Here is a 56,764-nt window from a genome sequence, read left to right on the forward strand (position 1 = left end):
GCCTGAGCGTGGTCTTCAAGCCGCATCCAAGGACCGAAGTCAGCGGCCTGCCGAGCATCGAGAAGAACCCGCGGGTTGCCGTGGCCCCGCCCGCGCTGCCGACAGTCAGCCTCATCCGATGGGCCGACCTGGTGGTCTTCTGGGGTTCGTCGGTGGTCTATGACGTGATCGGCATGCGCAAGCCGCTGCTGCACCTGGCCTATCCCTTCCGACTGCATTTCGATTTCGAACCCTTCCTGCAGTCCTGCCGGGCCGACAGCTTCGAGGATTTCTTCGCGCGCCTCGATCACTTCGTCGAGACGCGGGAAGCAACCTACAGCGAAGAGGACGCCCGGGACTGCATGGCGGCGCTTGTCGAGGGCGAGTCCGGGCCGGTGCTCGAACGCTACCTCGACCTTATGGACAGCCTACTTGCCGGGCCGCCGGCTGAGAGGGCCTTCCCGGAGAGACCCCTCTCCGCCCAGGAGCAGCAATCAAACGATCTGACCTTCGGAGTTCGCTAGTGAGAAACCGTCAGAGCAATCGGCGCCTGGTGCCGAAGCCGCTGCGCCGGGCCGCGACCGTGTTCGTCCACTTCTTCAAGGCGGAACCCCTGCGCGGCTGCATCGTGCTGACCTCGATGATCGTGGCCGGCCTTCTGGAAGGGGTGGGCATCGCGGCGCTTCTGCCATTGCTGGACACCATCATCAACGGCACCGCGGAAAGCGGATCGTTCATCGGCAGTGCCGTCACGGACAGCCTCAGATCGCTGGGCATCGAACCGACGATCGGAGTGCTCTTGCTGGTCGTGGTGCTGCTGATCACCGCAAAGTCCCTGGTGCTGGTGTTTGTCGCCAAGCAGATCGGCTACACCGCCGCGACCGTCACCATGAACCTCAGGCTGCAGCTGCTCGCCGCGCTCATGCGGGCGCGCTGGCCATTTTTCGTTCGCCAGCGCATGGGTTCGATATCCGCCAGCATGACCAGCGAGCCGGCCCGCGCCGCCAGCACCTATATCGCCGTGGCTCGGGCACTCACCGGGTTGCTGCAGGTGCTGGTCTACGTCGCCCTCTCGCTGGCGATCTCCATCGAAGTGAGTTTCGCAGCGGTTATGGTCGGCATCGTGTCCGCGGTCCTGTTGCATCGCTTTGTCGTCATCACCGGCAAGATGGGACAGAAGCAGACCCTGTTGACCAAGTCCCTGCTCTCCGGATTGGCCGACGGCCTGTTGTCGATGAAGCCGATCAAGGCAATGGCCCGGGAGGGTCAGCTTGGCCAGATTCTCCACAAGGACATCGTGGCGATGAACAAGGCCCAGCAGCTTCAGATCCTCGCCCGCGAATCGCTGCAGCATTACCGCGAGCCGATCACCACGGCGGCCCTGGCCCTCGGCCTCTATTTCATCCTCACCTACTGGGACCTGCGGCTCGAAGGCCTTCTGGTCATGGCATTCCTGTTCCTCAGGATCGTCGGCCGGGTTTCCTCCCTGCAGAGCAACTTTCAGAGCATCGCAGGCTCCCTTCCGGCCTATTGGTTTGTACGTTCCGTCCTCTCGACGGCCACGAAGGCAGCCGAGAAGGAAACCCGCCGGCTTTCGCCGCAGTTCGAGTCCGAGATCCGTTTGGAGGGCGTGTCCTTCTCCTATCTCAGGAACAAGCCGGTGCTCAGGGAAATCTCCATCGAGATTCCCAAGGGTCACTTCATCGCCGTCGTCGGAGAGTCCGGCAGCGGAAAGACAACCATCGCCGACCTGGTCACCGGACTGCTGCGCCCCACCAGCGGCGAAATCATGATCGACTCGACACCGCTGTCGGCCATCGACAAGAGGGCCTGGCGCCGCATGATCGGCTATGTGCCGCAGGACACGCCCCTGCTGCACGACACGGTGCTCAACAACGTCACCCTCAGGGACCCCGAGATCAGCGAGGCGATGGCCAGGGCGGCTCTTGAGCAGGCCGAGGCCTGGTCTTTTGTCTCCGCGCTGCCGCAAGGCATTCACTCGATGGTCGGCGAGCGGGGCACGCGCGTTTCGGGCGGTCAGAGACAGCGGATTGCCATCGCCAGGGCTCTTGCCCATCGGCCGCAGTTGCTGATCCTCGACGAGGCAACCGCCGCCCTGGACCCCAAGACCGAGGCGGAGATCTGCGGCACCCTCAAACAGCTCGCCGGCGAACTGACGATCATCGCAATTTCCCACCAGGATGCCTTGCAGGATGCGGCGGATATCATCCACCGGATCGAGAACGGCCGATCCGTCCAGACGGACGGGCGTGGCGGCGATCACATGCAACTGAGTGCCTCTTCGTGACCCGGGAGAGCATGCAGAGTGAAGATGGCGGGTCCGAGCCGCGGCAGGCGGAGGTCACCGGAGGCACGCGCGGACCATCGGGCCTGCCGGTCTGTATCGCCTGTGGCGGCCGGCGCCTTAAGCCCATGGATTATCCCTTGCCACGCAACGAGCTGTTCCGGAATCTGGCGGTGCTGGTCTGCCAGACCTGCGGGTTCGGTGCGGTGAAGACACCCATCGATCCGCAGCGGCTGCACCGCTACTACGAAGACGACTATGCGGGCCACGCCGGACGCGAAGCAAAGGCGGCGCCGGAGCGCTATTTCTCCGACAGCGCGCTGATGTTCAAACCACAGCGCTCACTCTCGCAGTTGCGCCTCGCCGAAGGCACGCTCTCCGGCGCGCCCCGGACAATCCTCGATGTCGGCGCAGGCTTCGGCACCACCCTTTTTCTGGCACGGCAGCAGTTTTGGCCGGAGGCGGAGTTGCTCGCCGTCGAGCCCGATGCTTCGATGGCCGGCTATTTGTCGCGGGCCGGATGCCGGCAGCTTGCGAGCCCTCAGCAGGTCGACCCCGGAAGCTGCGATCTCATCGTCGCCTCCCACGTGCTCGAGCACTACCAGGAAGAAGAGATCCTGGATATCCTGGGCGCGCTGCGTACGCTGCTGAGCCCCCGGGGCTGGATTCTCGCCGAGGTCCCGAACTCGGACTTTTCAGCAGACCCCGACATTGCAGGACACAGTCACGAACCGCACCTGCTGTTCTTCAGCAAAAAATCCCTGCGCCAGGTGTTCGAGAGATGCGGCCTGCGGGTCTCCTTTCTCGATACCGTCGGCCCGGTCCGGCGGCGCGGACTGGGCGACCGCCTCGGTAATCGCCTGCGCCGCCTCGCAGGTCGGCCAGCCAGTGAATATGGCGGGAACCGCGCCGCCCTGCGCATCCTTGCGCAGGCACCGAGTTCTGCCGGAGGCTCCGTATGACGACCCCCTTCGGCCGCAAGACGCTCGCGGACTTCGGTTTCGCTGCGCTGCTCGACGCCCTGCCTCTGACCTGCCTCGACGTCGGCGCCCGTGGCGGCTTCACGGCCGATCTGCTGCCGCTGGCGCAGGCCGTTCACGCCATCGGCTTCGAACCGGACGAGGAAGAGTGCGCGCGCTTGAATGCCGCGCCGGGCGGGGCCGGGCCCTGGCGCTCGCTGCGCTTCGTCCCGGTTGCCCTCGGAATGGCGGAGGAGACGCGGCGTCTGAATATCTACCGCAAGCGCGGCTGCTCCTCGCTGCTGACCGCCGATGCGGACCTAGCGGGCCTCTACGGCCGCGAGCCTTACTATATCCTGGACGGCACCCTCGATGTGCCGACAACCACCGCCGACGCGGCCGCCGAGCACTACGGGTTCAAAGACGCCGCCTTCTTCAAGCTCGACGTACAGGGCGCCGAACTGGAGATTCTCGAGGGCGCCCAAAGGCTCTTGCGGGAATCGCTGGTGGCGCTGCGGGTGGAAGTCTCCTTCGTGCCGATCTATCGCGGCCAGCCGCTGTTCGCGGACATCGATCAGGCGCTGCGCCGTCACGACTTCTTTCCCATGCGCTTTCTGGAGCTGCATCCCTGGCGCCGTTCTTCCAAGGCGAAGTTGCCGAATCTCGCCGAAGGGCCCTTCCCTTACTCGGAAGGCCAGATGGTCCATGGCGACCTTCTCTATCTGAGAAGCCCGGAGAGCCTGCCGGAGGACAGCGACGCCGGGGTCGAGCGGCTTATCCGCGCGGCCCTGCTGGCGCTTGCCTATGGCCTCATCGACCACGCGATGGCGATATTCGACCGACCGCCGGTTCGGGCCATGCTGCAATCCAGGTTCGGACTCGATGCTCGAGGCGCGGCATCCGCCCTTTCCAAACACCTCGCACGCAACAGCCGCACCGTGGCGGCCGGCGCCCTCATCCCGCGCCTGAAGAAGATGGTGGCCGGCCGACGATGAGCGCTGTGGATCGGATCGGCCGGCCGTTGCGGGTCTGCTACCCCTTCATCGGCAACAACGTCGGCGGCAGCCACCTCTCGACACTGTTGCTCGTGAAAAACCTGGATCGCAGCCGCGTCGAACCCTGTGTCGTCCTGCACGAAGAGGGCCTGCTGTCTGGTTACATGCGCGAGCAGAAAATGACCTATGAGCTGGTCGCGATTCCCGGGTTTTTCCGCCCACCTTATTGGTCGCTGAGCAATGTCTTAGCCTTGGCGGCCCAGACCTGGCGGCTTGCCGCTTTCCTGCGCAAGCGTGGGATCGACATCGTCCACGCCAACGACGTGCGCACCCACTTCGGCTGGACCCTGGCGACCAGACTGACGGGGACCAAACTCGTCTGGCATCAGCGCACGGCGAGTTTCGGCAGCAGCACGATCAAGCTGTTCCTGGCAAAGCTGGCACAGCAGGTGGTCTGCATCTCCCACTACACCGCGTCGACCCTGCCGCAATCCCTCGGCTCACGCGCACGCATCGTCTCCAATCCCTTCGACACCGGTTTCGCAGAGCTTGACAGGCAAGCGGCAAGGCAGAACGTCCTGAAGCAGCTCGCGCTCGACCCGGAAACCCGCATAGTCGGCTTCTTCGGCAATCTGGTGCACCAGAAGCGCCCGGCCACCTTCCTGCGCACCGCCGCAAAATTGATCGAAGGTGGGAACCGGCCCCTTTCCTTCCTGATGTTCGGGACCGAACGCAACAATGCGCAGGCCGAACTGGGACGGCTTGCCGAAGCACTGAACATTGGCGGCCGGGTCCATTTCATGGGCTTCCAAACGCCGATCGAGCCGTGGATGGCCGGCTGCGATCTGATGATCGCAACCGGCGTCGACGACGGCTTGGGGCGCAGCCTGGTCGAGGCCATGATCAGCGGTACTCCCGTAGTCGCCGCCGATTCGGGCGGGCATTGCGAGGTCATCGAAGACGGAAGGACCGGCTGGCTGGCAACCGCCGACGACCCCGACGCCCTCGCCGCCGCGGCCGGGCGCGTCCTGGACGATCCCGGCCTGGCACAGGCGACCGTGCAGCGGGCACAGGCCCAGGCGCTGGCCAGATACTCGGTGCAGCGTCACGTCAGCGAAATGACGGCAATCTACCTGGAGACCCTGGGCAGGTGCCGAAAAGGGTCACCGGGTTATCCCCTGACCGGCGAACCGCTGTCATGAGACGGACTGTCGCGAGAGCGGCCTGGCTGTTGCTCGCCGCCTCATCGCGGCTGCTGCGCCGGCCGAAGTTCGCCCGCCGGCAGCGGCTCATCCTGCGGCATGGCGTTCTGGAATACGAGAAGCAGGACTTCTTTCGCCTGCACAACGTCACCTCGGTCCGCGAGGCTTTCCGCCGCGAGGCCGCAAGCATCGCAACGCGGCACCCCAGTCTGCTCGATTTGGGCGGTGGCGACGGCAGCAATTTCAAGGACATCTTCGACGGCATCGAGGGTTTCCCCGGAAGCTACTCGATCCTCGACATCATCGAACGCCCCGGGGTGGACAACGCCGTGGTGGGAGACGCCTGCAAGCCAATCGTGACCGACCGTCGCTTCGACGTGACTTTCACAAACAATGCTCTTGAACACATGCCCGAACCCTTCATGGTCGCCCAGAACATGTACGACCTGCTGAAGGCCAACGGCCTGGTCATGGCATCGACGGTCTTTGCCTGCCATCAACACGCCTCGCCGGACGACTACTGGCGCTTCACCGACTCCGGCCTGCGGTATGTGTTCGAGAAGGCCGGATTCGAGACCATCGAATTCGGCTATGACATCAGCCAGCGGCGGCGGGAGAAGCTCGGCGGGCATATTCCCGAGTCCGCGCCCTTGATCGACCGCAAGGGCGGCTGGCAGGAGCGGTGGTTCGTCTTCTATATCGGGCGCAAGCCGGGTACTGCTGCGGAACGGCCGGACAACGGCAAGAGCAATGGACAGCCACCTAACGAGAGACAGTCAAGCTTAGGAAACGGACAGACCAAATGACCGCTGAAGACCTTCGTAAAGCCTTTAAGCGCGACGGTTACGTGCTTCTGAGGGGCGCCCTCAGCGCGCAGGAAGTGGCGGAAATCAGAGCGACGCTGCCGCCGGTCTACGACAAGCTCACATTGACGCCCAAGCGCTACATGCAAGCCCGGGAGTGCCTGGCGGTCCCGCCGGTCTACCGCCTGATGGCCCATCCGAAGATCATCGAGGCGTGCCGCCGGATCCTCGGAGAGGACCTGGTTTACGTCAACGATCTGGTCGTGCAGCGCAACGTCATCCCGGTGGGCGACAACCCCCCGCATCTCGACTGCCAGGCGGAATTCCGCTTCAACCGCGACAGCCGCTACCTGGTCGACCCGAACTTCCTCTTCGCCAAGGTCGGCGTTTATCTCCAGGACAACACCGAGGACTACGCGGGGGGGATCGATATCTATCCGCGCGGCCACAGATGGGTAGGGAACGGTCTGTTCTTCTCCTATCAATTTTACAAGAGGGTCCTGCGGCGCATGTTCGACCGCGGCATGAAGCTCCTGGACACCAAGGCGGGGGACGTCTTGATCTTTGACAGCCGGCTGCCTCACCGCAGCACCGCCGCGACAAAGCTGGGGCAGAACAACTACCAAGACAGCGACGACGGCGCGGCCGAGGTTCCCGAGGAGCGCGCCAAATACGTGGTCTACTGGGAGGTCGCACGCCAGGGAGACGAGGTGCACTTCGTTGCCTGCAACAAGGCAAGGGCAAGAAAGGAAGAGATGAAGCGGCCGGTTGGCGCCTATCGGCCGCGCTGCAGCTACCTGGGGCTGGTCTATCCGGACGACTACCCGCCGGAGCTGGTGGAAAAGCTTGATGTCGAGGGCGTGAAGGTCTTCTCGCTCACGCGCGAAGAAGCGGACCCCTGGCTCGCAGCCTTCAAGGAGGGGGCGGGAGAGGCTCTGGCCGCCGAAAGCGACGGCAAGGCGGTGCCACCGCAATGAACCGGCCGGCAGCCATCGCCACCGGGCCTACGCTCGCGGGCCGCTGCCGGGCACGGCGCGGCCGGCCCGTGCGGACATGAGCGCCGCGGGAAACCGGTGAATGCTCTTTAACTCCTACGAATTCATCCTGGTCTTTCTGCCGATCACGCTGTTCCTGGTCCTGTCGTTACGCAGGCTGGGGATGGTGAGCGCGTCGCTGACCCTGCTCTGCGGCGCCTCTCTGGTCTTCTACGCGGTCTGGGACTGGCGGTTCATCGGCCTGCTGGTGGGCTCGATCTGTATCAACTATCTGCTGATCTCGGCCCTGTCGGCGCGCCCTCGGCGCTGGCTGATGTGGATCGGCATTGCCGTCAACCTCGGCCTGCTCGGTTTCTTCAAGTACGCGACCTTCCTCGGCGAGAATTTCGCGGCCCTTGCCGGGGGGAGCTTCGAGACACCGGACATCGTTCTGCCGCTCGCCATCTCATTCTTCACGCTGCAGCAGATCTCCATGCTGGTCGACGCGAGCCTGCAGCCCGTGGCAAGGCCGCGGTTCCGCGACTACGCGCTCTATGTCAGCTTCTTCCCGCAGCTCATCGCCGGGCCGATCGTGCGCCACGGTGAAATGCTGCCGCAGATCAGGTCGATTGCCAGCCGCATCGATCTCGTTGCCTTCGCCATGGGCGTGACCCTCTTTGCCATGGGCCTGTTGAAAAAGGTCGCCCTGGCCGACAGCCTGAAGCCCTATGCCGACGTTGTTTTCAACGGGGCCGAGCAGACCGCGGCCTCCCTCGGTTTCATCGAGGCCTGGCTGGGCGCGCTCGCCTTCCATTTCCAGATCTACTTCGATTTCTCGGGCTATTCGGATATGGCCATCGGGCTGGCACTGATGCTGGGATTTCGCCTGCCCTTGAACTTCAACGCGCCCTACAAGGCCACCAGCATCATCGATTTCTGGCGCCGCTGGCATCTCACCCTGTCCCGCTTTCTGCGGGACTATCTCTATATTCCCCTAGGCGGCAGGCGCGGCGGCCTGGGGCCGCAATCGGCGAACATCATGCTGGTGATGCTGATCGGCGGTCTTTGGCACGGATCGAGCTGGAATTTCGTGATTTGGGGTGGGCTGCATGGGGTCATGATCGTTGCCAATCACCTCTGGCGGCGCTTTTCCGGCCACTCCCGCGGGCCATCTCGGGCCACCACCGCGGTCTCCGTCCTGCTGACCACCGCCGGGGTGGTTCTGGCCTGGGTGTTCTTCCGCGCGGAAAGCCTCGACGGATCGCTGGCGATGCTCGCGGGCATGGCCGGCCTTAACGGTCTGGGGACCGTGACCCTCGGCGAGCCTTCGCTCTTCGACCTGGCGCAGTCCGTCGCCCTGGGCGGCTCCGCGCTCGCCACCCTGGATGCAAATGTGCTGCTGCTGATCGCCATTGCCTTTGCCATGGTGTGGGTCCTGCCGGCCTCGCAGGAGATCGTGAACTACGATCCCGCAGCAAGGTCCGGCGCAGCGCTGCCCATCCGTTACCCGGCGGCCACGGCGGCCCTCTCCGGTGTCGGCCTCTCCCTCGCCTTGCTGGCGTTGGCGCGGCCTTCCGAGTTTCTCTATTTTCAGTTCTAGGGCTCTTCGGTCGTGAGTGCCGCACGCTACATCGTCATCGTCGTGATTGCCGGACTGTCGGTTGTGGCTGCCGCCTTGGGTGCCGCGGTCTCCGCTGATCCGGCGCACCTCTTCCGCACGCCGGCGGCCTATGCGGAGATCGCCCGGCTGCTGCACGCCGGCACGCCGGTGGGCGAACTCGATTCGCCGCGTCACCGCCTGATCAACCGCGCCTTCATCGACAGCCTGGACCAGGCACCGGAAACCGTCATTCTCGGCTCTAGCCGCGTCCAACCCTTCTCCCCGGCAGAGGCCGGTTGGCAGCGCAGCCTCAGCCTGGCCGTCGAGGGGGGCGACCTCGGCGATCTTCTCTACATCTACGGCCTGCTCAGAGATCGGGCCCTGATCCCCGCCAGAACCGTCATCACCGTCGATCCCTATATCTTCGCGCCGGACAGCCACCTGCTCACGCGCAACGGCAAGCACGCGAGCCTGCAACGCATCGTCGGTCTGCTCGAAACCGACTGCATCGAGGACTTCGGTTCTCAAATCCCTCTGTCCTGGCTGGCCGAGGTGCTGACCCTCGATTACGTCCTGGAGTCGCTCGGCAAACTGGGCGAAGGGTCGAGCGATCAGGTCCGCTTCGGGCCGGACCCGGAGCTGCGCTCGCCCGGCTTCATCAAGCGCCCGGACGGTTCGGTCCTGTTCTCCCGCGAAATCCGGACCCGCAGCGCCGCTTACGTCGACGACTACGCGGCAACGGTGCTGGACCACCCGGTCGGCCGCGGCCTCGCCTTCACCAGCCTCGACCCCTGCAAGACGGCAGTCTTCCAGGCGTTTCTTGACCTTCTGCAGCACGACGGGACGACCGTGATCCTCGCCATGCTGCCCTATCACCCGACGGCCTTTCGCTTGCTGGAGAGCGACCGCGCGGTCCTGGCGCAGGTCGACGGCTTTGTCAGGCAGCTCGCCGCGCAGCGCTCGCTTGCCGTTCTCGGCGCCTTCGACCCGGGGCAAAGCGACTGCGGACAGACGGACTTCCTGGACATGCACCACCCGAAACAACCCTGCATCGAACGCATTCTCGAACCGGCAGTCGAAAGCGGAACCCGGCAATCCGCCGCCGCCGGGCAATGAGCGGCTAGAGATGCTTGCCATGGCGGCGCGAAAGAGTACCTTCCCGCAAGAGATCGTGCCGAGGCCAGAATGACCCTCTCCCCCCTACCGCTGAAGCTGCCGATTCCACCGAACCGCAGCTATGAGAGCGTTTGGCACCACTTCGAGGTCGAACGCGCCATTGCCGACAGGCTGAAAGCGGCGAACCGCGAAGAACGCAAAGCGATCTACAGCACCATGTACGACGAGCTCTTCGCGCAGGTGCCGGACCATCCGCGCCTGACCCGCCGCGCCGATGCCGCGGCAACCGCGAAGATGAACCGGCGCAAGCTGGCCCTGGTGAAACCCTTTGCGAAGCCGGGCGGCAGCTTCCTCGAGTTCGGCCCCGGCGACTGCCGTTTCGCCTTTGAGATGACGCGCCATGTCGGGCAGGTCTACGCCGTCGACATCGCCGACCAGATCGGCCCCGACATCGAGCGCCCGAACAATTTCGATCTGGTGGTCTACAACGGCTATGACCTGGACCTGCCGGACAACTCCGTGGATACCGCCTTCAGCGACCAGTTGATCGAGCACCTGCATCCCGAAGACACCGCCGATCATTTCCGCCTGGTCCATCGGCTGCTGAAACCCGGGGGCGTCTACACCTTTCGCACGCCCTACCGCTTCACCGGCCCGCATGACGTGTCGCGCTACTTCACCGAAGAGGCCGAGTGCTTTCACCTGAAGGAGTGGACCTTCGGCGAACTGGCCGCGGAGCTGCGGGCCCTCGGCTATCGGCGGATCAAGGCCTATTGGTTCGGGCGCAACCGCCTCATACGCTTGCCGATGATCGCGTTTCTGGCGTTGGAACTCGTTTATCCCTGGCTGCCGATGAACTGGCGCCGAGGGCACCTGCGCTACCTGACACCCGGCATATCGATGGCCGCTTACAAGTAGCGCCCAACGGAACCACCCCAGTCCACCGAGAACGGCTTTGTCGGTCAACTCCGCTCCCTCCCTCGCCGAAATCACGCCGGCGCCTGCGACGACGCAGGCCGCCCGGGCGCCCGATGTCCTGTTGATCATCAGTCACCTCGGCCACGGCGGCACCCAGAGGGTGGTCTGCAATCTCGCCAACGGCTGGTCGCGCCAGGGCTATCGGGTCCGGGTCCTGCTGATGAGCACCAACCGCAGCAACGCCATCGATCTCGATCCGGCCATCGAGCAGGAGTTCCTCATCTACCGGCCGCCGAGCTGGACGATTTTCCATCTGGCCGGGCTCTATCGGACGTCCTGCTGGCTGTGGAAGCTGCGGCGCTACATCAGGCGGTCCAAAGCGCCGGTTGTCGTCAGCTTCATTCGCCCGACCAATGCCAAGGTCCTGCTGGCTTGCCTGGGACTGCTGGGTCGGCGGCTCGTCGTCTGCGAACGCAACGATCCGGCCCGCCAGTTCATCCCGCCGCCCTGGGGGCCGGTCAGCCGCTGGCTCTACCGGACGGCGGATGTCGTCACGGCCAACAGCAAAGGGGTCCTGAAGACCCTGACCGACTTCGTGCCGAACCGGAAGCTGGCCTATGTGCCGAACATCCTGACACCGCCGTCTGAGACGGACCTCAAACTGGAGGCGCCGACGATTCTGGCGGTGGGACGCATCGTTCCGCAGAAGGCGCTGGATGTTCTCTTCAAGGCCTTCGCGGCGGCGCGGAGCGATCTCGGCGACTGGCGCATCGTGATTCTCGGAGAGGGGCCATCCAAGACGGACCTGATCGCTCTGGCCGAAAAGCTGTCGATCGATGACAGGATCGACTGGCCCGGCCACGTGGCCGAGCCCTATGCCTATTACCGCGCCTCGGCGATCTTCGCCCTGCCCTCACGCTACGAGGGCATGCCCAACGCTCTCCTCGAGGCCATGAGCTGCGGCCTTCCGGTCATCGTTAGCGACGCCTCCCCGGGGCCGCTGGAGGTGGTCGAAGACGAGCGCTCGGGCCTGGTGGTGCCCTGTGACGATGTAGAAGCGACGGCCGCGGCCCTGAGGCGGCTGGCCGGCGATCCGGCGCTGCGCCGCAGGCTGGGCAGCGCCGCGGCGGAGCGCACCAGCGGTTTCAGCCGGGCCCAGGCCCTGGATACCTGGACCGAGGTCGTTCAACTCGCGCCCCCCGGTGCGGACCGGCAGGCAGAGAAAGGATGGCGCCACCTGGCCGCCCTGAAGGTGATCTCCTACTACGTCCTGAAGCGTCAGGTCTGGGGTTATGTCTTCAAGCCCTCGATTTGGCCGGAGATCTGGCGGTTCCTGCGCCGCAAGACCCGCATCGCCCTGGGTATCGAGGTCGAGGATCTCGCCGCCATCGAGCGGGACCGCCAGGCGGCGGTGGCCTGGTGCGAACCCCGCTCCAGCGAAGCGAGAGAGGCGACCGCGAACCTTCTGCCCCAATGGCAATGGGTCGAACTGGAGGCAACGGAAGGCGGGGAACTGAGCGCCGCGACGGCCCGGGTCGGCTCGGTGCCCTTCCGGCTCGGCGGTGCCAGCAACATGGACCTGCTCTACAACCTCTGCCAGGGGACGCGGGCCGAAAGGGTCATCGAAACCGGGGTCGCCAACGGCTGGTCCAGTCTGGCCTTCCTGCTGTCCCTGAAGACCCGCCCGGACGCCCGGCTGTTCAGCGTCGACCTGCCCTACCTCAAGCACCACAACGACCGCTGGGTCGGCATCGCGGTGCCCGAAAGCCTGCACGATCGCTGGCAGCTGTTTCGCATGGCCGACCGCGAGGGCCTGCCGAGAGCGTTGAAAGCGGCCGGCACCATCGACCTTGCACACTACGACTCCGACAAGTCGCCGGAGGGACGGGCCTTTGCCTATCCCCTGATCTGGCAGGCGCTGCGCCCCGGCGGCCTGCTCATCTCGGACGACGTGGGCGACAACACCTCCTTCCGCGATTTCTGTGAGCAGGTCGCCATGACGCCAGTGATCGTGCGCCAGGGCGACAAATTCCAGGGAATCCTGGTCAAACCAGATCAACCGACCATGAAGTGATCCGCCATGACAGGCCCTCAAGCAAACAGCTCAGCGATGACGGAACCGCTCGTCTCCGACTTCCATGACATCGAACTGCCGGCGATCCGCAGCGTTCCCGGGATGACCTCCGAGTCCGAATGCCGCTACCTCTTCTGGCTCGCATCCTCGCAGCTCACCGGCGCGGGCGCGCTGGTGGAGGTGGGGTCCTGGCTCGGCCGCAGCACCCTGCATCTGGCCGCCGGCCTGCGGCGGGCCGGGCGGGGCGGAGAACTGCACTGCTTTGACGGCTTCACCTGGGCACCCAGCGATCCGGGCAAGTCGGACCTGCCGCTGAAGCCCGGCGACAACTTCCAGTCCTACTTCGAAGCGCATGTCGCGGATTACAGCGATCTCATCTCCATCCATCGAACCCGCATCAAAAAGCTCGCCTGGAGCGGCCGGCCGGTCGAGGTGCTGTTTCTGGACGCGCCGAAGAAGCTGCCGGAGATTACGCGCTGTATCGAGGCCTTCGGTCCCTCGCTGATCCCGGGCCGCTCGATCATCGCCATCCAGGACTATCTCTACTTTCCGGCTTATGCCCTCGCCGCCTGCATGCATGCACTGCGCGGCTGCCTGGAGCTGATCCATGTCGTTCTGGACGGCTCGACCGTGGCCTTTCGGGTTGTCGCCCCCATCGACTTCTCCAAGAACAAGCCGGACGACTGGAATCCAAACCGCTGGACACCCGAGCAGATCGACACGGCCTGGCATCAAATCCTGGCACCCCTGCCGGCCAAGGCCCGTGAGCGGCTGGAACCGGGGCGCGCCCTGCATCTCTACAACTGCGGTGCGAAGGCAGCGGCCATAGAGGCCATGTCGGCGCTGCCGATGACGCCGTTCCAGCGCGACAAGATCGCCGGTCTCTCGCGGTCCCACACCTATCTGAGCTTCCCCGAGCTTTTTGCCGCCGCCGGCTTTCCCGGAACACCGAAACAGAACCTGCAGGCCAAGGCCAAGCGCGTGCGCGACGGACTTCGCAACCTCCTGCGGGCAGACTGAGCCGCCGGTCGCCGCGAAGACCCGAAATGACCGCAGGGCGACCCGGGGTTCTTTTCGTCCTGCCGAACTTTGCCGGCGGCGGTGCCGAGCGGGTTGCGCTCACCTTGCTGGCCGGCCTCGACCGGTCCCGGTTCCTGCCGCAGCTCGTCGTCTTCGACGCCACAGGCCCGCTGCAATCCCTGCTTGCCGAGGACGTCGATCTGCAGCGGCTCGACCGGCCCAAGCTGCGCCACGCCCTTCCCAAGCTGTTGGGTCACATCCGCCGGAGCCGCCCGGCGGTGGTCTTTGCCTCCCAGGGCTATCTGAACCTCGCGCTGCTCGCCAGCCGCGCCCTGATGCCGCGCGGCACCAGGCTTGCCCTCCGCGAGTCCAACACCCCCTCCCAGAGCCTGCCGAACCGCCGCCACCCGCGGCTGATGACCTGGGGCTACCGCCGCTTCTACCGGCACGCCGACCTGCTGTTCTGCCAGCACCGGCAAACCGAACAGGAGCTGCAGCAGGACTTCGGCGTCGCCGGCGGGCGCATCGTTTCCCTGCCCAATCCGGTGCCCGTCGCGCGGCTCCGAGACTCGGCAGCCGCGCCCTCGCGCCGCCCCGGCGGCGGCCCGCGCTTCGTTGCCGCGGGGCGGCTGCATCGGCAGAAGGGCTTCGACCGGCTGATCCGCGTCTTCGCCCGGATGCCCGCCGACGCCGAGCTTTCCATCTATGGCGAAGGCGAAGAGCAAGCGGCCCTGACGGCTTTGATCCGGGAGCTCGGCCTCGAGACCCGGGTGGACCTCGCGGGTTACAGCACAAACCTCCCGGCGGCACTGGCCGGTGCCGATGCCTGCCTCATCCCATCGCGCTGGGAAGGGCTGCCGAACGTCGCGCTGGAGGCGCTGGCCTGCGGCACCGCAGTGATCGCAACCCCCGAGTCCGGCGGGATCGCCGAGCTGGCGGAAGCCGCTCCGCCAGGCACCGTCGCCCTGGCCAGCCTGACCGAGGATGCGGGCGCCCCCTTTCTCCAGGCGATGCAGCGGATCGCGGTCCGGCCGCCCGAAGGCCCCGGCCCCAGCCTGCTCCCACCGCGCTACGAGCTGGAGGCGGTGCTGGCACAGTGGAACGCGGCGCTGCACCGGCTGACGGCGGCGCCGGCAGTTGTGGACAGACCGGCAAGTCCGCTAAAACGGCGGTCGTGAAGATCGCCTACGTGACCATGCAATTCCCCGTCGCATCGGAGACCTTTGCCGCCGTCGAGCTGCGCGCCCTGCGCCGCCTCGGCGCCGAGGTCACCGTGCTGACTTATCGCGCCCCGCCCCCAAGAGCCGCAGAGATGCTGGCCGAGCGCGGCCTGGCGGACCTGCGCGTCGACCAGGGCTCCGCCGGCTCGGTCCTGCAGGGGCTGCTCCTGGCGGTGCTGAAGCCCGCCGATGCCGGCTATCTGCTCGCCATGATCATCCGCCACTGCTGGCGACGGCCGATGCACCTGGCAAAGGCGCTGGCCCTGGCGCCGCGCAGCCTCGTCCTGTTGCAGCGCATCGCGGCGCTTCGGCCCGAGGTCGTGCATCTCTTCTGGGGCCACTACCCCAGCCTCCTCGGGCTGCTGGTGCAGCGCCGCCTGCCCGCAACGGCGCTCAGCCAGTTCCTCGGCGCTTACGACCTGGAAGAGCGCTTTGCGCCAAGCGCCCGCCTGGCGCAGCGCGTCCGTCTGCTGCTGACCCACGCAAAAGCCAACCTGCCGGCCATCGCCGGCTTGGGCGTCGATCCGGAACAGGTGCGGATCTCCTACCGCGGTGTGGAGGTTCCCGACCCACTGCCCGGCCCGGCGAAGCAGCCGGGCCTGATGGTGATCGCCGAACGGCTGGTTCCGCAAAAACGCAGCGCCGATGCGCTCAGGGTCTTTGCGACGCTTCGGCGCGCACTTCCCGAAGCGCGGCTGCGGGTGCTGGGCGCCGGCCCGGAGCTGCAGCCGCTAAAGGATCTCGCCGCCGAACTGGAGCTCGGCAGCTCGGTGAGCTTCCTCGGCCATGTTCCCCATGACCAGGCCCTCGGCCATCTGGCTGAAGCCCAGGTGCTGCTGACCATGTCCCAAAGCCCTTCCGAACGGCTGCCCAACGCGCTCAAGGAAGCAATGCTGCGCCGCTGCGTCTGCCTCTCGGCCCGCTCGCCGGGCATCGAGGAACTGATCGAGGACGGCGTAACAGGGCTGCTGGTGGAGGCCGGCGATAACGAGGCGGCAGCCCGCCGCCTGGCAAGCCTGCTCGCGGACGCACCGGCGGCGGATCAAATGGCCGACCGGGCGCAGGCCTGCGTCGCCGAGAGGTTCAACGTCGACCGCCTGATGGCCGACCGGCTGGCGCAATGGGCGGCACTGCGTCGCAGCGGCGCTGCGGAGGGTTCGGGATGAGCCAACCCGCCACCGTTGTGCAAGACGACGCGCCCCTGGTCTCCGTCATCACCGCCGCCTTCAACGCCGAGACCTTCATCGCCGAGACCATCGCCTCCGTCCAGGCACAGACCTTGAGCGATTGGGAGATGCTGGTCGCCGACGACGGCTCCAGCGACCGCACCGCCGAGATCGTGGAGGCCATCGCCGGGGACGATCCCAGGGTCAAGCTCATCCGCCTGCCGCAGAACGGCGGCGTGGCCGCCGCGCGCAACGCCGCTTTGGCGGAGGCCCGTGGCCGCTTCATCGCCTTCATCGACAGCGATGACCTCTGGCAGCCGGCCAAGCTGGAACGCCAGACCGCTTTCATGAATGCGCACCAGGCCGCCATGTCCTACACCGCCTACCGGCGCATCAACGAGGACGGCAGCCGTATCGGCCGCCTCGTCGGCGTGCCGGAAACCCTGACCTACGACCAGCTTCTGAAGAACACCGCCATCGCCACGGTGACCGGTATGGTGGACACCGGGAAGACCGGCCCGATCCGCATGACCCAGGCGCGCCGCGACGACTACATCCTCTGGCTGTCGATCCTCAAACGCGGCTTCCGCGCCCACGGCCTGCGCGAAGACCTGGCGCGCTACCGCGTGGTGCGGGGCTCGCTGTCGAGCAAGCCGAAGCGCTCCGCCGCCTGGGTCTGGAACGTTTACCGGAGGATCGAGAAGCTCGGCCCGCTGCGCGCCTCCTGGTGCTTGGCCCATTACGGCGCGCGGGCCGTGCTGAAGCGCCTGCTTTACTAGCCCGATGCAGCGGGTGCTGGTCACCGGGGCCAACGGCTTCATCGGCGCTGCGATCTGCGCGCATCTACTCGCAAAAGGCTGGGCCGTGACCGGCAGCGTTCGCAGCGAGGGCTCGATCTTGAATCCCGCTGTCGAGCCCTTGGTCACCGGTCCGATCGACGGAGAAACCGACTGGGCCAAAGCGCTGGTCGGCATCGATGCTGTCGTGCACTGCGCGGCGCGGGTGCATGTGTTGCGGGAAACAGCGACCGATCCGCTGACGGCCTTCCGCAAAGTCAACGTGGCGGCAAGCGAAGGGCTGGCGCGTCAGAGCGTCGCCGCCGGGGTCCGGCGACTGGTCTTCCTGAGTTCCGTCGGCGCCGCCGTCGCCGAGCAATCCCCCAAGCGGGCCAGCCCCTATCAGCGCAGCAAACTGGAGGCCGAGGCCGCGCTCAAGGCCGTGACCGAGGGAACAGCGACCTCCCTGGTGGTTCTCCGACCGCCGCTTGTCTACGGCGCCGGCGCGCCCGGCAACTTCCCCCGCCTGGCAAAGGCCGTTACCAGGGGCCTGCCGCTGCCTCTCGCCTCCCTCCGCAACCGCCGCAGCCTGCTCTACCTCGGCAACCTGGTCAGCGCGGTGGAGGCGGCATTGGCAGCCGATACGGCACCGGCGATGCCTCTGGAACTTTGCGATGGCGATGACATCTCGACGCCGGATCTGGCCCGGCGGATCGGACAGCTCTGCGGCAATCCCGCCCGCCTGCTGCCCTGTCCACCCGCACTGCTCAGGCTGGCCGGCGCGCTCACCGGCCGCAGCGCCGCCGTCGAGGCGCTCACCACCTCGCTCACCGTTGACAACGGACCGATCACCCTGGCCCTCGGCTGGCGCCCGCCCTACAGCCTGCAGGACGGCTTGACGGCAAGCGTCGCCAAGCCGCCCGAGGGCTAGGCCATGGAGGGCGAGATCGAGAGCAAGCGGCTGAAACCTCCGGGTCAGGAGCCTGCCAGCGGCTTTGGGATACTCGCGGCCCGCTGTGCCCTCGGCGGCTATCGCCTTCTCGGCCGCTGTGCCGGCCCGGCGGTGCGGGCCTTTCTGCGCCGCCGTGTCGCCCGGGGCCGCGAAGACCCGCAACGCCTCGGTGAGCGTCTGGGCAGAGCCGGCCAGGCGCGCCCGGAGGGGCCTCTGGTCTGGCTGCATGGCGCCAGCGTCGGCGAAGCGGTCTCCCTGCTACCGCTCATCGAGCGCCTGCGGCGCGACCGGCCGGATCTGAACTTGCTTGTGACCAGCGGCACCGTCACCTCCGCTGAGATGATGGCCGAGCGGCTGCCAGCGGCGGTCATCCACCAGTACCTGCCGGTGGACCTGCCCCAGGCTGTTTCGGCCTTCTTCGCGCACTGGCGGCCGGCGCTGGGCCTGATGGTGGAGTCGGAGTTCTGGCCGAACCTGATCCGCGGTGCCGCCGACGCGGGATGCACGCTGGTCCTGATCAATGGCCGGGTCTCCCCCGCCTCCTACCGCAAGTGGCGGCGCTTTCGCCCGCTGATCGGCACGCTGCTCGGGCATTTCGGCCTGATCATGGCCCGCACGCCGCGCGACCAAGCACACCTGGAGGGCCTGGGGGCAGAGGCGGTGATCTGCCCCGGCGACCTGAAAGCCGCCGCGCCGCCGCTTGATGTGGAGCCGGCAGCCTTGGCGGCTGTCGCCCAAGCGATCGGCGGGCGGCCCTGCTGGCTGGCCGCCTCGACCCACGCGGGCGAAGAGCGGATTGTCGGCGCTGTCCATCAGGCTCTGGTCCGCGACTACCCGGGCCTGTTGACTCTCCTGGTGCCGCGACACCCGGCCCGCGGCGACGAAACTCGCGCGGAACTGACCGGACAGGGCCTGAGCGTCGCCCAGCGCAGCCGCGGCGAGACGGCCACGGAAGATACCGACATCTGCCTTGCCGATACCCTGGGCGAGATGGGGCTCTGGTATCGGCTGGCGGATCTCGTTTTCGTCGGCGGCTCGCTGGTGCCCATCGGCGGGCACAATCTGCTGGAGCCGGCCAAGCTGGACTGTGCGATCCTGACCGGACCGCATATGGCCAACTTCCGCCAAATGAGCGAAGAGATGGCCGCCGCCGGCGCCCTGCGCCAGGTGGCAGACCCTGAGCAGCTACAGGCGAGCCTCGCCGCCCTGCTGGCCGACCCGCAGGCCCGGGCGGCTCTTTCGGAAGGGGCCACCGCTTACGCGGGCCGCCAGGCCGGCGTGCTTGACCGAGTTGTCGAAGCATTGGCCCCCCTCCTGACGCGCGCCGCCGCCCGGCGGTAAGCGCCCCTCCCCCTTCTTTCTTCAAGCGGAAGTGATTGGCGCCGGCCGCGTGTCTGCGGCCATGATCGGCGCATGTCCGATCTGTCCGACCTGTTCCGGCGCCGCCTGACCGCTTCTGCTTTCGCCGCGCTGATCCTGATCGCCGCCCTGCCCCTGGGCAGCGGTGCGGCGCTCGCGACCCCGGACCGCTGGGCCGGTGAATGGCCGCAGACCGATTTCACCCAGGCCTCCGTCGGCTTCGGCGAGATCCTCAGCGGCGGTCCCCCCAAGGACGGCATCCCCTCCATCGACAAGCCGCAGTTCATCGCGGTCTCCGAGGCGAGCGACCTCACCGCGACCGAACCGGTCGTGGGCTTCTCGGTCAACGGCGATGCCCGGGCCTATCCCCTGCGCATTCTGACCTGGCACGAGATCGTCAACGATACTGTCGGCGGCATCCCTGTCGCCGTGACCTACTGCCCGCTGTGCAACTCGGCCATCGTCTTCGAGCGCACGGTCGACGGCGAGGTCACCACCTTCGGCACCACGGGCAAGCTGCGCAATTCCGATCTGGTGATGTACGACCGGGCCACCGAGAGCTGGTGGCAGCAGTTCCTCGGCGAGGCCATCGTGGGGGAGCGCACCGGGACCCGCCTGAAGATCCTGCCGGCCCGGCTGGAATCCTGGGAACGCTTTGCCGCCCGCTTTCCCGACGGCCAGGTCCTGATCCCTAACAATCCCGGCATGCGCCCCTATGGCGCGAATCCCTATGTCGGCTACGACACGCTGTCCCGGCCGTTCCTCTATGACGGCGAGATGCCCGAGGGGATCGCGCCTATGAAGCGCGTGGTCGCCGTCGGCGAACAGGCTTGGGCCCTGGAGATGCTGCGCGAGAAGGGCCGGATCGAAAGCGGCGACCTGGTGCTGAGCTGGGAGCCGGGCCAGACCTCGGCCCTCGACACACGGGCCATCAGCGAGGGGCGCGAGGTCGGCAACGTGCTGGTGCAGCGCAAGGGCGCCGACGGCATGGTCGACGTGCCCTATGACGTGACCTTCGCCTTCGTCTTTCACGCCTTCCGCCCCCATGCGGAGATCATCCGCTAGCGAAGGCTCAACCGAACATCAGCGCGGCGCGTAGAGTTCGAGAAAGGTCCCCACGGCCCTGGCCGCATGGGCTTCGATCTCAGCCGGGGTGACGGTGCCCTGGACACCCAGAGTGCAGCGCATGTGCAAGGGGTCCTTGAGGAGGTAGAGCAGGAAGGAGGCGGCCGTCTCCGGATCGGCCGCGCGCAACTGGCCCCTTCGGTCCTTCTCCCCAAGGTAGGGGGTGAGCGTTGAGATCCAGCGCTGCGGTCCGTTCTCGTAGAAGGTCCGGCCTAGTTCCGGAAAACGCTCCGCTTCGGCCACGACAATGCGGTAGAGCGCGACGGCCTCGGGCGAGGTGACCAGGGTCAGAAAGCGCACCCCGAGATCGGTCAGCAGGGCGCGCATGTCCTGATCCGGGTCCAGGTCGAAGGCCTCCTCCCCCGCCACCAGGGCGCAGTGGGCCATCATGACCGCGGCGAAGAGCTCGTCCTTGCCCGAGAAGTGGCTGTAAACCGTGCGCTTCGAGACCTCCGCCTTGGCCGCGATGGCATCCATCGACACGGCCCCGTAGCCCGAACGCAGGAACAGTTCGGCCGCCGCGGCAACGATCGCCTGCCGCTTCGGCGAGTGCGCCTGGACGCCCGCCACCGTCCTCTCTGTCAGGACGTTGTCACCTTTCGCAGTCTCAGACATCTTCAATCACTTGACTCTCGGGTTTCGCTCCGATGTAAACTACACAGTGTAGTTTACTCTTTTATCATCCATTACGGTTAGCACAATCTTCGAAGCTATTGGGACAAATGGGGCGACAGTGATGACGAATTCCACCGAGTCTCAAGGTTTGGGCAGAGTGCAGGATACCGCCAGGCCAGACCCCGGCAAGAGCAACGATGGGGCCCGCGACGGTTGGGTCGTTTCCTATGCCCAGCAGGTGATCCGCCTGCGCTGGCTGGTCATCCTGGGCAGCCTTGTCGTCGCCATCGCCCTGGGCAGCGGTGTTCAGTTCTTCACGTTTTCCACCGACTACCGGATCTTCTTCAGCGAGGAGAATCCGCAACTCCGCGCCTTCGAGGCAATGCAGCAGGTCTACACCAAGGACGACAACATCCTCTTCGTGCTGCAGCCCAAGGACGGTGAGATCTTCAGCCCCGAAGCCCTGACGGCCATTCAGGAACTGACCAAGGCCTCCTGGCAGCTCCCTTTCTCGCGTCGCGTCGATTCCATCACCAACTTCCAGCACAGCTACGCCGAGGGTGACGACCTGACGGTGGAGGATCTGGTCCCGAAGAACCGGGACCTCGACTCCGAGACCATCGCCGCCATCCGCGCCGTGGCGCTGAGCGAGCCTCTCCTGATCAACCGCCTGATCGCCCCGGACGCCCGCACCACCGGCGTCAACGTAACCCTCACGCTGCCGGCGGAGAGCGAGACCGAGGTCCCCACCGCCATGGCCGCGGCGCGGGAGATCGTCGAGGACTTTCGCGCCAGGCATCCCGACATCACGGTCGCGGTGACCGGGCTGGTGGCTCTGAACAACGCCTTCGCCGAGGCCAGCGTCGCCGACCTCTCGATACTGGTCCCTATCATGTACGGCGTCATCATTGCCGGCCTTCTGATCTTTCTGCGTTCCATCGCCGGAACCCTGGTGACGGTTCTGGTGATCGGCCTTTCGGCCGGCAGCGCGGTCGGCCTCTCGGCCTGGCTGGGGATCAGGTTCACCCCACCCTCCTCCATCGCGCCGACCATCATCCTGACCCTGGCGGTGGCCGACTCCATCCACCTGCTGGTGACCCTGCTCCACGCCATGCGCCAGGGCGCCAGCAAGCACGAGGCCATCATCGAGTCGCTGCGGGTGAACTTCCACCCGGTTTTCCTCACCTCCCTCACCACGGCCATCGGCTTCCTTTCCCTGAACTTCAGCGACGCGCCACCCTTCCGCGACCTCGGCAACATTACCGCCATCGGCGTGATCGCCGCCTGGATCTATTCGGTGACCTTCCTGCCCGCCTTTCTCGCGGTGGCTCCGCTGCGAGTGAAACCGCGGGCCGAGGGCCACAGCGATGCCATGCAGCGGCTCGCCGAGTTCGTGTTGCGGCGCCGGCAGGTGCTGCTCTACGGCATGTCGGCGCTGGTCATCGGCCTGGCGGTCTGGATTCCGCGCATCGAGTTGAACGATCAGTTCGTGAACTACTTCGAGCCGAGCATTCAGTTCCGCGCCGACACCGACTTCGCCATGGAGCATCTCTCCGGCATTTACCAGATCGAATTCTCCCTGCCGGCGGCCGCCGAGGGTGGGATCAGCGAACCCGACTACCTGGCCAAGGTGGACGAGTTTTCGGAATGGCTGCGCGTGCAACCCGGTGTCGTCCATGTGCAGACCATCACCGATATCTTCCGCCGCCTGAACAAGAACATGCACGGCGACGACCCGGACTGGTACCGCCTGCCCGACCAGCGCGACCTGGCCGCCCAGTACCTGCTGCTCTTCGAGATGTCGCTGCCCTACGGACTGGACCTCAACAACCAGATCAATGTCGACAAGTCTTCCCTGCGTTTCATCGCCACCCTGGAAAACATGACGACTCGGCAGGCGCGGATTCTAAAGCAAGACTCGGAGGCCTGGATCGCCGAGAATATCCCGGCTTCGGTGACCGAGGCGACCAGCCCCTTCGTCATGTTCGCCTATATTTCGGAACGCAACATCAGGTCGATGCTGACCGGCACGGCCTTGGCACTGTTCCTGATCTCGCTGTCCCTGATCGTGGCGCTGCGCAGCCTCAAGATCGGCTCCATCAGCATCATTCCCAACGTGATCCCCGCAGTCATGGCCTTCGGCTTCTGGGGTCTTCTGGTGGGCGAGATCGGTCTCGCTTCGTCGGTGGTGGCCGCCACCAGCCTCGGCATCATCGTCGACGACTCCGTGCACTTCCTCAGCAAGTACCTGCGCGCCCGCCGGGAACGCGGCGAAAGCCCAGAGGATGCGGTGCGCTATGCCTTTGCCACGGTGGGCCGGGCGCTCTCGGTCACCTCGGCGGTTCTCATCGCCGGCTTCGGCACCCTGGCGCTCTCCGCCTTCGAGCTGAACCAGAGCCTCGGCCTGCTCACTGCCCTGGCGATCTTCGCCGCCCTGGTAGCCGATTTCCTGCTGCTGCCCCCGCTCCTGCTTGCCATCGACAAGGAGAAGAAGCATGTCGATCAACCCGAAGCCGTCGCCCATGCCGGCGACTAGCAAGGCCGCGCTGCTGCCGCTCTTGCTGCTGGCCCTCGCGAGCCCGGGCGCTCCGGCCTTCGGCGAGACGCCGGAGGAAAAGGGCCTCGCCATCGCCGAGGAGGTGGACCGCCGCGATCTCGGGTTCGGCGACACGGCTTCGAACCTAAAGATGGTGCTGTCCAACAAGCAGGGGCAGAGCAGCACCAGAGAGCTGCGAATCCAGACGCTGGAAGTGCCCGAACGCAGCGAGGGCGACAAGTCGCTGATCGTCTTCGATCATCCGCGCGACATCGAAGGCACCGCTTTCCTCAGCTTCACCAAGATCCTGGAGCCGGACGACCAGTGGCTCTATCTGCCGGCGCTGAAGCGGGTGAAGCGTATCTCCTCGGCCAACAAATCGGGCCCCTTCGTCGGCAGCGAGTTCGCCTATGAAGACCTGCTGTCGCAAGAAGTCGACAAGTACGACTATCGCTGGTTGCGTGACGAACCCTGCGGCGAATCGGCGGCCGATCTTATGTGCTTCGTGGTCGAACGCTTTCCGCGCTACGAGAACTCCGGCTATGTGCGCCAGGTCACCTGGATCGATCAGCAGGAATACCGCCCGATGCGCATCGACTACTACGATCGCAAGGATTCCCTTTTGAAGACTCTGACCATGGATCGCTACAACCAATATCTCGGGCAGTACTGGCGTGCCGATGATTGGTACATGGTCAACCATCAGACCGGCAAGACCACCCGGTTGACCTTTGACGAGTGGGAATTCCGGGTCGGCGTGAACGACAGAGACTTCAACCCCAATCGTCTGAAGCGGTTGCGCTAGAGCGGGATGAGCTGGGGGACGTCATGACCGGGGGATGGGCGCTGCGGGGCCTCGGCCTCACCGCGGTTGCCTTTGCGGGCTGGCTCGGCCCGGCCCCAACCCTGGCGCAGGACTTCGACTTCTCCGGATATGTCGCCGGCGAAGTCAGGATCTTCCCCGAGAACCCGCAGTTTTCCCAGCAGGACGGCGCCCACGCTTCGCCCTCTGTGGTGCTGCAGCCGGAGCTGCGCTACCGCTGGAACCGCGGCGACGACCGCATCTCCTTCATTCCCTTCCTGCGCCTGGACGCTGACGACGAGAACCGCAGCCACGGCGATATCCGCGAGCTGAGCTGGTATCACGCCGGGGAGGACTGGGACACGGTCCTGGGCATCAGCAAGGTCTTCTGGGGCGTCGCCGAGTCGCGCCACCTGGTGGACGTCATCAACCAGACCGACCTGGTGGAGAGCCCGGACCAGGAAGACAAGCTGGGCCAGCCCATGGCCAATCTGAACCTGCTGCGCGACTGGGGCACCCTCAGCTTCTTTGTCCTTCCGGGCTTTCGCGAACGCACCTTCCCCGACGACGATGCCCGGCTGCGCGGCGCCATGCCCGTCGCGGTGGGGGATGCCAGCTATGAATCCAGCGCCGAGGAATGGCATGTGGACTTCGCAGCGCGCTATTCCCACTCCTTCGACAACTGGGACCTCGGCCTGGCGCATTTCTACGGCACCAGCCGCGAACCGAGGCTGGTGCCCATCGTCAGCGACAACGGCCAGATGGTGCTGCAGCCGCGCTACGACATCATCCACCAGACCAGCCTGGACGTGCAGTACACCACCGGGCCCTGGCTGCTGAAGCTGGAGGCGCTCACCGCCTCCGGCTATGACGACGAGGACACCTTCTTCGCCGCCGTCGGCGGCTTCGAGTACACACTGTTCGGGATCTTCGAGAGCCATGCCGACCTGGGCCTGCTGGCCGAGTACCTGCACGACGGGCGCGACCCGGGGGCGCCGGCCACGGCCTTCGAAGACGATATCTTCCTGGCGACCCGCCTGGCGCTCAACGATGTGGAAGACACCGAGTTGCTGGCCGGCGTGATCATCGACATCGAGCACCAGGAGCGGGTGTTCAGTCTGGAGTTCGAACGGCGGCTCAGCGACAACCTGAACCTGGAGATCGAAGGTCAGGTCTTCGACAACGTCGACGAGGGCGACCTTCTCAACGGATTGGGCGACGACTCCTTCATCGAAGTCCGCTTCTCCTGGTTTTTCTGAGGATCGTTGGGGCCAATCGTCCCCCGGCCCAGAGACGCTCCGGGTGGCCTATTCGGCTGCCTGGCGGGCGGCCAGCAGGTTGTCCTGCACATGCGACAGATGGCGCCGCATGGCCTGGCCGGCGGCTTCCACGTCGCGCTCTTCGATGGCTTTGACCAAGGCCTCGTGCTCGCCGAAGCTGTGGTGATCCTTGGGCGGGCGGGTGCTCTGGTCGCGCAGGCGGCCCCAGACCACGGCCCGGCGCACCGCATTGAGGGTATCGAACAGCGCCAGAAGCACCGTGTTGTGGGTCGCCTCGGCGACGGTGCGGTGCAGGCGGTTGTCGCTGTTCTCGTACTGGCGCCAGGTCTCCGCGGCACGCGAGGCGGCCAGGCATTGGCGCATCTCCGCGATGTCGCCTGAGGTGGCGTTCAAGGCCGCTTCCCGGGCGATCTGCGGTTCGATCAGCAGGCGGGCATGCATGACGTCGCGGGGATTGGTGCGCGCCGCGATGGCCGCGACGTCGGAGTATTCCTGCACCGGGCGCGCGCCGATGAAGGTGCCCTTGCCGACGTGGCGCCAGAGCTCGCCATTGCTTTCCATCACCGCCAGCGCCTTGCGCAGCTCGCCGCGCGAGACGCCCAGCATGTCGCAGAGCTCTCTTTCCGGGGGCAGGCGGCTGTTGGCCGGCAGGTCGCGCTGCGCCAGATAGGCGCGCAGCTGCGTCAGTGCACCGTGTCCCTTGTCCATACCGACTCCAACCCCGAAAACCGCGTCGAATATAGCGCTACCCGAAAACCAGCGCGAGCCTAGCGGTCGGCAATCAATCGGTCAAATTCACCTAACCAATATAATTCATTTGCCAAACCAATCAAGGATTGGTTAAATTCTCTCCTCAAACAAGAATGCCTGCCGCCCGCTGCACAGAATGCGGGTCAAACCGAGCAGGCCGGGGAGCAAGGACCATGGACCGACAATTCGGACATCTTTGGTACTCTCACACAGCAGTCATGGTCGCCGGCCCATGCGCTTTGTGACCTTCGAGATCGATGGCGGACAACGGCCCGGTCTGGTGATCGAGCCGGGACGCTTCCTCGACCTGCGTCAGGGCTTCCTGCTGGCCCGCGAAGCGGGATCGATCGATCGCACCCTCCCGCTTCCCCTGACGCTGCTCGACATCATCCGGGGCGGCGCGCCGCTGCGCGATATCTGCGAAACGATGCTGCGGGACGCCGAGGCCGGCGGCCTGGCCGGCGCCTGCCACACCGCCTCGGCGGTCAAGCTGCTGGCGCCGATTCCGCGGCCGCCGAAGAACGTCTTTTGCGTCGGCAGCAACTACCGGGCCCATGTGACGGAATCCAGCCGCGCCCAGGGCAAGGAAGACAAGGTCCCCGAGCATCCGGTGTTTTTCTCCAAGCCGCCGACCGCCGTGGTCGGCCCCGGCGGCACAATCCGGCTGGACCCCGGCATATCCCGGAAGATGGACTACGAAGTCGAACTCGGCGTGGTCATCGGCAGGGCGGGCCGAGACATACCGCAAGCCGAGGCCGTCCGCCATATCTTCGGCTTCACCATCATCAACGACATCACCGCCCGCGACATCCAACGCCGCCATGGCGGCCAGTTCCTGAAGGGCAAGGGGCTCGACAACTCCTGTCCCATGGGCCCGCAGATCGTCACCCTCGACGAGCTGCCGAACTTCGACAGTCTGCGGATCAGCCTCAAGGTGAACGATCAGCGCCGCCAGGACGGCAACACCGCCTCGATGATCTATTCCATTCCGCGGCTGCTGGAATCCCTGTCGGAGGGCATGACCTTGGAGCCCGGCGACCTGCTGGCGACGGGCACGCCCTCGGGCGTCGGCTATGCCATGGACCCGCCGTGTTTCCTGCAGGACGGCGACCTCGTCACCTGCGAGATCGAGGGCATCGGCCAGTTGAGCAACACCGTGAGAGACGTTTCCTCGGAGGCCCACGCCGCCTGAGGCAGAAGAAGGAATACGGGCGCGAACGCCCGCAAAGAACCGCATAAGAACCGCATAAGAACCCAAACCGGGAGGAAACCATGAAGAGCAGTTCCGTTTTGAAATCGATCGGGAGCGCCGCTCTTGTCGCGGCCTCGTTGGCTTTCGCCGCCGTGCCGGCACAGGCGCAGAGCAAGGGTTCCATGACCGTCGCTTTCGGCGACGTGCCCGGCGGCGAGATGGTGAATTTCATGATCGCCGTCGCCCGCGCCAAGGAACGCGGTGTCCAGGTGGAGACCACCTTCCTGCAGTCCGAGGATCTGGCCGCCCAGGCCATCGTCAGCGGCCAGGCGGACATCGGCGTCGGCACGCCCTATGCACTGATTCAAAAGGTCAACGCGCCGATCCGCATGTTCTATCAGCTCTCCATGCTGCGCTTCTATCCCGTGGTCAACGGCGAGAAGTATAAGACCTGGAAGGATTTGGACGGCGCCGATGTGGCGGTGCACGGCCGCGGTTCGGGAACCGAGGCGATCATGCAGCTCATGGCCAAGCAAAACGGTGTCGCCTACAAGACGGTGAGCTACGTGCCTGGCTCCGGCGTGCGCGCCGGCGCGCTGCTGCAGGGCCGCATCAACGTCTCCATCGTCGACTACGAGCGCAAGCGGCTGCTGGAGCGCGAGGCACCGGGCAGGTTCGTCTTCCTGCCGCTGCCGGACATCAAGGCCACCGACGAGGCACTCTACGCCAACAAGAACTGGCTTGAGACCGAGAAGGAAGCGGTCGCGATCCTGGTCGAGGAGCTGATCAAGACCTGGCGCGAGATCAACAAGGACCCCGCCTCCATCGCCACGCTTCGCGAGAAGTACAACGTGCTGCCCGATATCGAGCAGATCGAGGTCGAGGAAATGGTGCCGGCCTTCACCCAGGGCGTCGAGATCGACCTCTTCCCCAACAACGGCGGCAGCGCCGAGTCGGTGAAGGAAGACTTCGTCTTCTTCACCACCTCGGGCTCCCTGGACGGCAATGCCGCGGAACTCAAGGTCGAAGACTACTGGTATCTCGAGTCCATCGACGCGGCCCTCGAAAAACTCGGCAGGATGTAGTCCCGAGGTTTCGAAAAGCCCTTCCCAGCACGCCACCGCGCCCCCGCATCGGTCCGCGCGGTGGCGGCTGAGATCGTAACAGGAGGTTTGAGGACCCCTTAATGTCTACGACCGCTTCATCGGCACCGGCCGCCGTGGAAGGGCCCGAGTCCGGCAGGGCCTTTCTCGGCCTCGGCTCGGTCTTCGTCTACCGCCTGCTTTCCGTGATCGGACTTTTCACGATCTGGGAGATCGCCGGCCTGATTCCCATCAGCGTGGCCTTCCCCACCTTCAGCGACACCATGCAGGCGCTCTGGGAGATGACCGCCGACGGCCGGATGACCGATGCCTACGGTGAAACCCTGAAGCCGCTTGCGGTGGGCGTTTCCATCTCGGCCGTCTTCGGGGTCGCCATCGGCGTCGGCATGGGCCTCAACCGCCTGTTCCAGTGGACCTGGGAGCCGATCTTCGTGGTGCTTCAGGCGTCCCCCGTCGCGGCGCTCATTCCGCTGATCACCTATGCCTACGGGATCGGCCTCACGGCGAAGACCGTGGCGGTGATGATCCTCGCCGCCCCGATCATAGTGCTCAACACCTACAAGGCCGTGCGCAATGCCAGCCCGACCCTGATCCAGATGTGCCGCTCCTTCCAGGGCACGCGGCTTCAGGAGATCTGGAAGGTGATCATTCCCAACGCCGCACCGGTGATCTTCGCCGGCCTGCGTCTCGGGGTCGCCGCCGGCTTCATCGGCGTCATCCTGGCCGAATTGCTGATCACGCCGACAGGGATCGGCGATCTCATTTCCTATCACCGCTCGGTCGCCGAATATGCGCATATGTACGCGGCGGTCTTCTCCATCATCGTGTTCTCCGCCGTCATGGTCGGACTGCTGGAAAAAGTCGAGACGAACTACTTCCGGCCGGAAAAGAAGAAAGGTCACTGATGGCTAGCGTCACCGCCATGCAATCGCCGCACGCCGCGCCGGACCCTGCGAAAGACAACATCGTCGAGGTTCGCGACATCACCAAGTTCTACGGCACCGACATTCACGCCCTGGACTCCATCAACCTGGCCTTTCCCACCAGCCAGATGACCACCCTGCTGGGGCCCAGCGGCTGCGGCAAGACCACGCTGCTGAAGATCATCGCGGGACTGCTGGAGCCCACCGCCGGCGAAGTCTTCGTCAAGGGCAAGCCGGTGACCGGGCCGGGGCCGGAGCGGGCCTTCGTGTTCCAGGACTTCGCCCTGCTGCCCTGGGCGACGGTCCTGCGCAACGTCGCCTTCGGGCTGGAGCTGACCCATCAGCCGAAGGCCGAGCGGGAGGAGAAGGCGCGCCAATACATCGACAAGGTCGGCCTGGGCGGCTTCGAGGACAAATACCCTCATGAGCTTTCCGGCGGCATGCGCCAGCGCGTCGGCCTGGCCCGCGCCCTGGCGGTCAACGCCGATGTGCTGCTGATGGACGAGCCCTTCTCGGCCGTCGACGAACAGACGCGCCGCAAGTTCCAGGAAGACCTGCTGCACCTGCTGTCGGTGGAGAAGAAGTCGGTGATCTTCGTCACCCACTCCATCGAGGAGGCGGTCTACGTCTCCGACCAGATCGTGCTGCTGTCGCCGCGCCCGGGCCGCATCCACTCGACCATCCGGCCGGAGATCAGCCGCGACGCGAGCCCCGACGACATCCGCCGCGACAAGGCCTACCTCGATACCGTCGAGGAGATCTGGAACAACCTGCGCAAGTATCTGGACTGAGGACGGCCCCATGGTTCTCTTCGGACATCGCATACCGCCGGCCTACTCGCTGCTGATCTGGATCGGGCTCTGGGAGCTGGCCGGGCGCCTGGAACTGGCCTTTATCCTGCCGCCCTTCTCCAGCGTCATCGCAGAGCTCTGGGTGCTGGCGCAGCGCGCCGACTTCCACGCCGCCGCGCTGCAGACCCTGCAGTCCTTCTTCATCGGCATGGTCATCGCCATCATCGGCGGCGTCGCCATCGGTTTCGCCATGGGGCGCAGCCGGGTGGCCAACAGCATTCTCGGCATGTGGGTGAACATCTTCGCCTCGGCGCCGCTGTCCTCGCTGGTGCCGGTGCTGATGCTGCTGTTCGGCCTCGGCCAGACCACCATCATCGTCACGGTGGTGCTCTTCGCCATCTGGATCATCGCCCTCGACACCTATGCCGGGGTACGCCACATCTCGCCCTCGCTCTCGGAGATGGGCCAGTCCTTCGGCGCCAGCCGCTGGCAGCTCCTCACCAAGGTGCTGTTCTGGGCCGCCCTGCCGGAGATCCTCGCCGGCATCCGCATGGGGCTGATCCGGGCGGTCAAGGGCATCGTCATCGGCCAGCTCCTGGTCTCGGTGGTGGCCCTCGGGCGGCTGTTCCGCACCTTCTCCGACAACTTCCAGTTCGAGGAGTTCTGGGCGCTGACCCTGATCCTCTTCGTCTTCGCGCTGGCTTTCTCCTCGATGATCGGCTGGCTGGAGCACAAGGTCGAATACTATGCGGGCTCGCGCATCTGATCGCCGCCGCAACGCCGCCGGGGCCTTGCCATGAGCAAGGAAATCCGGCGCTACACGGCCTCGGCGCTCGAGCAGTTCCTGCGCTCCGCCTTCGTCGCGCTGGAGGTGCCCGATGCCGATGCGACCCTGGTGGCCGGCCTCATGGTGCGCGCCGATCTCCAGGGCTATGACACCCACGGCAGCTTTCGCCTGCGCCAATACGTCAACCGCCTGCGCGACGGCGGGACCAACCCGCGCGCCGAGGTCCGGGTCGCCCTCGAGAAGGGCTCCACCGCCGTGGTGGACGGCGACAACGGTCTCGGCCACCTCGCCATGCGCTTTGCCACACAGCTCGCCATCGCCAAGGCGCAGGACCACGGCATCGGCTGGGTCGGGGTGCGCAACGGCAACCACGCCGGGCCCGCGGCGCTCTACGTGACCATGGCTGTCGAAGAGGACATGATCGGCCTTTACGGTGCCGTCGGCAGCGCCAACCACGTGCCCCCCTTCGGCGGGGCGGATCTGCTGCTCGGCACCAATCCCATCGCCATCGCCGTCCCGGCCGGCGAGTCGCCGCCCTTCGTGCTGGACATGGCCACCACGGTGGCCGCCGTCGGCAAGATCAAGACCCTGGCCCAGCGCGGCGAACCAATGCCCGAAGGCTGGATGGTGGGCCGCGACGGCAAGCCCCTGACCGACCCGGCGCGCCGGGAGGAGGGTCTGCTGCTGCCCATCGGCGGCGCCAAAGGCTACGGCCTTGCCATGGCCCTCGGCCTGCTGGCCGGAACGCTGAACGGCGCCGCCTTCGGCAGCGACGTCGTGGACTTCACCAAGGACACCACCTCCGCGACCAATACCGGCCAGTTCATCGCCGCCCTGTCGCTCTCCGCCTTCGGCGATGTGACGGCCTTCAAGGCCTCGGCCGATGCGGTCTTCGCGGAGATGCGCGGCGCCACGCCCCTGCCGGATCACGATCCCGTGCGCATCCCCGGCGACCGCCGCGCGGCTCTCTACAATGACAGGCGGGCGAACGGCATTCCCCTGCACCCCAATCTCGTGAAAACCCTGGAGGAGATCGCTGGAGAACTGCAGGTTCCGAAACTAGGTTAGACGAGAGCGCCGCGGGTAGGCGCAGCCGGCACCCAGAGGCCGGCCAAGACCATCAGAGCCATATGGAAGAAGATAGAGCATGAGTTACCTATTCTCCCCCCCACAGCAGGTCGAACTGCCGGTTCGCGGCAATTCGGTGTCCTTTCCCGTCCACCGCATCTATTGCGTGGGGCGCAACTACGCCGCCCACGCCGTGGAGATGGGCCACGACCCGGACCGGGAGGACCCCTTTTTCTTCCAGAAGAACCCCGACAACCTGGTGGTCAACGGGGAGGCCTTTCCCTACCCCGACAAGTCGGCGGATGTGCATCACGAGATCGAACTGGTGGTCGCCCTTAAGAGCGGCGGGCGCAACATCCCCGTCGAGGACGCCCTGGACCACGTCTGGGGCTACGGCGTGGCGCTGGACATGACACGGCGCGACCTGCAGGGGGTGGCCAAGAAAATGGGCCGGCCCTGGGAGGTCGGCAAGGCCTTCGACCACTCGGCGCCCTGCAGCGCCCTGGTGGCCGCCAGCGACATCGGCCACCCCAGCGCGGGCGCCATCTGGCTGAAGGTCAACGGCGAAGTCCGCCAGGAAGGCGACCTGAACCAGCTCATCTGGAAGGTGCCGGAAATGATCGCCTACCTCTCCGGCCTCTTCACCCTGGAGGCCGGGGACCTGATCCTTTCCGGGACTCCCGCCGGTGTCGGCCCGGTGAATCGCGGCGACGTGCTGGAAGGCCACATCGACGGCGTCGGCGAGCTGCACACCAAGGTGGTGTAGGCACGGCCCGCTGACCGCAGCGGCGGCGCCAAGGCTTCCCCTACTTCTCCTGCAGGGCCAGCCGCGCGCCCAGGGCGATGTATATGGCGCCGACCACCTTGCCCTGCCAGCGCACGACGGCGGGGTTGCGGCGCAGAAAGGCCCCGAACCAGCCGGCGCAGGTGGCGAAGACCAGGGTGCTGAGCAGTCCCATCAGAACGAAGAGCCCGCCCAGGATTGTGAGCTGCAGCGCGACAGCACCGTTTTCCGGGCGCACGAACTGCGGCAGGAAAGCCAGGAAGAAAAGGGCCGACTTGGGGTTCAGGACCTCGGCCAGCACCGCCTGACGCAAGGCCTGGCCTGGCGTGATCCGCAGGGAGCCGAAGGCGGCATCGGGTTGCACCTTTTCCAGGATCGCCCGGATCCCCAGGTAGACCAGATAGGCCGCCCCCAGATACTTCACCAGAGTGAACAGAAAGGCCGAGGCCAGGATCACCGCCGAGAGGCCGACCACCGCCATGGCAGTGTGGACCAGGTCGCCCACCGCGATGCCGAGCCCCGTGGCGATCCCCACCCGGGTGCCGGAGGTGGACGCGCGGGCCAGAGTCAGGATCACCGCCGGCCCGGGAATGAACACGAACCCCAACAGGATGGCCAGGTAGGTGATGAGGGTCGTCTGGTCGATCAAGGTGGAGGTCTCCCTTAGGCTTCCTTCAGGAAAGCCTCATAGTCCGCGGCGGCTTCGCGCACGGCGGTGTCGAGCAGGGCCCGGCCCTGTTCGGGGCTGGCAAGGGCGGAGTGGGAGCCGACGCGGCCGTCGGGAAAGCGCCGCCGGTGGTCGGCGGCATCGCCGTGGAGATCGCCGGCATGGGCCTTCAGGTAGTCCGCGCTCAAGGCTTCCGGCGGTGCCTCGGCGCCGGTGACGGCGCGCACCAGGGCCTGGGTGATGGCCACCTCGCTGGGGGTGGCGTGCATGCCCTCCCATTCGCCGTAGAGGGACCGGCGCAGAGCGTCGGTCTCCGGGTAGTCCCACCAAGAGCGCAGGCGCACGGCGAAGGCAGCATCCAGGTCCTGGGTGGCGTCGTGGATCGCCGCGCGGATCGGCGCCAGGTTCGCGCCATGGCCGTTGAGGATGTAGATCCGGGTGAAGCCCTGGCCGGCCAGAGAGGCCAGCACATCGTAGACCAGCGCGGTGAAGGTCCGGGCCCGCAGGGAGATGGTGCCGGGAAAGGCGAGGTTGAACTGGGCCGGGGTCAGCGCCTGGACCGGCGCGACGATGGCACCGGCCGCCTCGGCGGCGCGCTCCGCCATCGCCTGGGCGCAGATGGCGTCGGTGCCGATCAGGCCGATGGGGCCGTGCTGTTCCGTCGAGCCGGTGGGCAGGATGATCCCCGGGGACTCCCGCAGATAGGCCTCGACCTCCGGCCAGGTCATTTCGGCGAGTTTCATGGCCGCGCTCCACTGCTCGTTCCGCGCAGGATATCGAGGTCGCAGTCCGGTCCGCCGTCGTCGGCGAAGCCGCGTTTCTTGTCGTCGGGCATCCCGGTTAGGCCGCGCGGCGCCGGTCCTGGGCGGCCCGCCAGCGGGCCATTGCGGCCAGGATGACCTCGGGCCCGGCGCCCAGCTTGTGCGCCTCCTCGGCGAGATGGCGGCGCCAGGCACGCGCCCCGGGCAGGCCGTTGAAGAGGCCCAGCATGTGGCGGGTGATGGACTTCAGCGGTACGCCCCGGATGAGTTGACGCTCGACATAGGGCAGAAAGGCCTCGACCACCGCCTCGCGGCTGAGGGGCTCGGCCGTCTCGCCGAAGAAGCGCCGGTCCGCCTGCGCCAGGATGTAGGGCGACTGATAGGCCGCGCGGCCGATCATCACCCCGTCGACCCGGGTGAGATGGGCCTCGGCCTCGTCCAGATCCATCACCCCGCCGTTCAGCACGACCTCCAGATCGGGGAAGTCGCGCTTCAGGGCGTGGACGACCTCATAGCGCAGCGGCGGCACCTCGCGGTTCTGCTTCGGGCTGAGGCCGCTGAGCCAGGCCTTGCGCGCGTGGATGGTGAAGGTCCGGCAGCCCGCCTCGGCCACCGTGGCGACGAAGCCTTGCAGGGCCTCGTAGGAATCCTGATCGTCGACGCCGATGCGCGTCTTCACGGTGACCGGAATAGCCACCGCCGCGATCATCGCCGCCACGCAGTCGGCCACCAGGGCCGGTTCGGTCATCAGACAGGCGCCGAAGCGGCCCCGCTGCACCCGGTCGCTGGGGCAGCCGAGGTTGAGGTTGATCTCGTCGTAGCCCCGCGCCTCGCCCTCCCGCGCACAGGCAGCCAGATCCGCCGGCTCGGAGCCGCCAAGCTGCAGCGCCACGGGATGCTCGCTCTCGTCAAAGCTCAGGAAGCGGTCGCGGTCGCCGTGCAGGATCGCCCCGGTGGTCACCATCTCGGTATAGAGCAGGGTGCGCCGGCTGATGGTCCGCAGGAAGGCCCGCTCATGCCGGTCCGTCCAGTCCATCATGGGGGCTACGGAGAGGGTGTGGTCCAGTTTGGCCAAGGGTTCGCTTGTCTTGTCTCGTTCCGTGGGCCCAGGCATGCCAACAGCGGTCAACCACCATTTGCACTGCGGTAAGGCACTGCCTTGCCAGTATTTATCACAGCACAATAGGCGCACGTCGAAGCGGCCGCTAGAGCCAATGCACCAAGGTGGTCCAAGCGATGCGCCTATAGGGAAGCGCCGTTCACCACACGCATCGTGAATGGCCAACCAATGACGTCGCCGTAAAGCGCTCTCTCGTGGATGGAGATGGCATCAGCGGCAGCGTCGAGTCTCACTGGGATAGTTGGTTACTATGCAGTTTTTTTCCGGCGCCCCGGTTCTTCCGTCGCGAGCACGGCATAGCCGATGGCGGTTTTCCATCCCCCCTCACGCCGCAGCTTCACGGAGGGTGTCTGAAACGGTCCAGGCTCCGGGGGGGCTTCCCGCCACGACCTCATCCATCCAGCCCGCCACCCTGTTCATCCCGACCTGCGTTCCATGATACATCGGCCCGCCGCGCCAGCGGGGAAAGCCGTGGCCGACGACGGCGACGACATCGACGAGGGCGCCGTCCGCGACGACTCCCTCCTCCACGACACGCGCGCCTTCATCGATGAGAACCGCGAGAAGGCGGCGGCAAATCTCCTCCGCGCAGGGGCGTCGCCGTTCGATGCCGCGCTTGCGCGCCTGCTCGCGGATCATTGCCTCGACCTCCGGGTCCGGCAGGGCGGTCGGGTCGCCCGGTTCGTAGCGATACCAGCCCTTGCCGCTGTGTCGACCCAAGCGGCCGGCTGCCACCAGCGCCGCGCGTATCCGGCGGTGACGCGTGCCCTCGGGGGCCATGTCGAGGGGCTCAAGGCCGGCGGCATCCTCTGCCGCGAAGATCCCCATCGGCACGCCGAATTCGGCCCAAGCGGCATCGACCTCCTGCGGCAAAGCACCTTCGGTGAGAAGATCCTCCGCCTGACGGCGCACGGCCCGCTCCAGCCGCACCCCGACGAACCCACCGACGATGCCGGGGCCTCCGCAAGAGAGGACGGGCGTTCTGGACAGACGCCGGGCAAGAGCGACGCCCGTGGACGCGACCTCTGCCGGCGTGTCTGGCGCGACCATGATCTCCAGCAGCTTCGTGCGGCGCTCCACAGGCCCGCAGTGCAACGCCAGACAAGGGTTCCGGCCGGGGGCACCCTCGAAGATCCGGGACAGATCCAAGCGCCCCGCGCAGACCGACAGGATCGCCTGCGGGCCCGCCGCCTCGGCCAGGCGGCGCAGCGTCCGGCGCATCCCGTCCGGTTCTTCCACGCCCGCCACGATGGCCAGATCGGGCGGCCGGACCGCCGCCGTCGCAAGCCCCTCCGCGCTCTCGGCCAGGATCACCTCCAGCCCGCCGGTACGCGCGTCCTCGGCGAGGCCGTGGGCAGCCGGACCGCTGCCGACGATCGCGACGGAGCGAAGGGCGCGCGGTTTATGGCCGGCGATGGCGGCCGGCTTGGCCGCCTTGCGCTCGGCAAAGAAGATGTGGCGCAGGGCCCGGGACTGCTCGGATTGTCGCAGCGCGAGGTGCAGGGACCGTTCCTCGCTTTGCCCCGTGTCGAACGGGGTACGGCTGGCCAGTTGCACAAGCCGGAAATTGCACAGCGGCGACTCCTGTCCCCCGGCGCGCCGTTTCACGGCGCTCTCTCTCTCGGCCCACCACGCCGGATCCGGGGCCGGGATGCGGCGCAGGCGCGTCGCCTCCGGACGGCCGGTCAGACCCAGGGCAAAGGCCGTCAGTGTCCGGTCTTCGAGATCGGGGAGAATTGCGTCGAGGCCGCCTGCGGCGAGAAACGCCTCAGCGGAAACCGGCTCTCCGGTCGTCGCCATTTCGAGCGCGCATTTCGTCCCGACGAGACGGGGGAGACGCTGCGTGCCGCCGGCCCCCGGTACGATCCCCAGCTTGACTTCCGGCAGGGCAAAGGTCGCCCCCCCGGTGGCAACGCGGTAGGCGCAGCCCATCGCGATTTCGAGGCCTCCGCCATAGGCCGAGCCGTGCATGGCTGCGATCCAGGGCAGCGGGCAGTCTTCGATTGCGCGCACGATATCCGGCAGATCGGGCTTGACCGGCGGTGCGTCGAATTCCCTGATATCGCCGCCGGCCACGAAGGTCCGACCGGCGCAGCGCAGGACAGCCGCAGGCACGTCCATGGTGGCGACGTCCCGCACGGCATCCCAGAGCCCCTTGCGGACCGCGGCCGAGGTCGCGTTGACCGGCGGGTTGTCGATGGTCACCCAAGCGAGCCGGCCGTATTCCTCGACGCGCACCACGGGACCAGTCACCGGCCTCTCTCCTACACGCGTTCGAGAACGACGGCGATCCCCTGGCCGACGCCGATGCACATCGTGCAGATCCCATAGCGCCCGCCCGAGCGCCGCAGGTGGAGCGCGGCAGTCAGGGCCAGCCGCGCACCGCTCATGCCCAGCGGATGACCCAGCGCGATGGCACCGCCATTGGGATTGACGTGACGCGCATCGTCCGGAAGCTCCAGTTCGCGCAGGACGGCGAGCCCCTGGGCGGCGAAGGCCTCGTTCAGTTCGATCACGTCCATCTGCCCGAGCGTCAGGCCGGTCCGCGCCAGCACCCGGCGCACCGCCGGCACCGGGCCGATACCCATGACCCGTGGCGGAACCCCGGCCGTCGCCATGCCGACGACGCGGGCCACCGGAGTCAGGCCGTGCCGATCGGCCGCTGCGGCATTGGCCAGGATGAGGGCCGCCGCACCGTCGTTAACACCCGAGGCATTGCCGGCCGTCACCGTGAGATCGGCGCCGTTTATGCCCTTCAACCCGGCGAGTCGCGCGACATCCGTGCCGGGACGCGGATGCTCGTCGGTGTCGACGATCACCGGATCGCCTTTCTTCTGAGGCACGCTGACGGGCACGATTTCCTCGGCGAACAGGCCGGCCTCCGCCGCCGCGGCATAGCGGGCCTGCGAGCGCGCGGCGAAGGCATCCTGGTCGGCGCGGGATATGCCGTATTCCGCGGCGACGTTGTCCGCCGTTTCGGGCATCGAGTGGGTGTCGTAGGCCGCTTGCATCTTCGGGTTCACAAAGCGCCAGCCGATCGTCGTGTCGTAGACGGCGTTGGCCCGCGAGAAAGCGGTGGCGGCCTTCGGCATCACGAAGGGCGCCCGGCTCATGCTTTCGGCGCCGCCGGCAATCATGAAATCGGCGTCCCCGGCGCGGATCGCCCGGGCCGCGGTCCCCAGCGCGTCGAGACCGGAACCGCAGAGGCGATTGATCGTCACACCGGGAACCACCACCGGCATTCCCGCCAAGAGGGCCGCCATCCGCGCCACGTTGCGGTTGTCCTCGCCCGCCTGGTTGGCGCAGCCATAGACCACGTCGTCGAGGCACGACCAGTCGGCCGCGGGATTGCGTTCGATCAGGGCCTTGAGCGGAACCGCGGCCAGATCGTCGGCCCGGACCGCGGACAGGGACCCGCCATAGCGCCCAATGGGGGTGCGCACGGCGTCGCAAACGAAAGCTTCCATTGCTTCAGTCCTCCAAGGGATGCCGGGGCGTCAAGCGGGCCGCGCGGACGCCGCCGGCGCGCACAGCGGCCCAGCAGGTCAGCGCCGGATAAAGGGGTTCTCGACCGCCTTGGGCTCGGCCAGCCAGACCGACTTTGGCTGCAGGTACTCTTTGATCGCGTCGCTGCCGTTCTCGCGGCCCAGTCCGCTGCGCTTGTAGCCGCCGAAGGGCGTCGTGTAGCTCGTCGAGCGGTAGGTATTCACCCAGACGGTGCCGGCCTGAAGCCGCCGGGACATGCGCAGCGCCCGGGTCAGGTCGTTGGTCCACACGCCGGCCGCGAGCCCATAGAGCACGTCGTTGCCAATGGCCACCGCCTCGTCTTCGTCGGAAAACCGCAGGACCGAGAGGACCGGGCCGAAGACCTCTTCCTGCGCGATGCGCATGTCGTTGCGCACATCGGTGAAAATCGTGGGCTCGACGAAGTATCCCCCGGAGCCCTCGGGCCGGGCCGCGCGGCCGCCCAGCAGGCAGGTCGCCCCTTCGGCGCGGGCAATCTCGATGTAGGCCAGGATCTTCTCGTGCTGCGCGGCGGTGGCGACCGGCGAGATGTTGGTCTCGGGGTCCATGGGATCGCCCAGCTTGGCCGAACGCGCCATCTCGACGAGGCGGTCGAGGAAGGCATCGTAGATCCCGTCCTGCAACAGCAGGCGGGAGCCGGCGATGCAGGTCTGGCCCGAAGCGGCGAAGATGCCCGAGACAGCGCCCGGCACCGCGGCATCGAGGTCGGCATCCTCGAAAACGATGTTGGGAGATTTGCCGCCCAGTTCGAGGGTGACCTTCTTGAAGTCGCCCGCCGCAGCCTGGTTGATCGCCCTGCCCGCCTGCTCGCCGCCGGTAAAGGCCACTTTGCGGACCAGCGGATGGGTGACCAGCGGCATCCCGGCCTCTTCGCCGAAACCCGTGACCACGTTGACCACGCCGGGCGGGATTCCCGCCGTTTCGACCAGGCGGACCAGTTCGAGGGTCGAGGCCGAGGTGTATTCCGAGGGTTTGACGACCACGGTGTTCCCAGCGGCCAAGGCCGGCGCGAGTTTCCAGGCAAGCAGCAGCAACGGCGAGTTCCAGGGCGTGATGCAGGCGCAGACGCCAAGCGGTTCGTAGTGAACCATATTGACGACGCCCGGCTTGTCGATCGGCGGGACGAGACCTTCGACCTTGTCGGCGAGACCCCCGTAGTAGGCGTACCAGTTGGCCATGTAGCGGCACTGGTTCGACATCTCCGCCATCAGCTTGCCGTTGTCCCGCACCTCTATCTCGGCAAGCCGCCCGGCCTCCTCGGCAACCAACCCGGCCAAGCGGACCAAGGCCGCGCCGCGCTGGCTGGCGGTCCATTGCGGCCAGTCCCCTGCGGTGAAGGCGGCCTGCGCGGCCTGTACGGCAAGTTCGACATCCGCGGCAGCGGCGCGCGGAAACCGGGCCCATTCCTCACCGGAGTAGGGATTGATGGAGGTGAAGCTGGCGCCGTCAACCGCCTCGCGCCACTCTCCGCCAATGAGCATTCTGTAATCCTGCATGGTTTCTCCCCCTTGCCGGCTAGCCACCGTCCGGACCCAGCGGCATGCCGAGGACCGCGCGGCGGCGCAGCCAGATGCTGGGCCGGTAGCGCGGGTCGCCATAGAGCTGCTGCATGGCCTCGAGGATCGCGAGCACCCGCGCAGGACCGATCCGGTCGCCCAGCGCCAGCGGCCCCTCCGGATAGCCGAGGCCAAGTCTCACGCCGTCGTCGATATCGCGCGGCGCGGCGATCTCCATCTGGGCGATCTCGCAGCCGATGTTGACGATCGTCGCAAGCACCCGTTGCACGATGAAGCCGGGGCTGTCGGCAATTTCGGTAACGCGCCGCCCTGCCACGCGAAGGGCGTGGTGCAGGGCGGCGCGAACCGCCGCGCCGGTGACCGGGGTCGACATGATGGTCACACGCTCGCGATCCGCCGTCAGGGGGTCGACCGCCATCACCCGCGCCGCGTCGAGGTCGAGCCGCCGCGCCGTGGTCGTGGCGTCCCAGCCCCAGGGGGCGACGAGAAGGACCCCTTCGGCGGGCGGGGCGGGATCGTCCGCTAGGGATACGCCACATTCGGCGCAGGCGCTCAGCAAAGCGGACAGATCGTCATGCATCTCCGGCGGCACCCAGAGCCTCGGCAAGGGAGCTTCGGGCGGATCCGGTTCCGGCGGCTCCTGCCGCTGGCCGTCGGCATAGCGATAGAAGCCCTCTCCGGTCTTGCGGCCGTTCAACCCCGCCGCCACACGCGCGGCAAGATGCACGCCGGGCCGATAGCGCGGCTCCTGATAGAACTGGTCGTAGATCAGCCGGAGCACCGGCAACGACACGTCGAGACCGGTCAGGTCCAGAAGTTCGAAGGGGCCCATCCGAAAGCCCGCCGCCTCCCGCATCACGCGGTCCACGTCGGCCTCGGCGGCGATGTTCTCCTGTACGATCCGAATCCCCTCGGTCGTGAGACCGCGCCCGGCGTGGTTGATCAGAAAGCCGGGCGCATCGCGGCAAAGGATGGCGCGATAGCCGATCGCCTCCGCGACCTCCAGCGCCGCCCCTATCGCGCGGTCGTCGGTCCGCAATCCGGGGATGACCTCGACGATCTTCATGAGGGGAACCGGATTGAAAAAATGCAGCCCGACCACCCGCCCGGGCTCAGCCACACCGGCCGCAATCGCCGACACCGAAAGCGAGGAGGTATTGGTCGCGAAAACCGCCTGAGGGCCCGCGATGTCTTCGAGCCGCGCGAAGAGAGTCTGCTTGGCTTCGAGCGACTCGGCGATTGCCTCGATCAAAATCGCGGCGGGCGCGAGGTCGGCAAGCGATGCCGCCACGGTGATCCGCGCCGCGGCCGCCGCCGCGGCCTGCGGAGACATGCGCCCTTTCTCAGCCGCCCGGTTGAGCATCGTCGCGGCAAAGGCAGCCGCGTCCTGCGCCGCCGCTTCGTTCTGGTCGAACAGCAGCACCTCGTATCCCGCGGCGGCCAGGGTCTGTGCGATGCCACGGCCCATGGTGCCGGCGCCGATGACAGCGGCCGCTCCGCCGGGCATGGCGCTCGCCGTGGTCATGCTTCCAGATCGATGATGAGATTGCCGTGCGGGTCGGCCTCGGCCGCCGCATCCGGCGGCACGATGATGGTCGACTCGCGTTCCTCGAACACCGCCGGCCCGTGTATTCTCTCGTCCGGGCGGACGCGATAGCGGTCGTAGACCGGCGTGTCCACGAAACCTCCCGTTTCGCCGAAGAACACGGGGCGCTCGCCGGTCAGCGCCGTGCCCTCACGCAGGGCCGCCTGCGGTTCGAGCACCGGCTTGGGACCGGCCACGACCACACGCCAGGACATGATCTCGGCGGCCATCCGCTCGGTCCGTCCGAAGAGCGCGCGGTAGCGCGCATCAAACAGGCGGCCGATCTCGTCTTTGTCACCGGCGGCGAGAACCTCCCGCGGCACGGCGACCTCGACCTGATAGCCTTGGCCGGAATACCGCATGAGGACGCTTACGGAGGTTGCCGCCGTTTCCGGACTCACCCCGGCAGACTTGACGAGGCCGAGCCCCTCGCGCTCGAGTTCCGCCACCATGGTCTCGATCCGTCCGGGATCGAGCTCGGCCAGGGGCTCGATGGCCGCGCGCACGAACTCGAAGGAAGTCGGCGAGGCGAGGAAGCCGAAGGCCGAGGCCACACCGGCACCGAGCGGGCAGATCACCCGCCGCACGCCCATGCGTCTCGCGAGGTTCGTGGCGTGAACCGGCCCGGCGCCGCCGATGGCGATCAGCACGAAGTCCTGCACCTTGCGGCCGCTTTCCAACGCGTGGATCGTCGCGGCCTGCGCCATGCTTTCGTTGACGGTTTCGTAGATCCCCCAGGCCGCGTCGACGACCGAAAGGCCAAGGGGTTCGGCCAGGTCTCGCCGAATCGCCGCCTCGGCCGCCCGCTTGTCGAGTGCCATGTCACCGCCGAGAAACGATGCCGCGTCCAGATAGCCGAGGACGAGGTCTGCGTCGGTCACCGTCGGACGCGCCCCGCCGAGGCCGTAGCAGGCAGGCCCCGGCTTGGAACTGGCGCTTTCGGGTCCCACCTGCACCAAGCCGAGCTTGTCGACCTGCGCGATGGAGCCGCCGCCGGCCCCGATCTCGATCATGTCGATCACGGGCACCTGCAGCGGCAGCCCGCTACCCTTCGCGAAGCGGAACACGCGCGCGACTTCGAAGCTGTCGGTCTTCAGCGGCTCCCCGTCATGGATCAGACAGGCCTTGGCCGTGGTGCCGCCCATGTCGAAGCAAAGCAGGTTCTGCTCTGCCGCAAGGCGGCCAAAGACGGATGCCGCCTGGGCGCCGCCCGCCGGCCCGGACTGCACGAGCCGGATGGGATACTGCACCGCCGTTTCGTGACGCACCGTCCCGCCATCGGCCAGCATCAGGTAGAGATCGTCCGGCAGACCGCGGCGTCCGAGTTCCTGTACCAACCGTTGCACGTAGCCGCGGAAGATCGGCTGCACGAAGGCATTGGCCACCGCCGTCGACGTGCGCTCGTATTCGCCGATCTGCGGCATGACCTCGAACGAGGTGCAGATCGTCATGTCAGGCAGTTCCTCGGCGAGGATCTCCTTGACCAGGCGTTCGTTGGCGTCGTTGCGAAACGAATGAAGGAACACGATGGCCACGGCCTCGACGGCGGCGGCGCGCAAGTCAGCGGCCAGGCGGCGCACCCTATCGGGCTCGGGCGCGCGCAGAACCTGGCCGCCGGCGGTCATGCGCTCGTCGATCTCGAACCGCAGATCGCGCGGCACGAGCGGCACCGGCATGTCGATGAAGAGATCGTAGATCGAGTAACGCAGCTCGCGCCCGATCTCGAGGACGTCGCGGAAACCCTTAGTCGTGACCAGCGCGGTGCGAACGCCCTTTCGCTCGATCAGGGCGTTGGCGACCAAGGTCGTGCCGTGAATGATCGTCTGCACCGCTTCGGGCGTGGCGCTGTGCGCCTCGAGAATGCGCGCAACGCCGTTCAGGACGCCTTCGGCGGGGTCGTCGGGCGTGGTCAGGACCTTCTCGTTCGCCAGCCGGCCGGTAGCCGGGTCGAGCATCACCACGTCGGTGAAGGTGCCGCCGATGTCGACCCCGATGCGAAAGGAATCTGTGTCCGTGCTCATACATCATATCCGTAATGCAACTTGGCGTGCTCCGGCGTCACCAGTCCGCTCGTCAGGTCGGCACGGATCGCCTCCGGATCGCGCTCGCCCGGCGGTCCCATCCCGCCGCCGCCGGGGGTCTGAAAGGTCACCGCGTCGTCCGGCTGTATCTGGGTTTGGGATTTCGAGGGTATGGGTTCGCCATTCACCAGGTCGAGCCCCCCCGACCCCGGCTCGCCGCCCAGCAGCCCGCGCGGCGGATTGTCGACACGTTCGTGACGAATGGTGACGACGACGGGCGTCTGCGCGACGTTGCGGAACGTCAGCCGCTGGGCATTGCCGCCGCGAAACCGCCCGGCCCCGCCGGTATCCGGAACAAGCGCCTTCTCCTCGACAAGGAGTGGCGCCTGATTCTCGAACTGTTCGATCGCCTGGTTCGAGACATTCGACGGAAAGCTGAGACAACCCGGCCCATCCTGATTGGGGCGCGCGCCATGGCCACCGTTCATGAAGAACATCTTCACGAAGGGCCGCCCCGTCCCCTCCCGGCGCCCCTTGAAATAGACGTTCCAAAGGGGCGAGCCGCAGTCCGCGATCACCTTGTCCGGCGCGACTTTCGAAAGCGCACCGTAAATCGCAGGAGGCATGTAGTGGCCCGAGAGGTGCCGCCCCCAGACAGGCGCCGGCCGGCGCGGATTGACGAGCGAGCCTTCCGGCGCAGTCACCCGGATCGGGCGGAACGTGCCGTCATTGATCGGTGTACCGGGGTCCAGCGCGCACTTGATCGCGTAGCAGCTATAGGCCTTCGTGAAGGTCATGGGCGAATTGACGGGGCGTTCGATCTGCTCGGCGGTGCCCGCATAGTCGACCACGATCTCCGACCCGCGAACCGTGAGGCTGCACCGTATTTCCAGGGGATGCTCGAAACCGTCAGCGGTCAGCCCGCCAGCATAGACCCCGTCCGGGATGGCCTCGATCGCCCGGCGCAGACTGGCTTCCGAGCGGTCCAGCACGTCATCGGAGAAGGCCTCGAGATCGTCGAGGTCCTCCTCGTCCAGCAAGCGCAGCAGGCGCTCGCTGCACCTGTGGTATGCCGCGAACTGCGAGCGGATATCGCCCAGCGTTTCCTCGGGTTCGCGCAGGTTGGCCTCGATGAAATCGATCAGGAGCGGGTTCTCGGCCCCTTCGGAGACGATCTTGGCAACGGGGATGGTCAGCCCCTCTTCATAGCTGTCCTTGGCGGAGGGCGACGGCGCCCCGCCGATGTCGACGGTGTGAAAGATCGAACCGACGTAACCCAGGTGACGGCCGTCGCGGAACAGCGGCTTGATCATGGTGATGTCGTTGAGGTGCCCGGTTCCCAGCCAGCCGTCGTTGGTGATCAGCACGTCGCCCGGCTGCAGCGTATCGACAGGGAACTTCTCCAGCATCGCCGTCAGGGTGCGCGACATCGTCCCGATGAACGAGGGAACGCTGCGGCGGCTTTGCGCGATCTGCCGCCCCCGGGCGTCGAGCAGCCCGATGGCGAAGTCGTAGTTCTCCCGCACCACCGCCGAGAAGGAGGTGCGCACGCAGGTTTCGGCGACCTGATCCATCAGTCCGTTGAGGCGTTCCCAGACAACACCGACCTTTACCGGGCTCAGTTGGTTCACTCTTGCGTCTCCAGATCGGGGGTTACCGGGGTCAGCCAGCCCTCAGGGGAAGGCTCGCCGCCGCGGACGAGCGCGAAGTAGCGGTCCTGAAGCGCCTCTGTGACCGGGCCGCGGCAGCCGTCCCCCACGGCGAAACGGTCGACGCCGACCACGGGCACGACCTCCATTCCGGTGCCCACCAGCATGATCTCGCTCGCCGCATAAAGCTCGGTCCGGTCCACCGGGCGCTCGCTCACCCGCGCAACCAGCCCGCTGGCGCGCGCCTGGCGCAGAACCGTGTCGCGCGTCAGGCTTTCGAGAATGCCGGCCGTCACCGGCGGTGCCAGAAGCTCCCCATCGCGCACCATCAGAACACAGGCCCCCGGCGCCTCGGCGACCTGCCCGGCCTCGGTCAGCAGGAGCGCCGTATCGTAACCGTCGGCCTTGGCCTGCAGCCCGGCGAGACGGCTGTTGAGATAGTTGGCCGCCGCCTTTATCCGGGGCGGGCTCGCGTTGTCCCCGATGCGCCGCCAGCTCGACACCTGGCAGCGGATGCCGCGCTCCAGGCGCTCGGTGAGCTGCGGCCGGGGACGGGCGAGGATGGCCATCCCGGTCGGGCCGCGGGCGGTCATCTCGCCCTCGCCGTCGACATAGACCTGGATGCGGATGTAGCAGTCCTCGGCCACCGCGTTGCGCTTCATCAGGCCAACAATCGCCTCGGCCATGAGCGCGGGCTGCGGGATCTCGTCGAGCCCGAGCACCGCGGCCGAGCGCAGCAGCCGCTCCAGGTGGTCGCCCATCCGGAAGAGCGCGATCCCCCCGCCGTCCGCCCGGACATAGGCGCGAATGCCCTCGAAGACGGCAGCGGCGTAGGACACGCCCGGTGCGAGCAGCGGCAGCCTCACATCGCCCGCGGGCACGAAGCTGCCGTTGAGCCAGCCGAGCGGATAGGCGGAGCCTCCACCCATCTCAACCCTCCTTCAGCCGGCTGGCACGCGCCGCCGAATTGTCGCGCAACACACGGCGCAGGATCAACGCCAGCAGCAGCAGCATGACAATGATCAGGGTCACGAATGCCGGCCGCTGGAAGAAATAGAGCAGCGGGTCGGGCACCGAGCTGGCGATCAGCATCGACACCCGGAGGTTCGATTCGAGGATCGGCATGAGAATGAAGCCGATCAGCAGCGGCACCGTGGGAAAGGCGAGTTTCGTCAGCCCCCAGCCGAGCAGCCCGAACAGAAACACGAGCTGGATGTCGAACACCGATCCCCGCATCGCGAAGGCGCCCGCCGCCGCGATCACCAGAACCGCGGGGAACAGCACCCGCTTGGGCACGGCCACGACCCTGCGCGCGACCTTGATCAACCCGTGGCCGAGCAGGAGGTTGAACAGGTTGGCCAGCAGGAGCGCGGTGAAGATTGCATAGATCGGTTCGGGATTGTCCCGAAAGACGACCGGACCGGGCGTGATGCCCTGGATCAGCAATGCCGAGAGGATCAGCGCAGCCGCGATGTCGCCCGGAATGCCGAAGGCCATGAGCGGGATCAGGTTGGCGCCCGAAACCGCGTTGTTTGCACTCTCCGGCGCCGCCACGCCCTCCAGCGTCCCCTTCCCGAACTTCTCGGGATTGCGCGAGGCGCGCCGCGCCTCGTTGTAGGCGAGGAAGGCCGCGACCGTCGCGCTGATGCCGGGCAAGGCCCCCACCGCCGTGCCCATGGAGGAGGACTTGAAAAGCGTCGGCAGGCAGCGGCGAAACTCGGGCCACGACACGCGCCGGTCGGCGGGATCGGCGGAGAAGGAGACGGTGCTCATCGCCAGGTGCTTGCGCGGCAGCTCCATCTGGCGCAGCACCTCCGCGATGGCGAGAAAGCCGATGAGCATGGGGATCAGGCCGACCCCCTCTTCCAGTTCGAGAAAGCCCAAGGTCAGACGCGGGGTCGCCGTCACCGGGTCCAGACCGACGATGCCGATGAGCATGCCGAGGAGCATCGCCACGATGCCCTTCCAGACCTTGGCACCGGAGACGAAGCCCATGGTCAGCAGCGAGAAGGCCACCAGCAGTGTGTACTCCGCCGGCCCGAAATTGAGCGCGATCGCAGCCAGGAAGGAGGCGCCGAAGATCAGCACGATATCGGAAAAACCGTCGCCGAAGACGGAGCTGTAGAGCGCCATCTTGCACGCCTTCTCACCCTTGCCCTGCTGCGCCATCGGATAGCCGTCGAGCACGGTGGCCGCGGCGGCCGGCGTTCCGGGTGTCTTGACCAGGATGGCGGTGACCGAGCTGCCGAACAGCGAGCCCTTGAACATCCCGATCAGCATCGGAATCCCGACCCAGGGATCGAGATAGTAAGTATAGGGGATCAGCAGCGCCACGGTCATCGTGGCGGTCAGCCCCGGAATCGCTCCGAGCAACTGACCGGCCAGAAGCCCGATGAACACCGCCGTGATCGATTCCCACGTGAGCGCGAGAGAGATGCCTGCGAGAATGCTTTCCATAGGAACCTTGGCCTTCGAATTGGCACTAGAGAGCGCCGAGTTCTCCACGCGGGAGCCGGACGTTCAAAAGCTGCTCGAACAGCAGATAGGTGAAGAGGACGCAGGCAAGCGCGATTACACCGGCCATTAGCAGGCGGCGTTCACCAAGCCGATGGACGAGAAACATCGTCAGGCCGAAGCTCGCCACGTAGAACCCGAGGAACGGAATCAGGATGAATCCGTAGGCCACGGCCAGCGCATTGAGAAAGGCGCCGCGGCGGGTCTCCTGCGCCGTGCCCACGTAGGTCATGTCGTCGGGCAGCGAAGCAAGGCGCCCACGGATACCGTGCCACAAGAGCTGCAGCAATCGCCCGACCATTGCCGCGGTCATGAGCGCGGCGAGCAGATAGGGCGCGAAGCGCGGCGAAATCTCGCTCTCGGCGCCGAACCCCTGCGGTGCATCGACCGAAAGCGGCACATACCAAAAGGCGAAGACCGCAACGATCGGCAGAAGCACGGCAATCAGCAGCAGCTCGAGACGCAGGTGGCCTGGCATGGTTTGGCCCGGCATGGGTCTGTTCCTTCGACCGTCTATCCGACGGCCGGCCTGGAGCCGGCCGCCGGAACCTGGAAGGCAGTCACTTGGCGAGGCCGAACTTCTGCGTCGCCTTGCCCATGGCCTCATAGTCGGCACGGACCTGGGCCGTGAAATCGGCCGAGCTCAGATATGCGCCCTTGGTCTTGATCCGCTCCATGAGGGTCGTGAACTCCTCGCTCTCCGTGATCTGCTTTAGCGTGTCGTCCCAGACGGCGATCACGTCGTCAGGCAGACCGTCCGGCGCCGCGAGACCGAAGAAGCTCGCGAGCTCCAGCGGATAACCCAGTTCGCTCAGCGTCGGCGCGTCGGGCGCTTGCGGGTTCCGGCCCGGGCTGGTCTCTCCGAGGATGACGATTTCACCGTTGTCGAGCGCCGGTCCATAGTCGGAGATCACCGCGAGGTCGATGGTGCCCGAGAGCAAGTTTGCCAGCTCGACGGCACCGCCCTTGGAGGGCAGGAAGGTCGTCACCGCCCCTTCGGCGCGGAACATCGCCTCGGTCGCGAGGTGCGGCCCGCCCCGCGGCACGGCAGCCGACCAGCGCAGCTGACCCGGCTTCTCCTTGGCATAGGCGATCACGTCATCGAGGCTGGTGAACTTGCCGTCGCTGCGCGCAATGATCGGCTGCTTGGACAGCAGGAACTGGCCGACGTAGGTCAGGTCCTTCATCGGGTCGTAGGGCGCATCGATCACATGCGGACGAACGGTGATCGGGCTCGTGGAAATGAAGCAGATCGTGTAGCCGTCCGGATCGGCATTGGCGCAACTGTTGATACCGATAAAGGCGCCGCCGCCCGCACGGTTTTCGACGATGAACTTGACGCCCAGGATATCGCTCGCCTGATCGGCAACGAAGCGCGAGGTGATATCGCCGTTGCCGCCCGGCGAGTATGGCACGATCAGAGTAATGGGCTCCGATGGGTAATCCTGCGCAACAGCAGCGCCGGCTGTGAGCACCAGGGCAAGGGCGCTCTTGACAATACGGTCAATCATGTTTCCTCTCCTCAATTAGCGCGCGCGGCGCGACGAGTTGCGTCGAATCGGCCCGTGAACGGAAGCATCTGCCGCCGAAGCGGTGAAACAGCGCTCAAACCCCGACCCGAGAGCGACGCTCTTGCGATACCGCCGGAGCGAGCACCAGCCCCACCGGCGGTATCGAAAACGGAGGATTCGGCATGGCCGAACAAGACGTGGATGACGTGCGAAACAAGCTCGAAACAGGCAGCGCTCGCGACGTGCGCGAAGCCGTGCGCGCCGGCGCATGGCGCACGACCACCCACGGATTGGCGCGCGGCTTCGTGCAGGCCAATGTCGCGATCGTTCCGGAGGCCTATGCACTCGACTTCATGCGTTTCTGTCACCGCAATCCCAAGCCCTGCCCGCTGCTCGACGTGACCGACACCGGCGATCCCGAGTTTCGCCAGATCGCACCCGGCTCCGATGTGCGCACCGACCTTTCGGAATACAGCGTCTACCGCGATGGCGAGCTTGCGGCCGAACCCGGGGACATTCGCGATCTCTGGCGCGAAGACCTCGTTGCCTTTGCCATGGGGTGCTCGCTTTCCTTCGACCAGATTCTGCTGGACCACGGCATCGATGTCGCACATCTCGACAGACCCGGCGGGCGCATTGCGGTCTACACCTCGGGACTTCAGTGCGCGGCGGCCGGTCCGTTCGAAGGGCCCATGGTCGTTTCGATGCGCCCGATCCCTCGCCACCAACTGGACCGTGTGATCGAGGTCACCAGCCGCTACCCCGCCACCCATGGCGGACCGGTGCATGTCGGCGATCCCCGGGAAATCGGCATCGACGATCCGGACAAAGTCGACTGGGGCGCCCCGGCCGTGGTGGGACCGGAGGACGAAACGGTCTTCTGGGGCTGCGGCGTGACACCGCAGGCCGTTGCGATGGCGGCCCGGCTTCCGCTGATGATTACGCACAAGACCGGTCATATGCTCCTCACCGACCTGCGTCTGAAGGAGCTTGCCCAATGACCGGAGATCTCAAAACGCGCCTCGCCGACGGCCCCTGTTTCGGGGTGAGTTGCCGGCTGACACGCACGCCGGACATCGCCGCGATGCTGCGCGATTGCGGCTACGACTGGATGTTCCTGGATCTCGAACACGGACCCTTGAGTTTCGACCAGATCAGCCAGACGGCCCTGGCCGGGGTCGAGGCGGGCGTGACGCCGCTTGTGCGCATGGCAGACCCCTCGCCCCCCGCGATCCACCGGGTGCTGTCCAACGGGGCCATGGGCGTCATCGTCCCGCATGTGGACGACCCCGAAACCGCCGCTGCGGTGGCGCGGCAATGCCGCTTTCCGCCACTCGGCGAACGCTCGGTTCCGGGCATCGTCCCGCAACTCGGCTACCGCCCGATGAGTTTCCGCGAGGCGGCGGAAAAGCTCGATCCGATCACTCTCTGCGTCGTGATGATCGAAAGCCCCGCGGCGCTGGAGGCTGTCGATGAGATCGCCGCCGTCGAGGGAGTCGACGTCTTGTTCGTCGGGGCTTCGGACCTCACCTTCACGCTGGGCAAGCCGAGCGCCTACGGCGATCCGGCGGTCGTCGGCGCCATGGAGAGGGTCGCCGAAGCGGCCCGCCGCAACGGCAAGATCGCCGGGTTCGGCGGTGTCGCCGATGCGGCGATGGCGCAGCGCTACATCGGCTTCGGCATGCATTTCATTCTTGCCGGCAACGACCAGACGATGTTTCTGCAGGGCGCCCGCTCGCGGCTCGAAGCCCTGCGGGCCTAGGATCGACATGCTCATCGCCTAGCCCCGCATCGCGCTGAGTTGCCGGGCATAGCCGCCCGGATCGATCACCACGTCAATCAGCGCCGGGCCCTGGGTCTCCCGCGCCGCGGCGAGCGCGGCCTCATAGTCCTCCGCCGTGGCGACCCGCCAGGCGGCGCAACCGAAGCCGCGTGCGATGGCCGCGAAATCGGTGCGCGGCCAGCGCACGCCCGCGGTCTTCATCTTTCTCTGCTGTTGCTTCAGGTCGATCATCGTCAACGCGCCGTCATTGAAGACGATCACCGTGACAGGAACCTCGTACTGAACAGCGGTGGCAAGCTCGCCGAGGCACATCTTGAGGCCGCCGTCACCGGTAAAGGCGATGGCGCGCCGCTCCGGCTCGGCAAGGCCCGCGGCGATCGCAGCCGGCAGCGCGAAGGCCATCGACGCGAGTCCGTTCGAGATCTGCAGGTCGTTCGGCCGCTCGGCGGGCCAGAAGCCGGTTGCGCTGAGCATGTGCGCCCCGGCATCGACAGCGATCCGTGCCCCGGACCCGAAGACCGCTGCGGCACGCTCCACGACCACCTGCGGATCGACGGGCGCACCCTGCGGAAAGGCAATGGCCGCACCCATGTCCGCGCGCAAGCGGGAGATCTCGTCGCGGTCCCAATCGCTCGCGCGGTTGCGGCTGGCGAGCGCTTCGAGCGTGGGGGCAAGCGGCCCATAGCAGCCTGCCGCCGGTTCGACGTAGTGCGGCCTGTGCCGCGTCTCGGCAATGTCCAGCACCGGCGCGTCGTAGCGCCAGGGTTGTAGGATCAGCTCCACGGGGTCGAGGCCGATGAGAACGATCAGGTCGGCCCGCTCGACCGTCGGCGCCTCGGCGGCCCCGCCCGTGAACAGTCCCACGCGTTGCGGATGGCCGTCCGGGATGACGCCCTTGGCCTTGTAGGTGGTCAGAACCGGACAGGCGAGCGATTCGACGAAGGTCGCCACGGCGCGCGCGTCATCCGGATGACGCGCCTCCAGTCCGACGACGGCAACAGGCCGTTTCGCCCGCAACAGCAGATCGTGCGCTTCCTGCAGGTCGGGCAGTTCCGGCGCCTCCGGAGGTGCGGCGGCGGATGTGGCTGCAACCCGGCGCTTTGCGGCCACAGCCGTCAGTTCGATGTGCACGGGACCGCGGCGGGGCTCCATCGCCAGATCCAGGAGCCGTTCGATCTCGCCGGCGGCGCCATCTCCTTCAAGGCGGCTGTACCCCTTGACCACGGGGCGGCTCATGGCCGCCTGATCGAAGACCTGATGCGTGACGTAGCCGGCGAGTTCGGCGGAGAAGCCGTCGGTGACGAGCACCACCGGCGCGCGGTCGAGCGCCGCGTGCGCGAGACCGTTCATCGCCTGGGCCAGACCGGGCCCCTTGGTCGTCAGCACCGCACCCGGAGCGCCCGAAATGTCGGCATCGGTCGCCGCCATCATCACCGCCGCGTTCTCGCAGCGCGTCAGCACGAAGGTCATGCCGAGGTCTTCGGCGGCAGCGATGAGATCAAGACTCGACCCACCCCCGGGCACACCGTAGACGCGCCGCGTGCCACGTCGGTGAAGGGCGGTTATCAGGTGCTCTGCCAGGGTCCTCTCGGTCATCGGAGGGTTCCCGGGCCGGCGCAGACCCGCTGCGCAGGGTCGGGGCCGGCGCCCGAAGGCCTTGTTTTTTCACGATGAACCGGACAACGTCCGGTCACCGCCCCAGCCATCTGCACAGCCATCACAGCAGAACCCATCACCGCAAGCTGGGCGCAAGACCCGAGCACAGGTGGCTCAGCCTGGGGCCCAGTTCATTCTCGAGCTTGTCGCGGTCGACGCGAAATGCGGGCGCACCGCACATCATCGACATGACAGCGCTGCGGTCGGTCGCCACCAGTGGCGTCGCAACGGCGCGCATGCCCTTCAGCCACTCGTCTTCGACGTAGCAAAAGCCGCGATCATGCACCTGCGCGATCCCGTCTTCGACCAGGGGCCGCAACTCGGCCCAGTCATCGCGCCCGAACCGCTCCTCGAAGCGTTCGAAATAGAAAGTCCTTTCGTCGTCGGGCACACCGGCCAGGAAGGCGCGGCCCACGGCTGTCGTCGGCATGGGCACCCGTGAGCCCACCTCAAGATGCAGGGTCGACAGGAGGCGGCTTCTGCAAACGTCGACGAAGATCAGGTTAAGCCGGTCGCGCGACGCCAGCCCCACCGACACCTCGTGCTGAAGCGCAAGTTCCATCATCGGATCGTGCGCGACCTGGCGCACGACGATGTTCGACAGAACGGCGTAGCCGAGCGCGAGGATCGCCTCAGTGAGCTCGTATTTTCCTTCCGCTTTGAGGTGCCGAAGGTAACCGAGCTCGGCCAGCGTATGCGTCAGGCGCGATACCGTGGCCTTGGGAATGCCGGTGGCATGGGAGAGTTCCTGATTGCCGAGCGCGCCGCCGCCGGGCTGGAAGGCGCGAAGAATGTCGAAGCCGCGGGCGAGCACCGCGACGGAACGGCGGCCCGAAGCACTATCGGCCAGCCCCTCCTCCATCGCCACAACGCCCCGCGCCATATCGCCATCCTGTCGGTAAATTCGGCATGGAAACACCCATAATTCAGCAGTATTGATCCATTTTCGCCCTCACACAACTCAAAAATGATATCTAAAATCCGCATTGAGAAACGATATCCGTATAACCCTCATACTCACTGGGGATCGCAGGGGTGGCTCCAAACGGAGCCCCAACGGCCCCGGTCCGCCGAGCAATGCAAAGGGGCGGCCACACCCAAGGCCGCCTGCGCCGGTGTTCACCACAAGGGTCGGGATGCCCCGTGACGGAGCGCGTAAATGACTGATGCGAGAGCCGGCGCCGGTCTTGCCGGGCCAGACCGGCCGGACCGCGTCTTCGGTCCATGACAAGACCCGTAACCAGCCCGTCGGGGGTCATCGAGGCGCGGCCGGTGCTGGGCGCCGCCGCGATGCTCGCCAACACGGTGTTCGTTCCGATCATCGGCGTGACCGTCAAGGCGCTGACCGCCTTGGGTGTCGGCGCTTTCGAGATGCTGGCCGGGCGGGCCTGGTTGACCTTCCTGCTGCTGCTGCCGCTGCTGTGTTTTGAAAGCAATCGCCGCGCCATCCTGTCCGCGGACCTCCGCGCACACGCGGTCCATGCCGCCTTTGCGATCTCCACAATGGCCTGCTTCTATTTCGCGCTTCGCACCCTGCCGATCGTTACCGTCACCGCGATCAACTTCACGACGCCGATCTTCACGCTGATCCTCGCCCGTATCCTGTACCACGAACGGGTCGCACCGCTCGGCTGGGCGGCCCTGCTGGCGGGCTTCGTCGGCGCGATCATCGTGCTGCGACCGGGGACGGCCGGGATCGGGTGGGACTCCTTCGTCGTCGTACTGGGCTCGCTCCTGGCCGCCGGCATGAACCTGGCGGTCCGCCGCATGCCCGCCCACAGCACGAACTATGCGGTGGTGTTCTATTTCAGCCTGGCAGGCGCCCTGGTCTACGGCGCGGCCGGCGCGCCCTACATGACCGTGCCGGAGCCCGAGGAGTGGGTCTGGTTCGTGACCCTGGCGGTGACGGCCATCCTCGTGCACACCTGCGTCGCCATCGCGTATCGCATGGCCTCGTCCGTCCTCGTCGGCGCCCTCGACTACGGGCGCATTCTCTGGGCTGCCCTGATCGGCTATTTCGTTCTCTCCGAAGTGCCCGACCTGACCGATGCGCTGGGCATCGTGCTGATCGTGATCAGCGGACTGGTCGTGCTGGGCCTGAGCACGCGCCCTGCACCGCCACAGGGAACCACGTGATCGCGGGGTTAACCCGCAAGACGATTGAGTTCAGGCGTTGCAGCCTCGAACGCGTGGGCTACCCGCAGAACCGCCGCGTCCGCGAAGCGCCGCCCGGCCACCTGGAAGGCCATCGGCATCCCCGCGGCGGAGACTCCGCAGCGCACCGAAGCGGCCGGAACGCCGGCGACATTGGCGGGCGCGGTGATCGACGGCACCTCCAGGTAGCCGAGGGGCGTGATGTCTTCGATCCGCGGCGGGTCGTCGAGCGCCGCGGGATAAACGAGGACGTCGACCGCCTCCATCGCCTCCGCGGTCGCGCGCATGAGCAGGCGGCGGGCCTTCAGCGCGTGGCGGTAGTCCTCGGCCCGGACGAAGGCACCGGCCGTGATCCGCGCCCGCGTCACGCGGGAAACCTCGCCGGCGCGCCGGCGGAGGTCGGCGCCGTGGATGTCAAAAGCTTCGGCCATCATGATCGTCATATTGCAGATCGTGAAATCCCAAAGATCGGGAAGCGTCACCTCCCGCACCTCGGCGCCCAGGTCGCCGAGGATGCCCAGGGCGGCCTCGGTCGCCGCGCGCTGTTCGGGGGTGACGGCCTCGTCTTCGGCGAAGACCCGGACATAGCCGACGCGCAGCCCGTCGAGGCGTTCGGTCAGCCCGGCGACGAAACCCGAGGCAGCGGCCTGCCCGTCCTCGCGGCCCGCGATTGCGTCCAGCAGGTAGGCGCAGTCCCGGCTTGTTCGGGCCATGGGCCCGGCGTGGTCCAGCGACGGCGACAGCGGGAAGACGCCCGCGAGACTGACCAGACCGACGGTCGGTTTCAGGCCCGCGACCCCGCAGAACGCCGCCGGAATCCGGATCGATCCGCCTGTGTCCGTGCCGAGTGCCGCCGGAAGGAGGCCGCAGGCGAGCGCCGCCGCGGCACCCGACGACGAGCCCCCCGGCGTACGGCGGGGGTCCCAGGGATTTCTCGCGTAGGGGACGAAGTCGTCGCCCCCGGGCGCGCCGAGACAAAGCTCGGCACATTGAAGCTTGCCCATGAGCACCGCGCCCGCGGCCCGCAGACGACGCCATGCCTCGGCGTCGTCCCGGGGAACGCGATGGGCATGGAGGCGCGAGCAGACGGTCGCCGGCACTCCGGCCGTGTCGAAGGCGTCCTTGAG

At 66.7% G+C, this 56,764-nt stretch carries 49 protein-coding genes (1 of these 49 running past the window's edge); 31 read left to right on the forward strand and 18 right to left on the reverse strand.

The features are described from left to right. The 18 genes from Q0996_RS02130 to Q0996_RS02215 all read left to right on the forward strand — a co-directional run. Positions 1–503 carry the 3' end of a hypothetical protein gene (locus Q0996_RS02130; protein ID WP_299615498.1) on the forward strand. It extends 871 nt beyond the left edge of the window, so 503 of the gene's 1,374 nt are visible here — the last part of the coding sequence; the start codon falls outside the window, past its left edge; its stop codon occupies positions 501–503. Next, positions 503–2,287 carry an ABC transporter ATP-binding protein gene (locus Q0996_RS02135; protein ID WP_299615500.1) on the forward strand — a complete coding sequence of 595 codons (1,785 nt, stop codon included), beginning with the start codon at positions 503–505 and terminating at the stop codon, positions 2,285–2,287. Before Q0996_RS02130 ends, Q0996_RS02135 begins: the two co-directional genes overlap by 1 nt. A gap of 11 nt (positions 2,288–2,298) precedes the next feature. After that, positions 2,299–3,246, forward strand: a complete 948-nt coding sequence (locus tag Q0996_RS02140; protein ID WP_299615502.1) for a class I SAM-dependent methyltransferase — start codon at positions 2,299–2,301, stop codon at positions 3,244–3,246. After that, positions 3,243–4,238, forward strand: coding sequence for an FkbM family methyltransferase (locus tag Q0996_RS02145; protein WP_299615504.1), 996 nt, complete (start codon positions 3,243–3,245; stop codon positions 4,236–4,238). The genes Q0996_RS02140 and Q0996_RS02145 overlap by 4 nt, the downstream gene beginning before the upstream one ends. Further along, complete coding sequence (locus Q0996_RS02150; protein WP_299615505.1) at positions 4,235–5,440, forward strand: glycosyltransferase family 4 protein; 1,206 nt, start codon at positions 4,235–4,237, stop codon at positions 5,438–5,440. Before Q0996_RS02145 ends, Q0996_RS02150 begins: the two co-directional genes overlap by 4 nt. Next, a complete protein-coding gene (locus Q0996_RS02155; RefSeq protein WP_299615507.1) occupies positions 5,389–6,246 on the forward strand; it encodes a methyltransferase domain-containing protein in 858 nt (285 codons plus the stop codon). Before Q0996_RS02150 ends, Q0996_RS02155 begins: the two co-directional genes overlap by 52 nt. Next, complete coding sequence (locus tag Q0996_RS02160; RefSeq protein WP_299615509.1) at positions 6,243–7,220, forward strand: phytanoyl-CoA dioxygenase family protein; 978 nt, start codon at positions 6,243–6,245, stop codon at positions 7,218–7,220. The genes Q0996_RS02155 and Q0996_RS02160 overlap by 4 nt, the downstream gene beginning before the upstream one ends. A 100-nt stretch (positions 7,221–7,320) precedes the next feature. Beyond that, the gene (locus Q0996_RS02165) at positions 7,321–8,817 is read left to right on the forward strand and encodes an MBOAT family protein (RefSeq protein WP_299615511.1); all 1,497 of its coding nucleotides are present in this window, start codon (positions 7,321–7,323) and stop codon (positions 8,815–8,817) included. Between the two features lie 12 nt (positions 8,818–8,829). After that, positions 8,830–9,933: a hypothetical protein gene (locus Q0996_RS02170; protein ID WP_299615513.1), complete on the forward strand. Its 1,104-nt coding sequence runs from the start codon at positions 8,830–8,832 to the stop codon at positions 9,931–9,933. A gap of 69 nt (positions 9,934–10,002) precedes the next feature. Beyond that, on the forward strand, positions 10,003–10,851 hold the full coding sequence (locus Q0996_RS02175) for a bifunctional 2-polyprenyl-6-hydroxyphenol methylase/3-demethylubiquinol 3-O-methyltransferase UbiG (RefSeq protein WP_299615515.1): 849 nt from the start codon (positions 10,003–10,005) through the stop codon (positions 10,849–10,851). 37 nt (positions 10,852–10,888) lie between these two features. Next, positions 10,889–12,925, forward strand: a complete 2,037-nt coding sequence (locus Q0996_RS02180; protein ID WP_299615517.1) for a glycosyltransferase — start codon at positions 10,889–10,891, stop codon at positions 12,923–12,925. A gap of 36 nt (positions 12,926–12,961) precedes the next feature. After that, a complete protein-coding gene (locus tag Q0996_RS02185; protein ID WP_299615518.1) occupies positions 12,962–13,945 on the forward strand; it encodes a class I SAM-dependent methyltransferase in 984 nt (327 codons plus the stop codon). A 26-nt stretch (positions 13,946–13,971) separates the two neighbouring features. Beyond that, on the forward strand, positions 13,972–15,123 hold the full coding sequence (locus Q0996_RS02190; protein WP_299615519.1) for a glycosyltransferase: 1,152 nt from the start codon (positions 13,972–13,974) through the stop codon (positions 15,121–15,123). After that, entirely contained in the window at positions 15,120–16,331 is a 1,212-nt protein-coding gene (locus tag Q0996_RS02195; RefSeq protein WP_299615520.1) for a glycosyltransferase family 4 protein, read from the forward strand. The genes Q0996_RS02190 and Q0996_RS02195 overlap by 4 nt, the downstream gene beginning before the upstream one ends. Beyond that, positions 16,328–17,110, forward strand: a complete 783-nt coding sequence (locus tag Q0996_RS02200; protein ID WP_299615521.1) for a glycosyltransferase family 2 protein — start codon at positions 16,328–16,330, stop codon at positions 17,108–17,110. The genes Q0996_RS02195 and Q0996_RS02200 overlap by 4 nt, the downstream gene beginning before the upstream one ends. A gap of 4 nt (positions 17,111–17,114) precedes the next feature. Next, the gene (locus Q0996_RS02205) at positions 17,115–18,038 is read left to right on the forward strand and encodes an NAD-dependent epimerase/dehydratase family protein (RefSeq protein ID WP_299615522.1); all 924 of its coding nucleotides are present in this window, start codon (positions 17,115–17,117) and stop codon (positions 18,036–18,038) included. Positions 18,039–18,041: 3 nt separating this feature from the next. Then, positions 18,042–19,400: a 3-deoxy-D-manno-octulosonic acid transferase gene (locus Q0996_RS02210; protein WP_299615523.1), complete on the forward strand. Its 1,359-nt coding sequence runs from the start codon at positions 18,042–18,044 to the stop codon at positions 19,398–19,400. A gap of 72 nt (positions 19,401–19,472) precedes the next feature. Next, complete coding sequence (locus Q0996_RS02215) at positions 19,473–20,483, forward strand: DUF3179 domain-containing protein (RefSeq protein ID WP_299615524.1); 1,011 nt, start codon at positions 19,473–19,475, stop codon at positions 20,481–20,483. 18 nt (positions 20,484–20,501) lie between these two features. On the opposite strand, the gene Q0996_RS02220 is transcribed toward Q0996_RS02215, so the two are convergent. Beyond that, entirely contained in the window at positions 20,502–21,158 is a 657-nt protein-coding gene (locus Q0996_RS02220; RefSeq protein ID WP_299615525.1) for a TetR/AcrR family transcriptional regulator, read from the reverse strand. Positions 21,159–21,279: 121 nt separating this feature from the next. Between Q0996_RS02220 and Q0996_RS02225 the strand changes: the two genes are divergently transcribed. From Q0996_RS02225 to Q0996_RS02235, 3 genes are read left to right on the forward strand one after another with little or no spacing between them, the layout of a single operon-like run. Continuing rightward, on the forward strand, positions 21,280–23,694 hold the full coding sequence (locus Q0996_RS02225) for an RND family transporter (RefSeq protein ID WP_299615526.1): 2,415 nt from the start codon (positions 21,280–21,282) through the stop codon (positions 23,692–23,694). After that, entirely contained in the window at positions 23,654–24,499 is an 846-nt protein-coding gene (locus Q0996_RS02230) for an outer membrane lipoprotein-sorting protein (protein WP_299615528.1), read from the forward strand. Before Q0996_RS02225 ends, Q0996_RS02230 begins: the two co-directional genes overlap by 41 nt. Positions 24,500–24,522: 23 nt before the next feature. Beyond that, on the forward strand, positions 24,523–25,755 hold the full coding sequence (locus Q0996_RS02235; RefSeq protein WP_299615530.1) for a hypothetical protein: 1,233 nt from the start codon (positions 24,523–24,525) through the stop codon (positions 25,753–25,755). Between the two features lie 48 nt (positions 25,756–25,803). Here Q0996_RS02235 and Q0996_RS02240 read toward each other — a convergent pair whose 3' ends face one another. After that, positions 25,804–26,484, reverse strand: coding sequence for a FadR/GntR family transcriptional regulator (locus Q0996_RS02240; protein ID WP_299615532.1), 681 nt, complete (start codon positions 26,482–26,484; stop codon positions 25,804–25,806). Positions 26,485–26,758: 274 nt separating this feature from the next. On the opposite strand from Q0996_RS02240, the gene Q0996_RS02245 reads away from it, so the two are divergent. The 7 genes from Q0996_RS02245 to Q0996_RS02275 all read left to right on the forward strand — a co-directional run bounded on the left by Q0996_RS02245 (position 26,759) and on the right by Q0996_RS02275 (position 33,156). Further along, entirely contained in the window at positions 26,759–27,718 is a 960-nt protein-coding gene (locus Q0996_RS02245) for a fumarylacetoacetate hydrolase family protein (protein WP_299615534.1), read from the forward strand. An 80-nt stretch (positions 27,719–27,798) separates the two neighbouring features. Further along, positions 27,799–28,803 carry an ABC transporter substrate-binding protein gene (locus Q0996_RS02250; protein ID WP_299615537.1) on the forward strand — a complete coding sequence of 335 codons (1,005 nt, stop codon included), beginning with the start codon at positions 27,799–27,801 and terminating at the stop codon, positions 28,801–28,803. 101 nt (positions 28,804–28,904) lie between these two features. Then, positions 28,905–29,726 (forward strand): ABC transporter permease, encoded by an 822-nt coding sequence (locus Q0996_RS02255; RefSeq protein WP_299615539.1) that lies wholly within the window; start codon positions 28,905–28,907, stop codon positions 29,724–29,726. Continuing rightward, positions 29,726–30,535 carry an ABC transporter ATP-binding protein gene (locus Q0996_RS02260; protein ID WP_299615541.1) on the forward strand — a complete coding sequence of 270 codons (810 nt, stop codon included), beginning with the start codon at positions 29,726–29,728 and terminating at the stop codon, positions 30,533–30,535. The genes Q0996_RS02255 and Q0996_RS02260 overlap by 1 nt, the downstream gene beginning before the upstream one ends. A 10-nt stretch (positions 30,536–30,545) precedes the next feature. Beyond that, a complete protein-coding gene (locus tag Q0996_RS02265; RefSeq protein WP_299615543.1) occupies positions 30,546–31,301 on the forward strand; it encodes an ABC transporter permease in 756 nt (251 codons plus the stop codon). A 30-nt stretch (positions 31,302–31,331) separates the two neighbouring features. Further along, positions 31,332–32,390, forward strand: coding sequence for an Ldh family oxidoreductase (locus Q0996_RS02270; RefSeq protein ID WP_299615545.1), 1,059 nt, complete (start codon positions 31,332–31,334; stop codon positions 32,388–32,390). Positions 32,391–32,469: 79 nt separating this feature from the next. Then, complete coding sequence (locus tag Q0996_RS02275; RefSeq protein ID WP_299615547.1) at positions 32,470–33,156, forward strand: fumarylacetoacetate hydrolase family protein; 687 nt, start codon at positions 32,470–32,472, stop codon at positions 33,154–33,156. A gap of 40 nt (positions 33,157–33,196) precedes the next feature. On the opposite strand, the gene Q0996_RS02280 is transcribed toward Q0996_RS02275, so the two are convergent. From Q0996_RS02280 to Q0996_RS02340, 13 genes are all read right to left on the reverse strand, one after another. Further along, on the reverse strand, positions 33,197–33,823 hold the full coding sequence (locus tag Q0996_RS02280) for a LysE family translocator (RefSeq protein ID WP_299615549.1): 627 nt from the start codon (positions 33,821–33,823) through the stop codon (positions 33,197–33,199). A 14-nt stretch (positions 33,824–33,837) separates the two neighbouring features. Next, the gene (locus tag Q0996_RS02285; RefSeq protein WP_299615551.1) at positions 33,838–34,584 is read right to left on the reverse strand and encodes a creatininase family protein; all 747 of its coding nucleotides are present in this window, start codon (positions 34,582–34,584) and stop codon (positions 33,838–33,840) included. A 97-nt stretch (positions 34,585–34,681) separates the two neighbouring features. Next, positions 34,682–35,668 (reverse strand): tRNA dihydrouridine(20/20a) synthase DusA, encoded by a 987-nt coding sequence (gene dusA, locus Q0996_RS02290; protein WP_322096625.1) that lies wholly within the window; start codon positions 35,666–35,668, stop codon positions 34,682–34,684. A 378-nt stretch (positions 35,669–36,046) separates the two neighbouring features. Continuing rightward, positions 36,047–37,975, reverse strand: coding sequence for an enoyl-CoA hydratase-related protein (locus Q0996_RS02295; RefSeq protein WP_299615555.1), 1,929 nt, complete (start codon positions 37,973–37,975; stop codon positions 36,047–36,049). A gap of 11 nt (positions 37,976–37,986) precedes the next feature. Next, positions 37,987–39,189 carry a 3-oxoadipyl-CoA thiolase gene (gene pcaF, locus Q0996_RS02300; protein WP_299615556.1) on the reverse strand — a complete coding sequence of 401 codons (1,203 nt, stop codon included), beginning with the start codon at positions 39,187–39,189 and terminating at the stop codon, positions 37,987–37,989. 78 nt (positions 39,190–39,267) lie between these two features. Further along, complete coding sequence (locus tag Q0996_RS02305; RefSeq protein ID WP_299615557.1) at positions 39,268–40,743, reverse strand: aldehyde dehydrogenase; 1,476 nt, start codon at positions 40,741–40,743, stop codon at positions 39,268–39,270. Between the two features lie 19 nt (positions 40,744–40,762). Further along, positions 40,763–42,289: a 3-hydroxyacyl-CoA dehydrogenase gene (locus Q0996_RS02310; RefSeq protein WP_299615558.1), complete on the reverse strand. Its 1,527-nt coding sequence runs from the start codon at positions 42,287–42,289 to the stop codon at positions 40,763–40,765. After that, complete coding sequence (locus Q0996_RS02315) at positions 42,286–44,370, reverse strand: hydantoinase/oxoprolinase family protein (protein ID WP_299615560.1); 2,085 nt, start codon at positions 44,368–44,370, stop codon at positions 42,286–42,288. Before Q0996_RS02315 ends, Q0996_RS02310 begins: the two co-directional genes overlap by 4 nt. Continuing rightward, positions 44,367–46,001 carry a hydantoinase B/oxoprolinase family protein gene (locus Q0996_RS02320; RefSeq protein ID WP_299615562.1) on the reverse strand — a complete coding sequence of 545 codons (1,635 nt, stop codon included), beginning with the start codon at positions 45,999–46,001 and terminating at the stop codon, positions 44,367–44,369. Before Q0996_RS02320 ends, Q0996_RS02315 begins: the two co-directional genes overlap by 4 nt. Beyond that, a complete protein-coding gene (ilvE, locus tag Q0996_RS02325) occupies positions 45,998–46,948 on the reverse strand; it encodes a branched-chain-amino-acid transaminase (protein ID WP_299615564.1) in 951 nt (316 codons plus the stop codon). The genes Q0996_RS02320 and ilvE overlap by 4 nt, the downstream gene beginning before the upstream one ends. Position 46,949: 1 nt before the next feature. Next, on the reverse strand, positions 46,950–48,476 hold the full coding sequence (locus Q0996_RS02330; RefSeq protein ID WP_299615566.1) for a tripartite tricarboxylate transporter permease: 1,527 nt from the start codon (positions 48,474–48,476) through the stop codon (positions 46,950–46,952). 25 nt (positions 48,477–48,501) lie between these two features. Further along, a complete protein-coding gene (locus tag Q0996_RS02335; protein ID WP_299615568.1) occupies positions 48,502–49,026 on the reverse strand; it encodes a tripartite tricarboxylate transporter TctB family protein in 525 nt (174 codons plus the stop codon). Between the two features lie 67 nt (positions 49,027–49,093). Next, positions 49,094–50,044, reverse strand: coding sequence for a tripartite tricarboxylate transporter substrate binding protein (locus Q0996_RS02340; protein WP_299615570.1), 951 nt, complete (start codon positions 50,042–50,044; stop codon positions 49,094–49,096). Positions 50,045–50,226: 182 nt separating this feature from the next. Between Q0996_RS02340 and Q0996_RS02345 the strand changes: the two genes are divergently transcribed. Continuing rightward, positions 50,227–51,045 carry a putative hydro-lyase gene (locus Q0996_RS02345; RefSeq protein WP_299615572.1) on the forward strand — a complete coding sequence of 273 codons (819 nt, stop codon included), beginning with the start codon at positions 50,227–50,229 and terminating at the stop codon, positions 51,043–51,045. Further along, complete coding sequence (locus tag Q0996_RS02350) at positions 51,042–51,806, forward strand: HpcH/HpaI aldolase/citrate lyase family protein (RefSeq protein ID WP_299615573.1); 765 nt, start codon at positions 51,042–51,044, stop codon at positions 51,804–51,806. Before Q0996_RS02345 ends, Q0996_RS02350 begins: the two co-directional genes overlap by 4 nt. An 18-nt stretch (positions 51,807–51,824) precedes the next feature. Here the strand turns inward: Q0996_RS02350 and Q0996_RS02355 are convergent, their stop codons facing one another. Then, entirely contained in the window at positions 51,825–53,423 is a 1,599-nt protein-coding gene (locus Q0996_RS02355) for a thiamine pyrophosphate-binding protein (protein ID WP_299615576.1), read from the reverse strand. A 136-nt stretch (positions 53,424–53,559) separates the two neighbouring features. Next, positions 53,560–54,366 carry an IclR family transcriptional regulator gene (locus tag Q0996_RS02360; RefSeq protein ID WP_299615578.1) on the reverse strand — a complete coding sequence of 269 codons (807 nt, stop codon included), beginning with the start codon at positions 54,364–54,366 and terminating at the stop codon, positions 53,560–53,562. 341 nt (positions 54,367–54,707) lie between these two features. Here Q0996_RS02360 and Q0996_RS02365 point away from each other — a divergent pair, with 341 nt between their 5' ends. Beyond that, a complete protein-coding gene (locus Q0996_RS02365; RefSeq protein WP_299615580.1) occupies positions 54,708–55,619 on the forward strand; it encodes a DMT family transporter in 912 nt (303 codons plus the stop codon). Between the two features lie 8 nt (positions 55,620–55,627). On the opposite strand, the gene Q0996_RS02370 is transcribed toward Q0996_RS02365, so the two are convergent. Next, positions 55,628–56,764: amidase (locus Q0996_RS02370; RefSeq protein ID WP_299615582.1), on the reverse strand; the 1,137-nt coding region annotated here is incomplete at its 5' end.

It is taken from the genome of Pelagibius sp., from assembly GCF_028289705.1.
Lineage (GTDB): Bacteria > Pseudomonadota > Alphaproteobacteria > Kiloniellales > Kiloniellaceae > Pelagibius.

Coding starts and splice junctions, on each gene's coding strand:
- Q0996_RS02165 (WP_299615511.1), top strand. CDS start 7,321: ATGCTCTTTAACTCCTACGAATTCATCCTGGTCTTTCTGCCGATCACG.
- Q0996_RS02260 (WP_299615541.1), top strand. CDS start 29,726: ATGGCTAGCGTCACCGCCATGCAATCGCCGCACGCCGCGCCGGACCCT.
- pcaF (WP_299615556.1), bottom strand. CDS start 39,189: ATGGAAGCTTTCGTTTGCGACGCCGTGCGCACCCCCATTGGGCGCTAT.
- Q0996_RS02210 (WP_299615523.1), top strand. CDS start 18,042: ATGGAGGGCGAGATCGAGAGCAAGCGGCTGAAACCTCCGGGTCAGGAG.
- Q0996_RS02335 (WP_299615568.1), bottom strand. CDS start 49,026: ATGCCGGGCCAAACCATGCCAGGCCACCTGCGTCTCGAGCTGCTGCTG.
- Q0996_RS02250 (WP_299615537.1), top strand. CDS start 27,799: ATGAAGAGCAGTTCCGTTTTGAAATCGATCGGGAGCGCCGCTCTTGTC.
- Q0996_RS02345 (WP_299615572.1), top strand. CDS start 50,227: ATGGCCGAACAAGACGTGGATGACGTGCGAAACAAGCTCGAAACAGGC.
- Q0996_RS02140 (WP_299615502.1), top strand. CDS start 2,299: ATGCAGAGTGAAGATGGCGGGTCCGAGCCGCGGCAGGCGGAGGTCACC.
- Q0996_RS02310 (WP_299615558.1), bottom strand. CDS start 42,289: ATGACCACGGCGAGCGCCATGCCCGGCGGAGCGGCCGCTGTCATCGGC.
- Q0996_RS02350 (WP_299615573.1), top strand. CDS start 51,042: ATGACCGGAGATCTCAAAACGCGCCTCGCCGACGGCCCCTGTTTCGGG.
- Q0996_RS02330 (WP_299615566.1), bottom strand. CDS start 48,476: ATGGAAAGCATTCTCGCAGGCATCTCTCTCGCGCTCACGTGGGAATCG.
- Q0996_RS02145 (WP_299615504.1), top strand. CDS start 3,243: ATGACGACCCCCTTCGGCCGCAAGACGCTCGCGGACTTCGGTTTCGCT.
- Q0996_RS02205 (WP_299615522.1), top strand. CDS start 17,115: ATGCAGCGGGTGCTGGTCACCGGGGCCAACGGCTTCATCGGCGCTGCG.
- Q0996_RS02230 (WP_299615528.1), top strand. CDS start 23,654: ATGTCGATCAACCCGAAGCCGTCGCCCATGCCGGCGACTAGCAAGGCC.
- Q0996_RS02285 (WP_299615551.1), bottom strand. CDS start 34,584: ATGAAACTCGCCGAAATGACCTGGCCGGAGGTCGAGGCCTATCTGCGG.
- ilvE (WP_299615564.1), bottom strand. CDS start 46,948: ATGGGTGGAGGCTCCGCCTATCCGCTCGGCTGGCTCAACGGCAGCTTC.
- Q0996_RS02185 (WP_299615518.1), top strand. CDS start 12,962: ATGACGGAACCGCTCGTCTCCGACTTCCATGACATCGAACTGCCGGCG.
- Q0996_RS02270 (WP_299615545.1), top strand. CDS start 31,332: ATGAGCAAGGAAATCCGGCGCTACACGGCCTCGGCGCTCGAGCAGTTC.
- Q0996_RS02235 (WP_299615530.1), top strand. CDS start 24,523: ATGACCGGGGGATGGGCGCTGCGGGGCCTCGGCCTCACCGCGGTTGCC.
- Q0996_RS02240 (WP_299615532.1), bottom strand. CDS start 26,484: ATGGACAAGGGACACGGTGCACTGACGCAGCTGCGCGCCTATCTGGCG.
- Q0996_RS02190 (WP_299615519.1), top strand. CDS start 13,972: ATGACCGCAGGGCGACCCGGGGTTCTTTTCGTCCTGCCGAACTTTGCC.
- Q0996_RS02315 (WP_299615560.1), bottom strand. CDS start 44,370: ATGAGCACGGACACAGATTCCTTTCGCATCGGGGTCGACATCGGCGGC.
- Q0996_RS02265 (WP_299615543.1), top strand. CDS start 30,546: ATGGTTCTCTTCGGACATCGCATACCGCCGGCCTACTCGCTGCTGATC.
- Q0996_RS02215 (WP_299615524.1), top strand. CDS start 19,473: ATGTCCGATCTGTCCGACCTGTTCCGGCGCCGCCTGACCGCTTCTGCT.
- Q0996_RS02305 (WP_299615557.1), bottom strand. CDS start 40,743: ATGCAGGATTACAGAATGCTCATTGGCGGAGAGTGGCGCGAGGCGGTT.
- Q0996_RS02220 (WP_299615525.1), bottom strand. CDS start 21,158: ATGTCTGAGACTGCGAAAGGTGACAACGTCCTGACAGAGAGGACGGTG.
- Q0996_RS02245 (WP_299615534.1), top strand. CDS start 26,759: ATGCGCTTTGTGACCTTCGAGATCGATGGCGGACAACGGCCCGGTCTG.
- Q0996_RS02225 (WP_299615526.1), top strand. CDS start 21,280: ATGACGAATTCCACCGAGTCTCAAGGTTTGGGCAGAGTGCAGGATACC.
- Q0996_RS02175 (WP_299615515.1), top strand. CDS start 10,003: ATGACCCTCTCCCCCCTACCGCTGAAGCTGCCGATTCCACCGAACCGC.
- Q0996_RS02365 (WP_299615580.1), top strand. CDS start 54,708: ATGACAAGACCCGTAACCAGCCCGTCGGGGGTCATCGAGGCGCGGCCG.
- Q0996_RS02160 (WP_299615509.1), top strand. CDS start 6,243: ATGACCGCTGAAGACCTTCGTAAAGCCTTTAAGCGCGACGGTTACGTG.
- Q0996_RS02275 (WP_299615547.1), top strand. CDS start 32,470: ATGAGTTACCTATTCTCCCCCCCACAGCAGGTCGAACTGCCGGTTCGC.
- Q0996_RS02340 (WP_299615570.1), bottom strand. CDS start 50,044: ATGATTGACCGTATTGTCAAGAGCGCCCTTGCCCTGGTGCTCACAGCC.
- Q0996_RS02200 (WP_299615521.1), top strand. CDS start 16,328: ATGAGCCAACCCGCCACCGTTGTGCAAGACGACGCGCCCCTGGTCTCC.
- Q0996_RS02255 (WP_299615539.1), top strand. CDS start 28,905: ATGTCTACGACCGCTTCATCGGCACCGGCCGCCGTGGAAGGGCCCGAG.
- Q0996_RS02355 (WP_299615576.1), bottom strand. CDS start 53,423: ATGACCGAGAGGACCCTGGCAGAGCACCTGATAACCGCCCTTCACCGA.
- Q0996_RS02150 (WP_299615505.1), top strand. CDS start 4,235: ATGAGCGCTGTGGATCGGATCGGCCGGCCGTTGCGGGTCTGCTACCCC.
- Q0996_RS02360 (WP_299615578.1), bottom strand. CDS start 54,366: ATGGCGCGGGGCGTTGTGGCGATGGAGGAGGGGCTGGCCGATAGTGCT.